The organism is Streptomyces xanthochromogenes (genome assembly GCF_014650455.1).
Classification (GTDB): domain Bacteria; phylum Actinomycetota; class Actinomycetes; order Streptomycetales; family Streptomycetaceae; genus Streptomyces; species Streptomyces xanthochromogenes.
Genome location: NZ_BMUZ01000019.1, coordinates 55,671 through 98,586 on the forward strand (window position 1 = coordinate 55,671; position 42,916 = coordinate 98,586).

At 71.4% G+C, this 42,916-nt stretch carries 42 protein-coding genes (1 of these 42 running past the window's edge); 18 read left to right on the forward strand and 24 right to left on the reverse strand.

The window, feature by feature from the left end; genetic code table 11:
* The 3 genes in view from IE267_RS36195 to IE267_RS36205 are tightly spaced (each overlapping or abutting the next) and all read left to right on the forward strand, a layout consistent with a single transcriptional unit that may run on beyond the window.
* Nucleotides 1–46 carry the 3' portion of a DedA family protein gene (locus IE267_RS36195; protein WP_229861628.1) on the forward strand. Its footprint begins 626 nt before the window's first position, so the window shows 46 of its 672 coding nt (coding positions 627–672); its start codon lies beyond the left edge, outside the window; its stop codon occupies nucleotides 44–46.
* Nucleotides 46–627, forward strand: coding sequence for a phosphatase PAP2 family protein (locus IE267_RS36200; protein ID WP_189766129.1), 582 nt, complete (start codon nucleotides 46–48; stop codon nucleotides 625–627). Before IE267_RS36195 ends, IE267_RS36200 begins: the two co-directional genes overlap by 1 nt.
* A complete protein-coding gene (locus IE267_RS36205; protein WP_189766130.1) occupies nucleotides 624–1,313 on the forward strand; it encodes a phosphatase PAP2 family protein in 690 nt (229 codons plus the stop codon). Before IE267_RS36200 ends, IE267_RS36205 begins: the two co-directional genes overlap by 4 nt.
* Before the next feature lie 70 nt (nucleotides 1,314–1,383).
* Here IE267_RS36205 and IE267_RS36210 read toward each other — a convergent pair whose 3' ends face one another.
* Both IE267_RS36210 and IE267_RS36215 read right to left on the reverse strand, forming a co-directional pair.
* Nucleotides 1,384–1,584, reverse strand: a complete 201-nt coding sequence (locus IE267_RS36210; protein ID WP_167152069.1) for a hypothetical protein — start codon at nucleotides 1,582–1,584, stop codon at nucleotides 1,384–1,386.
* A 305-nt stretch (nucleotides 1,585–1,889) separates the two neighbouring features.
* Nucleotides 1,890–3,158 carry a polysaccharide deacetylase family protein gene (locus tag IE267_RS36215; protein ID WP_189766131.1) on the reverse strand — a complete coding sequence of 423 codons (1,269 nt, stop codon included), beginning with the start codon at nucleotides 3,156–3,158 and terminating at the stop codon, nucleotides 1,890–1,892.
* 303 nt (nucleotides 3,159–3,461) lie between these two features.
* On the opposite strand from IE267_RS36215, the gene IE267_RS36220 reads away from it, so the two are divergent.
* The 3 genes from IE267_RS36220 to IE267_RS36230 all read left to right on the forward strand — a co-directional run bounded on the left by IE267_RS36220 (nucleotide 3,462) and on the right by IE267_RS36230 (nucleotide 5,828).
* The gene (locus IE267_RS36220) at nucleotides 3,462–4,466 is read left to right on the forward strand and encodes an SPFH domain-containing protein (protein ID WP_189766132.1); all 1,005 of its coding nucleotides are present in this window, start codon (nucleotides 3,462–3,464) and stop codon (nucleotides 4,464–4,466) included.
* Nucleotides 4,463–5,362 carry a hypothetical protein gene (locus IE267_RS36225; RefSeq protein ID WP_167152075.1) on the forward strand — a complete coding sequence of 300 codons (900 nt, stop codon included), beginning with the start codon at nucleotides 4,463–4,465 and terminating at the stop codon, nucleotides 5,360–5,362. The genes IE267_RS36220 and IE267_RS36225 overlap by 4 nt, the downstream gene beginning before the upstream one ends.
* Nucleotides 5,363–5,570: 208 nt before the next feature.
* Complete coding sequence (locus IE267_RS36230; RefSeq protein WP_189766133.1) at nucleotides 5,571–5,828, forward strand: hypothetical protein; 258 nt, start codon at nucleotides 5,571–5,573, stop codon at nucleotides 5,826–5,828.
* Nucleotides 5,829–5,852: 24 nt separating this feature from the next.
* Here IE267_RS36230 and IE267_RS36235 read toward each other — a convergent pair whose 3' ends face one another.
* From IE267_RS36235 to IE267_RS36245, 3 genes are all read right to left on the reverse strand, one after another.
* Entirely contained in the window at nucleotides 5,853–6,677 is an 825-nt protein-coding gene (locus tag IE267_RS36235; protein WP_167152080.1) for an SAM-dependent methyltransferase, read from the reverse strand.
* Nucleotides 6,678–6,772: 95 nt separating this feature from the next.
* Nucleotides 6,773–8,047, reverse strand: coding sequence for a cytochrome P450 family protein (locus IE267_RS36240; RefSeq protein WP_189766134.1), 1,275 nt, complete (start codon nucleotides 8,045–8,047; stop codon nucleotides 6,773–6,775).
* A gap of 133 nt (nucleotides 8,048–8,180) precedes the next feature.
* Nucleotides 8,181–9,047, reverse strand: a complete 867-nt coding sequence (locus IE267_RS36245) for an ABC transporter substrate-binding protein (RefSeq protein ID WP_189766135.1) — start codon at nucleotides 9,045–9,047, stop codon at nucleotides 8,181–8,183.
* 354 nt (nucleotides 9,048–9,401) lie between these two features.
* Between IE267_RS36245 and IE267_RS36250 the strand changes: the two genes are divergently transcribed.
* On the forward strand, nucleotides 9,402–9,914 hold the full coding sequence (locus tag IE267_RS36250; RefSeq protein WP_167152086.1) for a COG1361 family protein: 513 nt from the start codon (nucleotides 9,402–9,404) through the stop codon (nucleotides 9,912–9,914).
* Nucleotides 9,915–9,976: 62 nt separating this feature from the next.
* Here IE267_RS36250 and IE267_RS36255 read toward each other — a convergent pair whose 3' ends face one another.
* Nucleotides 9,977–10,654, reverse strand: a complete 678-nt coding sequence (locus IE267_RS36255) for a chaplin (RefSeq protein ID WP_189766136.1) — start codon at nucleotides 10,652–10,654, stop codon at nucleotides 9,977–9,979.
* Between the two features lie 234 nt (nucleotides 10,655–10,888).
* Here IE267_RS36255 and IE267_RS36260 point away from each other — a divergent pair, with 234 nt between their 5' ends.
* A complete protein-coding gene (locus IE267_RS36260) occupies nucleotides 10,889–11,749 on the forward strand; it encodes a hypothetical protein (protein WP_189766137.1) in 861 nt (286 codons plus the stop codon).
* A 15-nt stretch (nucleotides 11,750–11,764) separates the two neighbouring features.
* Here the strand turns inward: IE267_RS36260 and IE267_RS36265 are convergent, their stop codons facing one another.
* From IE267_RS36265 to IE267_RS36280, 4 genes are all read right to left on the reverse strand, one after another.
* Nucleotides 11,765–12,475, reverse strand: a complete 711-nt coding sequence (locus IE267_RS36265; RefSeq protein WP_205380400.1) for an MgtC/SapB family protein — start codon at nucleotides 12,473–12,475, stop codon at nucleotides 11,765–11,767.
* A 115-nt stretch (nucleotides 12,476–12,590) separates the two neighbouring features.
* Nucleotides 12,591–14,114: a PucR family transcriptional regulator gene (locus IE267_RS36270; RefSeq protein ID WP_189766138.1), complete on the reverse strand. Its 1,524-nt coding sequence runs from the start codon at nucleotides 14,112–14,114 to the stop codon at nucleotides 12,591–12,593.
* Nucleotides 14,115–14,597: 483 nt separating this feature from the next.
* A complete protein-coding gene (locus IE267_RS36275; protein ID WP_167152094.1) occupies nucleotides 14,598–15,362 on the reverse strand; it encodes an SDR family oxidoreductase in 765 nt (254 codons plus the stop codon).
* 114 nt (nucleotides 15,363–15,476) lie between these two features.
* Nucleotides 15,477–16,133 (reverse strand): ScbR family autoregulator-binding transcription factor, encoded by a 657-nt coding sequence (locus IE267_RS36280; protein ID WP_167152097.1) that lies wholly within the window; start codon nucleotides 16,131–16,133, stop codon nucleotides 15,477–15,479.
* Between the two features lie 311 nt (nucleotides 16,134–16,444).
* Here IE267_RS36280 and IE267_RS36285 point away from each other — a divergent pair, with 311 nt between their 5' ends.
* Nucleotides 16,445–17,386 (forward strand): ScbA/BarX family gamma-butyrolactone biosynthesis protein, encoded by a 942-nt coding sequence (locus IE267_RS36285; RefSeq protein ID WP_189766139.1) that lies wholly within the window; start codon nucleotides 16,445–16,447, stop codon nucleotides 17,384–17,386.
* Between the two features lie 63 nt (nucleotides 17,387–17,449).
* Here IE267_RS36285 and IE267_RS36290 read toward each other — a convergent pair whose 3' ends face one another.
* The gene (locus IE267_RS36290; protein WP_189766140.1) at nucleotides 17,450–18,739 is read right to left on the reverse strand and encodes a cytochrome P450 family protein; all 1,290 of its coding nucleotides are present in this window, start codon (nucleotides 18,737–18,739) and stop codon (nucleotides 17,450–17,452) included.
* 241 nt (nucleotides 18,740–18,980) lie between these two features.
* On the reverse strand, nucleotides 18,981–19,607 hold the full coding sequence (locus IE267_RS36295; protein WP_189766141.1) for a ScbR family autoregulator-binding transcription factor: 627 nt from the start codon (nucleotides 19,605–19,607) through the stop codon (nucleotides 18,981–18,983).
* A 367-nt stretch (nucleotides 19,608–19,974) separates the two neighbouring features.
* On the opposite strand from IE267_RS36295, the gene IE267_RS36300 reads away from it, so the two are divergent.
* Both IE267_RS36300 and IE267_RS36305 read left to right on the forward strand, forming a co-directional pair.
* A complete protein-coding gene (locus IE267_RS36300) occupies nucleotides 19,975–21,216 on the forward strand; it encodes a sulfotransferase (protein ID WP_189766142.1) in 1,242 nt (413 codons plus the stop codon).
* Nucleotides 21,217–21,390: 174 nt separating this feature from the next.
* The gene (locus tag IE267_RS36305; RefSeq protein ID WP_189766143.1) at nucleotides 21,391–21,849 is read left to right on the forward strand and encodes a MarR family winged helix-turn-helix transcriptional regulator; all 459 of its coding nucleotides are present in this window, start codon (nucleotides 21,391–21,393) and stop codon (nucleotides 21,847–21,849) included.
* 102 nt (nucleotides 21,850–21,951) lie between these two features.
* Here IE267_RS36305 and IE267_RS36310 read toward each other — a convergent pair whose 3' ends face one another.
* The 7 genes from IE267_RS36310 to IE267_RS36340 all read right to left on the reverse strand — a co-directional run bounded on the left by IE267_RS36310 (nucleotide 21,952) and on the right by IE267_RS36340 (nucleotide 30,834).
* A complete protein-coding gene (locus IE267_RS36310) occupies nucleotides 21,952–22,851 on the reverse strand; it encodes a 3-hydroxybutyryl-CoA dehydrogenase (protein WP_268251631.1) in 900 nt (299 codons plus the stop codon).
* A 41-nt stretch (nucleotides 22,852–22,892) separates the two neighbouring features.
* Nucleotides 22,893–24,242, reverse strand: a complete 1,350-nt coding sequence (gene ccrA, locus IE267_RS36315; RefSeq protein ID WP_189766144.1) for a crotonyl-CoA carboxylase/reductase — start codon at nucleotides 24,240–24,242, stop codon at nucleotides 22,893–22,895.
* 130 nt (nucleotides 24,243–24,372) lie between these two features.
* Entirely contained in the window at nucleotides 24,373–25,125 is a 753-nt protein-coding gene (locus IE267_RS36320) for an SDR family NAD(P)-dependent oxidoreductase (protein ID WP_229861629.1), read from the reverse strand.
* Between the two features lie 145 nt (nucleotides 25,126–25,270).
* Nucleotides 25,271–26,908 carry an FAD-binding oxidoreductase gene (locus tag IE267_RS36325; RefSeq protein ID WP_229861630.1) on the reverse strand — a complete coding sequence of 546 codons (1,638 nt, stop codon included), beginning with the start codon at nucleotides 26,906–26,908 and terminating at the stop codon, nucleotides 25,271–25,273.
* Nucleotides 26,905–28,173 (reverse strand): MFS transporter, encoded by a 1,269-nt coding sequence (locus IE267_RS36330; protein ID WP_189766145.1) that lies wholly within the window; start codon nucleotides 28,171–28,173, stop codon nucleotides 26,905–26,907. Before IE267_RS36330 ends, IE267_RS36325 begins: the two co-directional genes overlap by 4 nt.
* 41 nt (nucleotides 28,174–28,214) lie before the next feature.
* The gene (locus tag IE267_RS36335; protein ID WP_189766146.1) at nucleotides 28,215–29,444 is read right to left on the reverse strand and encodes a cytochrome P450 family protein; all 1,230 of its coding nucleotides are present in this window, start codon (nucleotides 29,442–29,444) and stop codon (nucleotides 28,215–28,217) included.
* Nucleotides 29,445–29,652: 208 nt separating this feature from the next.
* Nucleotides 29,653–30,834, reverse strand: coding sequence for an acyltransferase family protein (locus IE267_RS36340; protein ID WP_189766147.1), 1,182 nt, complete (start codon nucleotides 30,832–30,834; stop codon nucleotides 29,653–29,655).
* Between the two features lie 284 nt (nucleotides 30,835–31,118).
* Here IE267_RS36340 and IE267_RS36345 point away from each other — a divergent pair, with 284 nt between their 5' ends.
* Complete coding sequence (locus tag IE267_RS36345; RefSeq protein WP_189766148.1) at nucleotides 31,119–32,027, forward strand: NADP-dependent oxidoreductase; 909 nt, start codon at nucleotides 31,119–31,121, stop codon at nucleotides 32,025–32,027.
* Nucleotides 32,028–32,127: 100 nt separating this feature from the next.
* Here IE267_RS36345 and IE267_RS36350 read toward each other — a convergent pair whose 3' ends face one another.
* The 5 genes from IE267_RS36350 to IE267_RS36370 all read right to left on the reverse strand — a co-directional run bounded on the left by IE267_RS36350 (nucleotide 32,128) and on the right by IE267_RS36370 (nucleotide 36,914).
* Nucleotides 32,128–32,916 carry an enoyl-CoA hydratase/isomerase family protein gene (locus IE267_RS36350; RefSeq protein ID WP_373304632.1) on the reverse strand — a complete coding sequence of 263 codons (789 nt, stop codon included), beginning with the start codon at nucleotides 32,914–32,916 and terminating at the stop codon, nucleotides 32,128–32,130.
* Nucleotides 32,913–33,653 carry an SDR family NAD(P)-dependent oxidoreductase gene (locus tag IE267_RS36355; protein WP_167152122.1) on the reverse strand — a complete coding sequence of 247 codons (741 nt, stop codon included), beginning with the start codon at nucleotides 33,651–33,653 and terminating at the stop codon, nucleotides 32,913–32,915. The genes IE267_RS36350 and IE267_RS36355 overlap by 4 nt, the downstream gene beginning before the upstream one ends.
* A 15-nt stretch (nucleotides 33,654–33,668) precedes the next feature.
* The gene (locus tag IE267_RS36360; RefSeq protein WP_167152124.1) at nucleotides 33,669–34,652 is read right to left on the reverse strand and encodes a 3-oxoacyl-ACP synthase III family protein; all 984 of its coding nucleotides are present in this window, start codon (nucleotides 34,650–34,652) and stop codon (nucleotides 33,669–33,671) included.
* Nucleotides 34,653–34,726: 74 nt separating this feature from the next.
* Entirely contained in the window at nucleotides 34,727–35,785 is a 1,059-nt protein-coding gene (locus tag IE267_RS36365; RefSeq protein ID WP_189766149.1) for a ketoacyl-ACP synthase III family protein, read from the reverse strand.
* A gap of 100 nt (nucleotides 35,786–35,885) precedes the next feature.
* Nucleotides 35,886–36,914 carry a VOC family protein gene (locus IE267_RS36370; RefSeq protein ID WP_229861631.1) on the reverse strand — a complete coding sequence of 343 codons (1,029 nt, stop codon included), beginning with the start codon at nucleotides 36,912–36,914 and terminating at the stop codon, nucleotides 35,886–35,888.
* Nucleotides 36,915–37,258: 344 nt separating this feature from the next.
* Here IE267_RS36370 and IE267_RS36375 point away from each other — a divergent pair, with 344 nt between their 5' ends.
* The 6 genes from IE267_RS36375 to aroA all read left to right on the forward strand — a co-directional run bounded on the left by IE267_RS36375 (nucleotide 37,259) and on the right by aroA (nucleotide 42,861).
* The gene (locus tag IE267_RS36375; protein ID WP_189766150.1) at nucleotides 37,259–38,503 is read left to right on the forward strand and encodes a sedoheptulose 7-phosphate cyclase; all 1,245 of its coding nucleotides are present in this window, start codon (nucleotides 37,259–37,261) and stop codon (nucleotides 38,501–38,503) included.
* Nucleotides 38,500–39,258: a cupin domain-containing protein gene (locus IE267_RS36380; protein ID WP_189766151.1), complete on the forward strand. Its 759-nt coding sequence runs from the start codon at nucleotides 38,500–38,502 to the stop codon at nucleotides 39,256–39,258. Before IE267_RS36375 ends, IE267_RS36380 begins: the two co-directional genes overlap by 4 nt.
* The gene (locus IE267_RS36385; protein WP_189766152.1) at nucleotides 39,255–39,647 is read left to right on the forward strand and encodes a hypothetical protein; all 393 of its coding nucleotides are present in this window, start codon (nucleotides 39,255–39,257) and stop codon (nucleotides 39,645–39,647) included. Before IE267_RS36380 ends, IE267_RS36385 begins: the two co-directional genes overlap by 4 nt.
* A 207-nt stretch (nucleotides 39,648–39,854) precedes the next feature.
* Entirely contained in the window at nucleotides 39,855–40,211 is a 357-nt protein-coding gene (gene fdxA / locus IE267_RS36390; protein WP_167152134.1) for a ferredoxin, read from the forward strand.
* Nucleotides 40,208–41,347 carry a transaldolase gene (gene tal / locus IE267_RS36395; protein WP_189766153.1) on the forward strand — a complete coding sequence of 380 codons (1,140 nt, stop codon included), beginning with the start codon at nucleotides 40,208–40,210 and terminating at the stop codon, nucleotides 41,345–41,347. The genes fdxA and tal overlap by 4 nt, the downstream gene beginning before the upstream one ends.
* A gap of 227 nt (nucleotides 41,348–41,574) precedes the next feature.
* Nucleotides 41,575–42,861, forward strand: coding sequence for a 3-phosphoshikimate 1-carboxyvinyltransferase (gene aroA / locus IE267_RS36400; protein WP_189766154.1), 1,287 nt, complete (start codon nucleotides 41,575–41,577; stop codon nucleotides 42,859–42,861).
* The last annotated feature ends 55 nt before the right edge of the window (nucleotides 42,862–42,916 follow it).

Below are 42,916 nucleotides of genomic sequence, written 5' to 3' on the forward strand. Positions count from 1 at the left end.
CCTGCGTGCCCGCCGCGCGCGCACGGCCCCCGAGGACGCGCGCTGATGCACTTCGACGACGGCTTCTACACGTGGGTCACCGACCTGGCGCACCGCACGCCCGGCCCCGTGGACACGCTGATCGCGCTCTGGTCGGACTACGGGCTCGCACTGTTCGCGGTCCTGATGGTCCTCGCCTGGTGGCGGGCCCGGCCGCTCGGCACCGTCCGCACCGCCATGGCGCTCGCCGCCCCGTTCGTCGTCGTCGCGGCGTACGCGGTCAACGACCTCTTCAAGGCGGTCGTCCACGAGCAACGGCCCTGTCAGACGCTGCACACGCTGACCGTCGAGGCCTGTCCGCCGCTCGGCGACTGGTCGTTCCCCAGCAACCACGCGGCGATCGCCGCCGCGGCCGCGGCCGCCGTCCTGCTCACGGACCGGAAGCTGGGCGCGATCGCGGTTCCGGCCGCCCTCCTGATGGCGGCCTCACGGGTCTGGGTCGGGGCGCACTACCCGCACGACGTGGTGGTCGGCCTGGTGGTCGGAGCACTGGTCGGCCTCGTCCTCACGCTCGCCGCGCGCCGGGCGGCGCCCTTCGTGGAGCGGCTCGGCGACACCCGGCTGCGGCCGCTGGTGACGGCTCGATGACGTCGGCCCGGCGCACGGGCATCGCGGCCTGCGGGCTGCTGTTCCTCCTGACGCCGCTCACGGTGCTCGTCGTCGTGCGGCACGGGGCGCCGCTGCCGGGCGACCTCGCCCTGCACCGCTGGCCGCTCGACCACCGGCCGCCGGTCGCCGTGGCCGTGGCCCGCGCCGTCACCGCGACCGGCACCGGGGTGCTCCCCTACGCCCTGGCCGTCGTCGCGGGCCTGATCGCGGGCCGGAACAGCAGACAGCGCCGGTACGCCACTGCCGCCACGCTCGCGGTGCTCCTCGTCGGCCAAGGGGTGCGGTACGGCCTGATGGCGGCCGTCGCCCGCCCGCGCCCGGACGCCGTCGACTGGGCGACCACCGCGTCCGGCCACTCCTTCCCCTCCGGGCACACCGCCACGAGCGCGCTCACGGCGGGCCTCCTGATCTGGGCGGTGCTGACCCGCTCCCGCCTGTCCGCCGCCCGGTTCACGGTCGCCCTGCTCGTCCTGTGGGCGGTCGCCGTCGGCCTCTCGCGGGTCTACCTGGGGGTGCACTGGGCGAGCGACGTGTTGGGCGGCTGGCTGTTCGCCGCCCTCTGGCTCGCCCTCGCTTCACTGGCGGCGGCCCCTCTCGTACGCACCCTGGGAACCGTCGGTCCCCCACCGGCCCGGGATTCCCCTTCGCGCACTCAACTCCCCTGAGGAAACAGCCCGTTCGGTCACCGAGTGTCAACCGCCCCACCCTCGGCCCCCGTTCGCTCCCCTCCGTGGTTCAGCAGGCGGCCATGCAGGCTCCGCAGTAGCGGTCGGCATCGCTCAAGTCCGGCTTCGGCGGCTTCGCGGCCTCATGGCGGTCGAGGCTGCGGCCGCACAGCGTGGTCGGGTCGTCGGTGCTCATCACGTGCCACAGGAGCGCGTCCCGCCCCTCCTCGCCCGCCCGGCCGAGAACCGCTTCCGCTCGCAGTTCACGCATGATGTGCTCCCTCCGCCCCGGCCGCACCGGGGCCGCTTCGCGCTCCGAGCGCCGCGGCCGACCGGCGTGCGCGGCCGCGCGGAGCCGGCGCACCCTCGCACCGGCCGACCCGGCCGGGCCCGCTTCCCTGCACCGAGCAGACCCCGGTGCGAGGAAGCCCGCCTCCCGGCGCCTCCCGAACCGCTCCGCCGCATCCGGCGTGTTGCCCTTGACGGCATACATCCCCGCAGGATGTGACGGTCAGACCCGATCCGGGCAAAGTACGGGAGCGGGCGCCCGTACGAGTGAGCGCGGCCGGACACCCGTCAACTGGGCGCTCCCGACGGCCCCTTGACGCCTGCGGTTCCGGCCGCCTTGAAGAAGGCGTTCCAGCCGCCCGGAGGCGCCTGCCCCACTTCCAGCGAGCGCAGCCGGTCGAGCACCCTGGGGTCCTGCACGTCCAGCCAGTCCACGAACTGACGGAACGACACCAGGCGTACGTCCTGCTTGCCGGCCATCCCCTTCAGCGCTTCCTCGACGGCATCCATGTAGATCCCGCCGTTCCACTCCTCGAAGTGGTTGCCGATGTAGAAGGGCGCACGGTTGGTCTCGTACGCGCGCTTGAAGCCCGCCAGGTACGAGGCGGTGGCCTGCGCCCGCCAGGCGGGATAGCGGGACGGCATGCCCTTGGTGGTGTTCTTCGACTGGTTGGCGAGGATGTTGTAGTCCATCGACAGGACGTCGAAGGAATGGCCGGGGAACGGGATGCCCTGCAGCGGAAGGTCCCATACGCCGTGGCGCTTCTCCGGCCACATCTGCCGGCCGCCGGGTGAGGAGGCGTCGTAGCGCCAGCCGCGTTCCTTCGCGGCGGGCAGCAGGTTGTCCTGGCCGAGCAGACAGGGTGTGCGGCCGCCGACGAGTTCCCTGTGGTAGTCGAACGGCAGCGGCTCCTCGTCCGTCCAGCCGGTGTTGGTGCGCCACTCGGTGACGAACGAGACCGCCTGGTCGATCTCGCTGTTCCACTGGGCCGGGGTCCAGTTGGCGACCGATCCCGAGCCGCCGCAGAAGTGGCCGTTGAAGTGCGTGCCGATCTCGTGACCCTCCGACCAGGCCTGCCTGGTGTACTTCAGCGTCTCCTTCAGGTGCGCGTCGCTGAGGTAGCCGATGTCGGAGGCGCCCACGGGGTTGTTCGGCGGCTGGTAGAGGCGCTTCTTCGACTCCGGGAGCAGATAGAGGCCGGAGAGGAAGAACGTCATCCCCGCCCCGTGGTTCCTGGCCAGTTCGAGGAAGCGCGGGAAGAGCCCGTTGCCGACCTCGCCCGCGCCGTCCCAGGAGAAGATCACGAACTGCGGCGGGGTCTCGCCGGGTTCGAGCGGAATGGGCTTGTCGGGCTGGTTCGGCTGCTTGCCCGTGTCCGCGGTCGAACCGTCACCGATCAACCTGGCCTGCGGCTTTGCGGGCTTCGCGGGGCCTTGCCCCGGGCGACTCGAACCGGCGGAGCCACCACCCCCCAGCGAGCCGCAGCCGGCCAGACCCGCCGCCGCGGCGGCCCCAAGTCCCGCGCCCAGCAATTCCCTTCGACCGATGTCCCGCATGCCAGCTCCCGTCACTCATCCCACGGACCCCAGATGTGTAGACCGGATGGTCATTAATTAACCCGATATCCCCCCATATTGAGCCGCCCGCCATACCACAAGGGGCGCGTCGTCACCACGCGTAATCACACACTCACCATGCGTCCACCGAGCCGCCGCGCGAGCACCGGGCGGTGCCGCCCCCACCCCGGCACCACCCCGCCAACTCGCGCCGGGACAAACAGCCTTCCCCCTTTCCCGTCACCTTGACGATAAAAAGCCGTGCCTCTATCGTCTGACTGACGAAAAGAGAGGGGTTCCACCATGGCCGACATCTCCCGGCGCCTGGGGCGGCGTCATCTGCGCTCCGCGCCCACCTCGTACATCCGGCACCACAGGAACGGCCGTCCGGCCCATGACGGCGTCGGGCTCAGCTTCTGGTTCCGGCCGCTCAGCGCCGCGCTGTCCGAAGTGCCGGTCAACGACCGGGAACTGGCCATGGCCTTCCACGCCCGCACCGCCGACTTCCAGGACGTCACCGTGCAGGCGACCGTGACGTACCGGATCAGCGAGCCGGGCACCGCCGCCGACCGCCTCGACTTCTCGATCGATCCGGACACCGGGATCTGGCGGGGCGACCCCCTGGAACAGCTGTCGACCCTGCTCACCGAGACCGCGCAGCAGCACGCCCTGGACGTCCTGGCACGCACCGCCCTGTCGGCCGCGCTGGCCGACGGCGTCGCCGCGGTGCGGGAGCGGATCGCGGCCGGGCTCGCGGCGGAGCCCCGGCTGCCCTCGACCGGCATCGAGGTGGTCGCGGTGCGGGTCGTCGCGATCCGCCCCGAGCCCGAGGTCGAGCGGGCACTGCGGACCCCGGCACGCGAGCGCATCCAGCAGGAGGCGGACCGGGCGACCTACGAACGACGGGCCGTGGCCGTCGAGCGGGAGCGCACCATCGCCGAGAACGAACTCGCCAGCCGCATCGAACTGGCCCGCCGCGAGGAGCAGTTGGTGGAACAGCGCGGCACCAACACCCGTCGGGAGGCCGAGGAGGCGGCCGCCGCCGACGCGGTACGCACCGAGGCGGAGGCCGCCCGTACGGTACGGCTCGCCGAGGCCGAGGCGGCAGCGGCCCGCGCCTCGGGCGAGGCCCGGGCCGGCGCCCAGGCGGCCTGGCTCCAGGTGCACGGCGCGGCGGACGCGGCGACCCTGCACGCACTGGCCGCGACCCGGCTGGCCGAGAACCTGCCCCGGATCGACAGCCTGACCCTGTCCCCCGACGTGCTGACCACGCTGCTCGACCGGCTCGGCCGGGGTGAGCGGGCGTGAGTCTGGCCCCGCGCGCCGTCCTGGTCCACCGCACCTCGGAGTACGAGGAGTTGCTGGCCCGGCACGGCACGCACGGCCAGGCCGACTTCTTCCTCTCCTCGCGCGGCCGCGACATCCGCGAGGTGGCCGAGCGCCATCACCGGGCGCTGCGCGCGCTGGCCGGCGTGGCGTCCGCGATTCCCTCCCAGTGGCGCCAGGCCCGGGTCGAGCGGGCCGACCTCGACCGTTTCCTGTTCGCGTCGGAGGATGTCGTGGTGGTGGTCGGCCAGGACGGTCTGGTCGCCAACGCGGCCAAGTACCTGTCGGGTCAGCCGGTGATCGGCATCGACCCGGAACCGGGGCGCAATCCGGGGGTGCTGGTGCGTCACCGGGCGTCCGCCGCCGCGGGGCTGCTGCCCGCCGCGGCCGGGCGCGGGTGCGCGGTCGAGGAACTCACCATGGTGGAGGCGCTCACCGACGACCGTCAGCGACTGCTCGCCCTCAACGAGATCTACCTCGGAGCGCCGGGCCACCAGACGGCCCGTTACCGCATCGGGCCCGACGACCCGGCCGCGACCACCGAGGCGCAGGCGTCCTCCGGCGTCCTGGTCGGCACCGGCACCGGGGCCACCGGCTGGCTGCGCTCACTGTGGCAGCAGCGCGCGGACGCCCCCGCGCTGCCGGCCCGGGTGGACGCGCGCCTGGTGTGGTTCGTGCGTGAGGCCTGGCCCTCTCCCGTGACCGGTACCTCGCTGGTCGAAGGGGAGTTGTCCGGCTCCCACCGGCTGCGGATCACCGTCGAGTCGGACCGGCTCGTCGCCTTCGGAGACGGTATGGAGGGCGACGCCCTCGATCTGACCTGGGGCCAGTCGGTGAGCGTCGGCGTCTCGGACACCGCGCTGCGGCTGGTGGGTTGAGGGCCGACGGCCGACGGATCGAGGGCCGCGACTCGCGGGTCGGGCGAAGACGGCCGACGGATCGAGGGGGACGCCGACTGGTGGCCGGCCGGGCGGCTGCCGCCGGGTCGCGGGACAATCGGCCGCGCGTCAGCGGGCCGTGAGCCTCGATTGTCAGTGGCGTACGGCATCGTGAACGGTGAGCCCGTACTCCGAGGGAAGGCTGCCGATGACCGCCACCGCCGTGATGACGTCCCATGAACGCTCCGCCGCCCAGGCCTATCTGCGGCTTCTGAGCACTGTGCGCGCCGCCCTCGACACCCCCGCGGACCGGCCGGGGGCTCCCGTCTCGCTGGAGGGCGTCATCGCCGAGGCGGACGAAGCGCTGGCGCGGGCCGGGCTCGCGGGCAATGAGGCCGAACTGTTCGCGCTGGTCGGCAGCCTGCACGCCGGCGGGGCGCCCGCATCGGGACAGCCCCGCCGATGAACGCGGCGCGCGCCGTGCGCCGGATCAGCGCTTGTGGCCGACGCCGCCGTACATGGCGACCTCGTCGGGCAGGGTGTCGCCCGTCTCCGGGCGCCAGCGCGAGCACGACACGACGCCGGGCTCCAGCAGGTCGAGCCCCTCGAAGAACGCGGCCACCCGCTCCGGGGTGCGCTGGGTCAGCTTCGGCGTGCCGTGCTCGTTCCAGAACGCCACCGCCGCGTCGACATCGGGCATGGCCGGGCTGGTGATCGTGTGCGAGAGCACCAGATGGCTGCCCGGCGCGAGCTCCTTCATCAGGTCGCGCACGAGGGCACGGGCCTCGGACTCGTCGGGGATGAAGATGACGACGCCGAGCAGCATGAGGGCGACCGGCCGGCTCAGGTCCAGGGTCTTGGACGCGTGCTCCAGGATGGTCGCGGTGTCCCGCAGATCCGCGTCGAGGTAGTCGGTGCGGCCCTCGGGGGTGCTGGTCAGCAGGGCGCGGGCGTGCGCCAGGACCAGCGGGTCGTTGTCGACGTAGACGATCCTGGCGTCCGGCGCGAGGCGCTGGGCGACCTCGTGGGTGTTGTCGGCGGTGGGCAGTCCGGTGCCGACGTCGAGGAACTGGCGCACCCCACGGTCGGCCACCAGATGCCGGACGGCTCTGCCGAGGAACAGCCGGTCGGCCAGGGCGTAGTCGCCGATGCCGGGATGCAGCGCGCGGATCTGGTCGCCCACCTCACGGTCGACGGGGTAGTTGTCCTTGCCGCCGAGCCAGTAGTTCCAGATGCGGGCGGTGTGCGGCTGCGCGGTGTTGATGCGTTCGCGCACATGGTCGGGCGTCGACGAGGGTGCTGGGTTCTCGGTCACGGGTGTCTCCTGGAGATGCGGCGCTGCGTCAACGGCCAATCTAGATACTCGTGTTGCGAACTGTCACAGAGAACGTGCCGTTGCGCGCGGGTGTCTCACGCCGGGTCGCGCCCGGGACGGGACTCCCGTGGGCCGGGCAGGCGCCCGAGGCGTACCGGGATTTCCTGCCAGCCACTGGCGATGAACGAGGGCACCTGCTTCAACTCGGTCGGCGCGACCGCGAGTTCGAGATCCGGGAAGCGGTCGAAGAGCGCCGGGAGCGCGGTGAGCGCCTCCATGCGGGCGAGCGGCGCGCCGATACAGCGGTGGACACCGACGCCGAAGGCGAGATGGTCGTCGGCGCCCCGGGCCGCGTCGAAGGCGTCGGCGTCGTCGCCGTAGTGCGCCGGGTCGAGACCGGCGGCGGCATAGGTGGTGACGATCGCGTCGCCCGCCAGGATGGTGACCCCGTCGACCGTGAGGTCGCTGACCGCGAAGCGCAACGGCAGGCTGGCGATCGAGGGGTGGACGCGGAGCGTCTCGTCGACGACGGCGTCCCAGCCGATCGTGCCCGAACGGACGGCGGCGAGCTGGCCGGGGTGGTCCAGGAGCGCGACGACGGCGTTGCCGATGAGGTTGACGGTGGTCTCGAACCCGGCGCCGATGACGAGGAGCAGCGTGTGGACGAGTTCGTCGGCGCCGAGCCGGTCACCGTCCTCGTTCCGCACCTTGATGAGCTCGGTCGTCAGGTCGTCACCGGGTCGCTCGGTCTTGTACGCGACGAGGGCCGGGAGGACGGTGGCGATCTGCTCCTGCACGAAGGCGCCGTGCTCGGGGCTCGGGTCGGAGGTGTCGAAGACGGCGGCGATCAGCCGGCCGATGGCCTCGGTCAAGTGACCGGGCACGCCGAAGAGTTCACAGATGAGACGCATCGGGAGCGGGTGGGCGTAGCCCGCCTTGAGGTCGACGGCCGCACCACGGGACGCGCCCTCGGCAAGGCCGTCCAACAGCTCGGCGGTGATCGCCTCGACCCGGCCGCGCATCGCCTCGGTGCGCCGGGCGGTGAAGCCGGGGGCGACGAGTTTGCGCAGCCGGGCGTGATCGGGCCCGTACGTCGACAGCATGTTGACCACCCCGACCCAGCCCAATATCCAGAGCCAGTCAGGGTGTTGGTCCAGTTCGGGCCAGAGCGACCAGTGCCGGCGCGGGTCCTTGCTGACGCGCGGATCGAGGATCAGCGCCTTGAGCGTGTCGTACCGGGTGGGGGCCCAGGCGGGGATGCCGCCCGGCAGGGTGATCGCGACGATCGGGCCCCGGGCACGCAGCCGGGCGCTTTCGGCGGCGATGTCCGCCCCGAACGGGTCGATGGGCACACGGCTCGGCACGGTCATCCGCACGGTCTCCTGACTGACGGCCTACGTCATGAACCCGCCCAGTACACACCTCCGTCGCCCGCGCCTTCGAGCCGTTGCCGGGCGCGGCGTACGCGAGTTGGCGCATCTCCGCACGCCCCGCCCGGCCCCTTCACACTCCTTCGAGGGCGTCGGCGACGGCGCCGAAGAAGGCGGCGTGCGCACGGGCGCTGCACGGGGACTCCGGATTCCAGGCGAGGACGCGGGCGTGCTCCTCAAGGGCCCGCCACGAGGCCTGGGAGCGCAGGGTGTCGAGCGGGGCCGCGTTGCACCGCACGTCGGCGAGGACGATGTCGGGCCGCAGGCCGGCCGCCGTCTCCCAGGGTGCGGTCAGCCAGTTCGCCCCCGGCCCCGCTCCCGGGTCGATCAGGTCCACCCCGTGTCCGGCGAGTCCGCGCAGTTCGGGCCAGGACCCGGGCCGGGCGATGTGGACCTGGTCGGAGTCGGCCGGCGAGAGCGCGAGGACGCGCGGGCGGGGGGTTCGTGCGGCGACCGTACGCAGCCGTTCCTCCACATCGGTGAGCGCGGCGGCGTCCTCCCGCGAAGCACCCAACGACCGGGCCAGATCGGCGAACCGGCCCCGTATGTCCGCCAGGGAGCGGGCCTGGCCCACGTCCAGGACGGCCACCGGAACCCGCTCCTCCAGATGCTTGGCCACCTCGGGATCGAGCCCGTACACCTGGCCGCCGCCATAGCTGACGGCGACGACGAGGTCCGGTCCCGTCGAGAGCAGCGCGTCCACGGAGAGGCCGCTCCCCGCCCCCAGGTAGGAGATCCCGTCCCGTGGCAGCGCGCCGATTTTGGCCGGGTCGGGTTCCGTCCCGTCGTCGTGGAAGGAGCCGAACACCGCCGCCGGGCGAACGCCCAGGTCTTCCAGGGTGGCGCCGGCCTGGATGTAGGCCACCACACGGGACGGCGGCGACGGTGCCGTCGACAGCTGCCCACGGTCGTCCGAGAATCGCCAGGCACTCTGCTCCATGACGTCATCCGCCCCCAATGCGGTCGCGTTGCCGGCTCGTGCGAAGCCCTTTCCCGGTTGCCTGCCCAACGCCCGGGATCATCACGCCAGTTCCCGGTCGCCGACCCCAACCCACCTACTGCGAACGCCAGTTGGGTGGGGGCACCGGCACTGAGTACGCCGTTTCCGTCGGAGCCCTTCGCACGGCTCCGCCCCGGCGCGCCGCCGTCCGGCGACCGGCCCGCGTCCCCCACTGCGCTGCGGGAATCCGTTCCCCACGACCCGCACCGCAAGTCCGGACGGCACCGAGCGTTTCGAGCCGTATGCCGCGCAGGGGGGCGCCGGCGGGTCGGGCACCTTCTATTCTGCGAACCCATGAACACGACGCGCCTCGCAGGTCTCGGCCTCGCCGCGGTCCTGTCATGTACCGCAGCCCTGCTGTTCTCCGTGGGCACCCCCGCCGAAGCCGACACCGCCGACCTGACGTTCAGCGCGGACAGGACCGCGGTCGCACCGGGCTCCACGGTCGAGCTGAGCATGACGCTCACCAACACCCAGTCCACCGAGATCCGGTTCGTCTACCAGTCGGTCCGCCCCACCTGGGACACCGAACGCCAGACGGACCTCACCTACTCGCTCGTCTCCTGCGAGGCGGCGGGATCGCCCTGCCAGGACACCGACCGGCTCGGCCTCGGCTACGCGGTCCCGCTGCCTCCGGGCGCGAGCCGCACGGTGACCCTGACGTACCGGGTGGCACCGGACTCCGCGTGCGGGCGGACCCTCGGCTTCGCCTCGTACCTCTACTACGAGTACGGCAGCGGCCTGTTCTCCACCAGCGACACGTACTGGAGCCCCGAGGTACGCGTCGACTGCCCGGCCGCGCATTGAGCCGTGCCCCCGCACGGCAGTGGCCCCGGCATCGGCGCCGGGGCCACGACCACTGACGCGCGCTACCGCGTGGCGCCGCGGAACCGGCGGTAGAGGACACCGCCGCCGAGGAGCAGCGCGGCGGACGCGGGGACCGCGAATCCGAGCCCGTCGGCGCCGGTGTGGGCGAGCGCCCTCCCCTGCGGCACGGGGAGCGCGGGGGCGGCCGGGGGTGCCGGGACCGGGGTCGGCTTCACGGGCGGCGGCGCGGGGGCCGGCGGCGGTGCGGGGTGGTGGCGGACCGGCGGGGTGGAGCCGTTCGTCGAGGTGTTGCCGACGGACGGGTTCAGCACACCGACGACACCGACCGAGTTCCCGGAGATGTTGACGGGGAGATCAACGGGGAGCTGGAGGCCGTTGCCCGTGAGCACGCCGGGCGAATCCTTTCCGCTTCCGGAGGCGGAGGCACCGCCGCCGTTGCCCGCACGCGAGGAGCCCGCCTTGGCGCCGTGGGGGGCGCGCGAGGCATTGGCGCAGGTGTTGCCGGCGCTGGGGTTGAGCAGTCCGAGTACGTCCACGGTGTTCCCGCACACATTGACGGGCAGATCGACCGGGAGCTGCACGGCGTTGCCCGCGAGCACCCCGGGCGCGGAGTCGGCGCTGCCGCCGGCGTTCGAGTCCGCGTAGGCGTAGCCGGTCGCGGCCAGTACGCCGCCCGTGGCCACCGCCGTGACCAGGCCCTTCATGGCGACCCGTCTCATTGGTTTCCTGCCTTCCGGAGTTCGTCACGGACTACTCGCCCGCACCGCCATCAACGGCCATGAGGCCGGATGGGTTATGCCTAATACGCCTTTCACCCCATCGAGTGGCCTGATTATCGATGTGAACCACAGCGGTCGCTTTCCTCCGGTATGAGGCGGAACAAGGGCCCGTGACAAGGCACCGCACACCCGGTCGAACGGGTCGGGGGGCGGCCCGAGAGGCGCGCGCGCCCCATGGCAAGATCCTCGAAGGCCGGTGGGGAGTCCCTGGCCGGGGCGGTCTGGGGGTCGAGGGTGCGCGGGGACACGGATGCCCGGGAGCGGACGGGCGTGGCGGAACAGGTGCCCCCGCCGGTTCCGGTGACCGTCGCCGTCCCGACGGCCGTCCCGCCTCCCCGAGCCGAGCGCAGGCTCCGGCGGTTCGCACGTTTCATCGGGTGCCAGTTGCTCCGCGAGTTCCGTGTCATCGTCGCCGAGCCGGTGCGCACACTCGTACGCCGCGGCCTGTCCGGCGTTCTCCTCGCGGTCGTCACGTCCGTCGCGGTCCTGACGCTGCACGCGGTGGACCAGTCCCCGACCGGGGCCACGCTGGTGCGGCTCACCTCGCACGTCCGGGGGGACATCCCGCTCCCGCTCGTGCTGTTGCGCACGCCGCTCTCGCTGTTCGTCCCGGCCCGTGACATGCCCGCGCTGCCCGGCATCCCGGTGCTCTTCCTCGGGATCGCGCTGGCCCAGCTGGTGCTCGGCCGCACCCGGACCGTGGTGGTGGCCTACGCCGTCTCGCTGGCGGGCACGCTCAGCGCCCGCGTCATGATCGCGGCGGGGCCCCGGTGGTGGGGGCTGCCCCCGGAGGCGGCCCAGGTGATCGACACCGGCGCGTCCGCCGCGGTGGTGGGGCTCTTCGCCCATGTCGCCACGGTGAAGCGGGCCCCGGTCCTGTTCCTGTGCGCGGTCACCCCGACCGTGCTCAGATCCATCCAGAAGCCGAACCTGGCGGGCCGCGAGCACCTGGTGGCCATCACGGTCGCCGTCCTGCTCGGTCTTATCGCCACCCGCCGCGATCCCGGGCTGCGCGATGGTCCGGGCCCGGCCTGAGCCGGGCCCCCGACCTCACTCGTCCTCGTTGCCGCCCCGCGTGACGGCCACCACGTTGGCCACATCGGCGAACCGGGCGGTGAGGACGGCCGGATCGGCGCGGCCCACCGCCGAGATCAGCACCTCCGCCGGATCGCCGGTGCCGCCCGCCCGCAGCATCTGGAGCCCGGCCACGCTGAACCCCGCGCGCTCGCACTGCTCCATGAGCTCGCGCAGCAGGCCCGGCCGCTGCTCGTACGCGATCCGGAACGTCGACGGCACCGAGCGCATCTGCGGCAGCCGGTGGACGAGGGGGCGGACCAGATAGGCGGCCACGAAGTACGCGGCGGTCGCCAGTATCGACAGCAGCGGGAGCCCGGCCGCGGCCGCGGCGCCCACGGCCGCCGTCAGCCAGATCGTCGCCGCCGTGGTGAGCCCCTGGACCGAACCCCGGTGCACGAAGATGACCCCGGCGCCGATGAAGCCGACCCCCGACACGATCTGCGCGGTCACCCGGGACGGGTCGAGCTCGATGGTCCCCGCGCTCAGCACGTCACCGAACCCGTACTTGCTGACCAGGGTGAACAGGGCCGACCCGACGCCGACCGTGGTGTACGTCCGCAGCCCCGCGGCCTTCTGGCGGATCTCCCGTTCGAGGCCGATGGCCGCGGAGAGCAGGAAGGCCAGACCGAACTCGCCCGCCTGCACCCAGCCCTGCCCACTCGGCTCAAGGACCCCGGCCGCCACCTGCACCATCCCGTGCCCCTTCCCACTCGGGCCGCGCCATCACACGAACAGGCTCTCCCTACCCATACAGCCACATTCCATGACGCCCCGCCCGGTCCCGGAGCCCCGGACCCGGTCAGCGACAGCACAGTGCCGCGTACATGTCCAGTTTGTGCTCCAGGCGCGAGAGGTCGCGGCCGGTGAGGACCTCGATCCGCTGGATGCGGTAGTGGACCGTGTTGACGTGCAGATGCAGGGAGGCGGCCGTGCGCGCCCACGACCCGTTGTGCGCGAGGAAGGACTCCAGGGTCTCCCGGAGCATCTGCGAGGAGGTGTGGGCGTCGTCGGCCAGCGGCCCGAGGACCTTGTGGTGATAGATGGTCCGCACGTCGTCGGGGATGCCGGCGAGCAGCCCCTCCAGCGTGCCGAGTTCGTCCACGGCGGCCACACCGGCCCCCTCGGGCTCCCGCGTACGGGCCGCGGCCAGCGCGTAACGGGCTCCGGTCAGGCTGGAGTTGAGCCGGTCGGGGGTGTCGACCTGGGCGCCGACGCCGACATGGAGCGGGACGAGAGGCTCGCAGGCCTGCACCACGCGCCACAACTCCCTGAGTTCCAGGGCCACTTCGGACCCGCCCTGCACCACGGCCAGCACCTCTCCGTGGGGGAGGCGGCCGAGCGCGAAGGGCCGGTCGGGGGTGTGGCGGAGGGCTTCGGCCAGGGCGTCGGCCGCGGCTGCCTGGTCGCCGTCGGCCCGGGCGGCGGCGCCGATCACGTGGAACGGGCCGTCGGAGGAAAGCCCGCAGGCGGTCAGGGCGCCGCTCAGCGCGGGCAGGTCGGTGGCCGGTGCGTCGACGAGCCGGATCAGCTCGCCGGCCCGCCGCCGGATCTCGTTGCGCGCGCGGTCCCGGCCATAGCGGTGGTCGGCGAGCACGTCCGCCGTCTCGTGCAGCAGACGCGGCGGCACGGCAGCCGCGTCCGCGAGGTGCAGATGCCAGCTGTCGTACGGCGAGCTGTCCGTGTCGATCAGCAGCGTGAGACCGTCGGGCGCGCGACGCAGCAGGTCGCGGCCGCGCTGGGCGGGGATCTCCGGGGCCCCGGGGGTACGGGCCACGGTGCGTCCGGTGGGGGTCAGGACGTAACAGTCCGGCGTTCCGACGTGGGCGAGGGCCCGGTCGAGCAGGACGTCCGGCTCGGCCCCGGCCCGTACGAGGTCGCTGAGCTCGCTGCGGACGTTGTCGGGCAGGGCGTGGCGGTGCGAGGTGGGCCGCCGGCTGAGGTCGCCCCACTGACGCAGATAGACCGCCTCGGTGATGGCACGGAAATTGGTGCGCGACGGCACGGCGAGCAGGGCGATGCCGTTCTCGCGGCAGGACCGGGTCAGTTCCTCGGGCACGCTGCCGTGCGTCTCCTCGCCGGCCAGGAGCGCGGCCGCTCCGGCGGTCACGAGCGCGGAGACGAAGCGGCTGATCGTCTCGGACCCCTTCTCCGGGGCCCACCACACGAGACCGCTCAGCACGACCTCGCCCGGCCGCAGGAAACGAGTCGGGTCCTCCAGGTCAGTGGCGGTCACCCCGGTGATCTCCCGGAGGAGCTGCTGCTCCTCGCCCCAGAGCAGTTCCAGATCCAGGGATTCGAGACGCAGGAGGTCTTCGACGTGCATGAGTGGCTCCTTGGTGCGGGTGCCGGTTCGTAGGAACCAGATCCGCATTCACCAGGTGAATGCGAGTTTCTGCATCGTAGATGCAAGGAGAGAGGGCCGAAACACCTCTTGGTTGATCCTCCAGAGCGGGCTCGCTCCTCTGGTGGTTTTCCGTGTGCCGCTCCAGTCGCGCCCGGCGCCGGTGGCCTGCTTCACTCAGGAGGCCGCCCCACGCCACCGGCGGCCCCATCTCCCGCACACCTGACGGGAGTCGGGGCGAGCCGCTTTCCGTGCCGGCGGCTTCCGGCCCCTGCCGTGCGGGAATCTCGGCGAGAGGGGGCGCCGGGGCCCGGCGCCCCGACGGCTACGCCGTCACTCGCCGCGGGGGCGGTCAGGCGCGGGGCACTGACGGGGGGCATGGTGCGGCCACTCCCCCATCAGTGCTGCGCTTCCGCCCCCGCATCCATACGGTTTCGCGCGGCCCTACGCGGCCTTACGCGGACGTCACAGCCCCGAGCCCCCGCTCACGCTGATCCACTGCCCGGTGATCCAGCGCGCTTCCTCGGACACGAGGAAGGCGACCGCGTCCGCGATGTCGGCCGGGCGTCCCATCCGGTTGAAGACGGAGTACGCGGCCAGCCCCGCCGCCGCCTCGGGCGACTGGCGCAGCGCGGCGTTCATGTCCGTCTCGACGAAGCCGGGGGCAACGGTGTTGACGGTGATGCCGCGACTGCCGACGTGCTTGGCGAGCGCGAGCGTGAAGACGTCGACCGCGCCCTTGGACATCGAGTACGCGATGGACTCGGGGAAGGCGGTCCGGGTCACCGCCGAGGAGACGTTCACGATCCGGCCGCCCTCGCGCATCCGCTCCAGGCCGTACTTGGTGAGGAAGAACGGGCCCCGCGCGTTCACCGTGAACATCTCGTCGAAGTGCTCCTCGGTGGCCGCCTCGATGTCGCCGAGCGGACCTATCGCGGCATTGTTGACGAGAATGTCCAGGCCGGGCCCGACGCCGAGCTCCACGAGCGCGGCGTCGAACTCCCGGTAGAGCACGCGGGCGGCGTCGGGTCGGCGCAGATCCGCGCCGACCGCGAAGGCGGTGCCCCCGGCCTCCCGGATCTCGTCCACAACGCCCAGGGCGGCGCCCTCGTTGCCCCCGTAGTGGACCGCGACGGTGGCCCCGTCGGCGGCCAGGCGCTGAGCCACTCCTCGGCCGATGCCGCGGCTCGCGCCGGTGACCAGCGCGGTCCTGCCCTTCAACGCACCCATGACGGTCCGTCCCCCCTCGCGTCGCACCGACGCGTACCGATACGCGCTGTCAGGCACAGCGCGTACTGCTTCATCGAACTCTTCCGCCCCTGCGGAAGATCCCTTGTGCGAGCGTCAGCCGCCCGCACTCCTGGCCTCGACGGCGGCCCTGTACTCGGCGTAGAGGCGGGCGCCGCGCTCCGGCGAGGTGTCGAGCCGGCCCAGGACCCCGGGCACCGCGATGCTGGGCAGCACCAGGTCGTAGAGCAGGGAGACCCGCTCCTCCAGGTCGGACATCCGAGTGCTGGCCTGGGACATGAGCTGGGTGCCGGTGAACGCCGCGACCATCGTCTGGGCGGTCCGCTCCGGGTCCACGTACGGCAGCACCTCGCCCTGCTCCTTCGCGGCGGTCAGCTGCTGCGCCGTCAGCTTCACCCAGTCCTGCCAGGGCTGGCCGAAGAACCGCTGGGCGCTCTGGTCGGCCGCGATGCGAGCGGCACCGCGCAACAGGGGCTCGCGCGGGAGCCGATGGGCGAGGAGGAGCCCCATGTCGATGAACGACTGGACCTTGACCGGCTGCTCCGGCGGCGGCTCGGTCACCGCGTGCTCCAGCACGCCGCGCGCCAGGTCCTCCTTGGAGGTGAAGTGGAAGTACAGGGCCCCCTTGGTCACCTGGGCCCTGTCGAGGATCTGCATGATGGTGGCCGACTCGTAGCCGTGCTCCGCGAAGACCGTGGCAGCGGCTTCGAGTACCGCGTTGCGCGTCCGGATCGCACGTTCCTGACGGGCCATACAGGGTCTCCTGAGGGTCGCGGGGCAACGGACCGGGTCCCCCAAAAACCGGATGGTCCGTATTGTAGGACACTCTGCGCGCCGCGTGCCAGGGGTGATTTGCTGGCCACCCATCGGGCCGATCGCCGACGACCGGCACCCGACGACGGCCGCAAAGCGGCAGGCCCGGCCGCACTCACGGGCGCCGACCGCGTCAGGATCGCGTCACGAACCTGTTCACCCGCCCGACACAGAACCGGATGGTCAGTATGTTAATACTGTAGAAGATGGACACAGGGACTCTGACTATCCACGATGGCCCGGGGGGGCACATGATCGAGATCGACCGAGACACCCACATACAGACCACTTCGACGTTGCTCGGGCACATCCCGACGCCCGGTCGCCCGGACCCGGCGATATCGCCGGCGTTCGCCCATCGAGCGGCCGCCGAGGACGTACTGGTCGCCGGCTGGCGGCGGCGCAGCGACACCGTCTTCTCGATCGCGGTCGACTGGTCGAAGCAGCACAACTTCTTCGCTCCCGCCCGAGGGAGCGCGCACCACCACATGCTGATCGCGCAGACCCTGCGCCAGATCGGCCTGGGACTCACCCACGCCGGACTCGACGTCGCCGCCGGAACGAATCACTTCCTCCTGGACGATCTGCGGTATTCCGCGGACCCCCGCCACCGTACGGACACCCTGGCCCCGGTGCGGGCCGAGGCGGAGTACACCTGGACCGGGCGGCGCAGTCTGCGGGTGCAGATCAGCCTCCAGCAGGGCGGCACCCTGTTCGTCACCAGCAGTTCCCACTTCACCTGGGTACCGGACGGTGTCTACCGCAGGCTGCGCGGCGACCATCTGACGGCCCGTCCCCGTGCGTGGGCCACGCCCGTGGAACCCTCCGTGGTGGGCCGGCACTCCCGCGACGAGGTCACGCTCGCCGACACGGGCGTACCGCACCGCTGGGAGCTGATCAGCGACACCGGCCACCCGGCCCTGATCGACCACGCGGTCGATCACGTCCCCGGGCTCGTACTCCTTGAGGCGGCGCAACAGGCCGCGTACGCCTTCGCCGGGGCGGACGGCTTCAACCCGCTGTCGACGGCGATCCAGGCCCAGCGCTACGTCGAGTTCGACGCCCCGTGCTTCGTCGAGGCACGGGCGATCCCGGCGTGGTCTCCGGGTGCCCTCGCGGTCGAAGTCACCGGCCTCCAGCGCGGCGAAGCCACGTTCCGGTGCCAGATCCAGGGGACCCCCGCACACGCCTGACGACCGCCGTGCCGCCGAGGGGCCGCGGCCGCGAGGCCGCGGCCCCCTCCCGCGTCCGCCCACTCAGCCGGCCGCCCCCGCGGAGGCCCGCCCGGCGGACGGGACGGCCGGCGCCGGGGCACCCACCAGGACCGGCAGTTCCTGGTGCCCGTTGGAGATGAACGACGCCACCGGGCGCAGCGCGCCGGAGGGGACGGCGAGGGACAGGCCCGGGAACCGTTCGAACAGCGCGGAAAGCGCGATGACGCCTTCCATCCGGGCGAGCGGCGCGCCCAGGCAGTGGTGCACACCATGGCCGAAGGCCAGGTGCGCGCGCCGGGAGGGCCGGGTGATGTCGAACCGGTCCGCGTCGCCACCGTGGGTCCCCGGATCTCGGCCCGCCCCGGCCACCGAGAGCACGATCGCCTCGCCGCGGGGAATGACCACATCACCCAGGTCGATGTCCTGGACGGCATAGCGGAGCATCAGGTTGGCGGCCGCGGGCTCCCAGCGCAGGGTCTCCTCGACCACGTCCTCCCAGGACGCCCGTCCCGCCAGGACCAGTTGGAGCTGTTCGGGATGGGTGAGCAGGGCGTGCACGGCGTGGTCGATGAGGTTGACCGTGGTCTCGTAGCCCGCGGACAGGAGGTGGACGAGGGTGTCGAGCAACTCCTGGTCGTCCAGGGGCGCCTCGTCCGACTGCTCCGGGGTCTCCCGCTGCCTGAGGACGAGCCCGCTGGTGAGGTCGTCGCCGGGGAACTCCCGCTTGGCGGCCACGAGTTCGTGCAGGATGCCGTAGAGCTCGGCCGCGGCCCGCCCCACCGCCGCCGCATCGGCCGAGGTGTCGAAGAGGCAGTCGAAGATCGCGCAGAGTTCGTCGCGACGCTCCCTCGGCACTCCGAACAGCTCGCAGATCAGCCGGGCCGGCAGCGGCACCGCGAACCGGGCCCGCAGGTCGAGGGGCCGGCCCGCGGGCAGCTCCGCGATCTCGTCGAGCAGCTCGGCCGCGATGCGCCGCACGACCGGCTCCAGCGCCTTGGTGCGGTGCGCGGTGAAGGCGCTCGACACCAGCTTGCGCAGCCGGGTGTGTTCGGGCCCGTACGCCGTGAACATGCTCCGGATCGACACCCACATGGCCAGTGCCCAGTCCTGCGGCACCTCCCCGTTGGTCCAGGCCGGCCAGTGCCGGACGGCGTCCTTGGAGACGTCGGGCGAGGCGAGCAGGCGGCGCATCGCCTCCGGGTCGGCGACGGCCCAGGCCGGCACCCCGCCGGGGAGCTCGATCCGGACGGCCGGGCCAGCACGGCGGACCCGCTCGGCCTCACCCTGGATGTCCCGGCCGGCCGCGTCCATCCTGAACGGGCATTCCTGCATGTTCGGCATCCTTCTCTCTTGCATGGACAGTGCTGTACGCGGCTGTTCGCCATCGGCGCCGGGACGGACCGTGACCGGGCGGCCGGCACCGCGGGCGCGGAGGCAGCCGGGCGTACGGAACCCCTGGGCGGCGGGACACCTGGCAGCTGATCGGCCGGGCCGGGACCGCCGAGCGGGCCGCCGTGAGACTGTCACATGCCGCGGTCCATGATCATCACCGGCCCATGACGATTTGATGAACTCAGGCCGCCGGCACCGGGCCTCCGCCCGGAACGAGCGCGTCCACCGTGTCCGCCGCGGCTATCCGGGGCAGCAGCAGCTCCCAGAATCCGGTCAGCATGCGCTGCGAGAACCACTCCCGCTCCTCCCGGCCGAGCAGGCCGTAGCCCGTCATCACGGCCATGATCGTGACCGTCACGTCGCCCGGCACCACGTCGTCGACGAGCGCGCCCTCCTGCGCCGCCTCGTCGACGAAGCGGCGCACACAGGTGTGCCACTCGCGCCGCAGATCGAGCCCGGACTCCCAGGTGAAGTCGGCGTTGAGCTGGAAGCCCGCGCGGAACACGATGTTTCCGCGCAGCAGGCGCAGCACCCCGTGCGAGGCGTCCGTCAGTGCCTGCAGCGCCGACTCACGGCTGCGGTACGCCTCGCGCACCACGGACCGCAGTGCCTCGGTCGCGTCCTCCTCGACGGCCTCGGCGAGCGCCGCCTTGTTGGCGAAGTGGAAGTGCAGGGCCCCGGTACTGACACCGGCCTGCCTGCTGATGTCGCTCAAGGTCGCCTGGGCGTACCCGTACCGGTCGAAGGCCACGGCGGCCGAGCGGATCAGATCTCGGCGGGTGGTGACCGCCCTCTCCTGCTTTGTCAACGGTCGGCTCCCTGCCGGCTCTGCTCTTCATACCTGCCGCTGGGCCGCAGGCCCCCCATGCGGACAAATAAACCGACCAAGCGGTGTTGTTCTAACATCGTGGCGTGCCCTGCCCCCGAGGGGGCAGCCGCGACGAGCACGAATGCCTCTGGGCATGGGGAGCAGCGTACGCCGTGGACCAGAAAAAAACCAACCATGCTGCATGCATTCGCGAACCCTTGTGCCGCAGAACGCCCTGGAGCCCGGAGGCACTCGTTCTCGGTTGACAAACCGCATGCACGGTTTTTAATCTCGGCAGAGCTCGGAGATGTGGCAGAGCAGTCCGTGAACATCTCAGGTAGTGGTGATCATCCAGGGGTGGCGAGTGGTGCAGCGTGTTTCCGACATCCATGTGACCGTGCCCGACCAACGGTCGACGGGGTGCGCCCAGGGACGGTCCGGGCGCTCCGGCGGCGAATGGCCGGTCGGCCCCGTCCTGATCGACCTGGACGAACTCCGGTCCCGGGCACAGGCACCACACCCCGGCGACGACGTCCCGTCCCCCCGCTTCCTGCCCGAACTCGGCCGCCTGGCCGAGGCGGTGAACTCGGAGGCCGGTCTGACGCCCCAGGGTGCCGCCGCGGTCCGCGAGCGCCTGGTCTCCGCGCTGGAGCAGCAGACCCGGCTCGCGGCCCTGGCCCAGGAGGCCCCGGAAACAGCCGCCACCCACATCAGGAACCCCGTCTTCATCTCGGGGCTGCCCGGCAGTGGCGCGTCGATGCTCCAGAACCTCCTGGTCGAGCATCCGAGCGTGGATTCGCCGACCTTGTGGGAGATGCTCTACCCGGTCTCTCCCGGCGCGGGCTCCCCCGGCCGACGCATGCTCATCGGCCAGGCCCGCGCCCACGTGGAGGCGTCCCGCCACCCGGTGCGGCACCGCACGGTGGGACGGTTCCGCGAGGCGACCCGCCCCGGGGGGTGCCACCAGCTCCTCGCCAACGCGTTCCAGAGCCCGGTGAGCGGGATGTACCTGCGCATCCCCGAGTACGTGAGAGAACTGGAGGCGGCCGATCTGACCGCCGCGTACGCCTTTCACCGCGAGCAGTTGCAGGCGATCACCGCACGCATACCGGTCGCCTCGCTCGTCCTGCGGGCGCCTTTCCACGCCGCCCGCGTGGACGACCTGTTGCGCGTCTACCCCGACGCCCGGGTCATCCGGGTGCACCGGGACCCGGCGGCACTGGTCACGATCACCGCCGGCCTCTCCGCCGGACTGCGGCGCACCACCTCATCGCGGGTGGCCCCGAAGGAGGTGGGCCGCGAGTGGGCCGACCACATCGAGCGGCACCTGGCGCGGACGTCGCAGGCCGGCCGACGGCTCGGACCCGACCGGCTGCTCGACGTGCGCCACGCCGACCTGGTCGCCGCCCCGGCCGCCACCGTCCGGCGCGTCCTCCAGTTCATCGGCGTCGAGCCGACCCCCGCGGTTCTGGACAATGTCGAGTGCCTCGCGCGGGCGACGGCCGCCCCCACGCCGAATGCGCACCGGTTCCAGGCGGACGACTTCGGCCTGTCCGCCGACGAGTTGCGGGAGCGATTCGCCTCCCATATCGAGACATACGCCCTGTAAGGACCCGCAGAGGCCCCGCGCCACCGCTCACCACGCGCCGCGCTCCTCGCGCTTCCCCGCACCTCCCCGCGCATCGAATCAGCCGACCTTCCCGCATGGCTTGTCAATGCATGCAGGAACATTAACATTGGGTATCAACACGGGGACTGCGACGACAAGTGTGGAGATCAGCGTATGACTGCAGGTCGTGGACGGCGGGACGGTGAGGTCGAGCTCTGGCGGCAGTTGACGGTGCTCACCAGTCGCATCAGCAACACGCTGGACAAGCGGCTGCAGCGCGGTCATGGAGTCAGCGTCGCCGAGTACACCGCACTCGTCGTCATGCGGGACAACGCGAAGTCCGGCGGGGTGCGCATGCAGGACCTCGCCGAGGCCGTCGGGCTGAGCCAGTCCACGGTGAGCCGACTGGTCGCCCGGCTGGAGAACGAGGGCCTCGCCGGCCGTGTCATCAGCGAGGAAGACCGCCGCGTGATGTACGCGCAGATCAGCGAGCAGGGCACGGCGGTGATCACGGACGCCGCCGTGACCTTCCAGAAGGAACTCACCACGGCCCTGGACGTGGCCTCGTTCGACGAGCAGACCGCGTCGTTGGTCGCCCGCCTGCGCCACAACCCCGCGACGGCCGGCGGCTGAGCCGCTCCGTTCCCCGTCACGTAGGGCGCGAACGGGCACAGCAATGAGCCCGGCCGGCCTCAGCCGACCGGGCTCGGGCCCGAACCTTGAATCCCCGCTGTCCTACGCGTACGTGTAGAAGCCCCGGCCGGACTTCTTGCCGAGCAGCCCGCACTCGACCATGCGCAGCAGCAGGGGCGGCGGCGCGTAGAGGGTCTCCTTGGTCTCCTCGTACATCGCCTGCGCGATGGAGACCGTGGTGTCCAGGCCGATGAGGTCGGCGAGTTTGAGCGGTCCCATCGGGTGGGCGCAGCCCAACTCCATTCCCTGGTCCACGACTTCGGGCGTGGCAAGGCCGCTGTCGACCATCCGGACGGCCGACAGGAGGTAGGGGAACAGCAGGGCGTTCACGAGGAAGCCGGCCCGGTCGGGAGCGCTGATCACGGTCTTGCCGAGCACACCCGCGACGAAGTCGGCGGCACGGGTCCGCGTCCCGGGCTCGGTGAGGACGGAGCCGACCAGCTCCACCAGGGGCAGCACCGGCACCGGGTTGAAGAAGTGGATGCCGATGACCTTGCCGGGCCGCCGGGTGGCGCGGGCGAGCCGCGCGACCGACAGGGACGAGGTGTTGGTGGCGATGATGGCGTCCTTCGACAGCAGGACCTTGTCGAGCGTTGCGAACACCTCGGCCTTGGCCTGCTCGTCCTCGCGGACGGACTCGATCACCAGCTGCCGGTCGGCCAGTTCGCCGAGGTCCGTGGTGAAGGAGATCCGGTCGAGCGCGGCGGCCCGGTCGGCCTCGGTGATCCGGCCCTTGGCGACACCGCGGTCGAGGGACGCGCGGATCCTGGCCGCGCCCCGGACGTGCGAGTCCGCTGAGCTCACGGCGACCCGGACGTCGCGCCCGGCCCTGGCGCACAGCTCCACGATGCCCGCGCCCATGGTTCCGCATCCGACGACGCCCACCCGGTCGATCCGCTCGGCGCCGGCGTCGAGCCCCGCGCCCTCCTTCGGTCCGGACACCAGCTCCACCACGGCAGTTGTGCCTCTCTCGTCCATCTCGGTCAACCGGCCAGTGCCGGTACGCGGGGAGCCAGCGGGCTGAGGCGCTCCTCGCCGATGCGGGCGCGCAGCTCCGGGTCGGTGATGCCGAGCCCGGGCTCCGGGGCAAGGGCGAGCACCCCGACCTTTCCGGTGTGCCGGTTCGTCTGGACGAGCCGGGCGGCCTCGGCGGCCTCGGCGAGCGGGTAGGTGGCGGACAGCACGGGCGACAGCATGCCCAGCTTGAACAGCCGGTTGCACTCCCACTGCTCCTGCAGGTTCGCCGCGTGGCTGCCGATGATCCGCTTGAGGTTCATCCACAGATAGCGGTTGTCGAACTGGTGGGTGTAGCCGGTGCTCGATCCGCAGGTGACGACGGCACCGCCGCGGCGCACCACGAAGACGGAGATGCCGAAGGTGGCCTGGCCGATGAAGTCGAAGACGACGTGCGGGTCTTCGCCGACGCGCTCGCGGATGGCCCGGCCGAGCCGCTTGCCGAGCTCGATGGTCTTCTCCGGGCTCGGCGCGGCATCGCCGTCCATGCCGATCTCCGTGCGGTCGATGACGACGTCGCAGCCCATCCGCCGGAGGATCTCGGCCTTGGCCTGCGAGCTGACCACCCCGACGGGGATGCCACCGGCGTTCTTGACCAGTTGGACGGCGAACGCGCCGAGCCCGCCGGTCGCACCCCAGATGAGCACGATGTCGCCCTGCTTGATGCGGGCGCCCCGGTCGCTGATCAGCATGCGGTAGGAGGTGGCGGCGGTGAGCATGGTGCTCGCCGACTCCTCCCAGGTCAGATGGGCGGGCTTGGAGAGGAGCTGGCTGGCGCGGACGACGGTGTAGTGCGCGAGGCCGCCGAAGTTGGTCTCGTAGCCCCAGATCCGCTGCTCGGCGCCCATCATGCCGTCGGCGTGGGTCGCCGGCTCCTGGTCGTCGACCTGGACGCAGCTGACGACGACGTGGTCGCCCGCCTTCCAGCGGCGGACGGCGGAGCCGGCGCGGACCACCACACCGGAGGCGTCGGAGCCCAGTACGTGATGGGGCTGGTCGTGCCGGGCGGCCCAACCGCCCTGCTTTCCGAGCTTGTTGAGGAAGGCGAAGGTCGACACGGGCTCGAAGGTCGCCGACCACACGGTGTTGTAGTTGATGGAGCTGGCCATGACCGCGACGAGCACCTCGTCCGGCGCGAGCTCCGGCATCGGAACCCGTCCGACGTGCAGCGACTTGCGCACGTCCTTGTCGTCGACGCCGCGGAACATCTCCACGTCCTCCGCCCGCGTGTGGACGGCCGGATAGTCGCCGGGCAGCGGCTCCCGCTCCAGCTGTGCGGGGGTGGCGCCGTTCAGAACGGCGTCCGCCAGAGAATCCATGTCAGTCCTTCGTCGTCGACGCGAGGTGGGGCGTGGGGTCGGGCAGGGGTTCGATGCGCGGGCGGAACGGCAGGGGGAGGGCACGTTCCGCCCGCGCAGTCGGATGGGCCGCGGCCGGCGCGGCCCCGGGTCAGGAGACGAGACCGCCGGCGGCGGCGAGGTACTGGCCCGTGATGTACGAGGCGTCGTCGCTCGCGAGGAACGCGACGACCCCGGCGATGTCCTCCGGCTCACCGATGCGGCCGAGCGGCATCATCTGCGCGAAGGTGTCGTACTGGTCCGCGATCGGGGCGGTCTGGTCCGTGCGGATCAGGCCCGGCAGCACCGAGTTGACGGTGACGCCGCGGCCGCCGACCTCGCGCGCCAGGGCGAGGCCGAGCTGCTCGACGGCGGCCTTGGTGGCCGTGTAGACACCGGTGCCCGCGAAGGTGGAGTGGGTGTAGCCGGTGGAGATGTTGATGATCCGGCCCCCGTCGCTGACGTGCGTCGCGGCCTGGCGCAGCGAGTAGAACGTGCCCTTGAAGTTGACGTCGACAGCGCGCTCGAAGGTCTCGTCGTCGACGTCGGCGATGTTGCCGTTGCCGGCGATGCCGGCGTTGTTCACGACGATGTCGAGCGAACCGAAGGCGTTCAGAACCTCCTTGTACAGGTTCTCGATCTCGTCCTTCTTCGCGAAGTCGGCCTGCAGGGCGATGGCCTTGCCACCGGCTGCGACGACCGCGTCGACGACCTCCTGCGCGGCGGCGGCGTTGCTCTGGTACGTCACGGCCACGTCGGCGCCGTCCGCGGCCAGACGCAGCGCGACAGCACGGCCGATGCCCCGGGAGGAGGCGGTGACCAGGGCGGTCTTGCCCTGCAGGCGCTTGGCGGTCTGGGTGGTCATAAGGGTCATACCTTTCGTTGTTTTCTTCGGGTGCTGCTTACGCGAGAATTTAATGCACATTCATTTCATGCGCAAGCAAGTTCTTGGGGGGCGAGATGTTCCGCCCGGGGTGTCGCGCGCGGGTGGCGCGACGAGCCGGTCCGGCTCAGGAGGGAAGCTCGACGGACAGGGCGTGCGAGAAGGTGTTCCGCGGGTCCCATTTGGCCTTGGCCTGTTGCAGGGCCGCGTAGTTGCCCTTGTAGTAGAGCTGCTGCCAGGGCGTGCCCGAGGCGTTCCAGGCCGGGTCCTTGACGTCCGCGTCGGCGTAGTTGATGAACATGCCGTCGGTGACGCCGTTCAGGCCGGGCACGCCGCCGGTCTCGCTGTACAGGTCGCGGAAGAACTCCCGCACCCAGGCCAGGTGTTCGGCGTCGTCCGCCGCGTCCGTCCACAGGACCGCGGTCTGCACCTTCAGGATCGAGTCCCGTTGCGCCACCGCGGTGTCCGCGGGACCCACCTCGTTCACCTTGCCGGCATAGGCCGAGATCAGCATCAGCGCGGCCGGATACTCGTAGTCGGTGCGCGTCAGGTGCTTGTACATCGCGTCGAGCTGCGCGGCGGTGAAGTTCTTGCGCTGGTAGGCGGGCTTGCCCTTGAAGCGGAACAGCGGGTCGGGCCCGGTGAAGCCGGACCACTGGGTCGCGTGCAGCCACGGGACCTTGCGGTGGTCGGCCACTTGCGCGGTCACCCCGGTGCCCGCGCCGACGTACGCGACGAAGTCGTCGAGCATCTGCTCGGCGCCGGGTGCGGAGGCCTCCACCTGCACGGTCAGCGAGATCGCACCGGCCGCCCGATGGGACGGCTTGAGCTCGCTGAACAGCGAGAGCTGGGCCGAGCCCGGTGCGCTGTTGTCGATGTGCCACTGGGCGTAGTTCTTCATCAGCCGGCCGAAGCCGTCCTTGGTCAGGCCGGCCCACGGCCAGTTGACCGTGGATATCCACACCTCCGACGGGGCCTTGGGCAACAGCTTCGACGGATCGCTGCCGGTGGCACCGGGCGCCCGCATCCAATAGCGGGTCACCACACCGAAGTTGCCGCCGCCACCACCGGTGTGGGCCCACCACAGATCGCGGTTGGGGTCGCCCGTCTCGCGCGTGGCGACGACGGCCTTGGCGGTTCCCGTCCTGTCCACCACGACGACCTCGACGGCGTACAGGTGATCGCTGATCAGGCCGTACCTGCGGGACAGCGCGCCATAGCCGCCGCCCTGGATGTGGCCGCCGGCGCCGACCGTCGGGCAGGCACCGCCGGGGACCGTGACGCCCCAGCCCTTGAAGAGCCGCTCGTAGACCTGGCCCAGCTTGGCGCCGGCCTCGATGACGAAGGCGTTGCGGCCGGAGTCGAATCCGACGGCGTTCATCGCGGAGAGGTCGATGACGACCTTGACGGCTGCGTTGGCCACGAAGTCCTCGTAGCAGTGGCCGCCGCTGCGTACGGCGATCTTCTTGCCCGCGCTCACCGCGCTCTGCACCGCGGCGACGACCTGGCTGGTCGAGCCCACGAGGCGAATGCTCTCGGGATTTCCCTCGAACCGCTGGTTGGTGCCTCGGCGCAGATCGGCGTAGCGGCTGTCCGTCGAGGCGACCGTGACCGGCCCGAAGACGGTGCTGCCCGTGCTCTCCCCCGCTGCCGTGGCGGCGGGCGGGGCGAAGACGCCCGCGCCGAGGCCGGTCCCCACCGCTGCGACGCCGACGCCGGTCGCGGTGCGCTTGACGAACCTTCTGCGTGTCACCGTGCTGGTCACTTCTGAGTCCTTACGTTCTCTGGCGGGCGGCGACGAACGCCGCCGGGGGCTGTACGCAAGTGGGGGGCTGCCGGGGCGGTGGCCGCCCCGGTCAGGGGGGTGCTTTCGGGCTTCCGGGACGCGCGGCGATCGACGCGCCACTCGCACCAGGCGATGGAGCACCCGGCGAGGGTGAGGACCGCGGCGGCCAGGAAGACGCTCCTGAGTCCGTGTCCGAGGTCGAGCACCCGGCCGCCGAGCCAGGAGCCCAGAGCGATCGCGGTCTGGACGGACGCGATGCTCATCGCGACGGCGAGTGTGGGGGCGCGCCCGGAGACGGAGTTGAGGATGCGGGCTCCGAGCCCGGGATTGAGGGCGAAGAAGACGATGCTGAACACGACCAGCGCGCCGACGGCAGCGACCGGCTGGGGGGCGACCCCCGCGAAGGCCACCAGGACCACCGTGAGCACGGCGAGCAGCGCGGTCAGCGACCCCATCAGGGCCCGGTCCGCCAGCTTGCCGCCGAGCGCACCGCCGGCGAGCGAACCGAGGCCGAAGAGGAAGAGGAGCAGGGTCACCTGATGACCCGAGAAGCCGCTGACCCGCTCAAGCAGCGGGGTGAGGAACGTGAACGCGGTGAATCCGCCGCCCATGCCGACCACGGTCAGCAGCAGGGCCACCCGCACTCTGCGGTCGCGCAGCACCGAGAGTTCGGCAGCCACTCCTCCCCCGGCCCCGGCGGAGGTGGCGGGCACCAGCAAGGCGCAGGCGAGCAGGGCGGTCAGGCTGAGCACCGTCACGCCCCAGAAGGTCGCCCGCCAGCCCCACTGCTGGGCGAGCAGCAGGCCGAGCGGCACGCCCACGATCGTCGCGAGGTTGACGCCGATGATGATGCGGGCCACCGCTGACCCGGACTTCCGCGGTCCCGCGATCTCCGCCGCCGCGATCAGGGCGAGCGCGAACAGCGTGCAGTGGCTGAGCGCGGACAGGACCCGGGCCGTCATCAGGACGCCGTAGCCGGGAGCCAGCGCCGCGAGCACATTGCCCGCGACGAACAGGGCGAGCAGCCCGATCAGGAGGGGCTTGCGCGGCAGCCGGCTGGTCATCAGCGTGACCAGCGGGCCACCGACCACGATGGCCACGGCGTACCCCGAGACCAGCAGCCCCGCCTGGGGGAGCGAGACATCCAGGTCCGTGGAGAGCTGCGGCAGCAGACCGGCGATGACGGATTCGGCGGTTCCCAGGCTGAACACACTCAGCACCAGGGCGAAAAGGGGGGCCGGCATGGCATGACTCCACAGAGGACGGTGACGGGCTGGGCCGTGAATCAGCGCAGGTGGACGGGGAGTTCGTAGAGTCCGCGGATGAGCAGCCCCTCGCGCCAGCGGAGCGTGTCGACGGGGGCGGCGAGCCGGATGGCGGGGAAGCGCCGCACCAGGCTGCCGACGGCGATCTGTCCTTCCATCCGGGCCAGGGGCGCGCCGAGGCAGTAGTGCATGCCGTGGCCGAAGACCAGGTGCCCGGCGTCACCGCGGGTGATGTCGAAGGTGTCGGGGTTCTCGAAGCGGTCCGGGTCGCGGCCCGCCGAGCCGAGCGAGACCAGGACGGGGGCGCCGGCGGGGACGCGGACGTCGTCGAAGTCCAGGTCCTCCAGTGCGAAGCGCCAGGTGGCGACCTCCACCGAACCCTCGTAGCGCAGGAACTCCTCGATCGCGCTCGTGATCAGCGACGGGTCGTTGTGCAGGAGGGCCAGCTGGTCCGGGTGCTGCATCAGCGCGAGCATGCCGTTGCCGATGAGGTGGACCGTGGTCTCGTGGCCGCCGATGAGCATGAGGAAGGCCATGGCGGTGAGTTCGCCGTGCGACAGGCGCTGGCCCTCGTCCCGCGCCTCGATCAGCGCGCTGATCAGGTCGTCGCCCGGGTGATCGGCCTTGTGCGCCACCAACTCGTCCAGATACGCGCCGAGTTGGCCGGCCGCCTTGCCCACACGGGCGTGCCCCTCCTCGTCGGCGACCAGCGTCGAGAGCGCGGTGGACCAGTCGTGGATGTCGTCCACATCGGCCAGCGGAACACCGAGCAGTTCACAGATGACCGTGACGGGCAGCTTGAAGGCGAACTTGTCGAGCAGGTCCACCGGGCCCTCGGTCGCGTCCAGTTCGGCCAGGAGGCCGTCGGTGATCTCCTGAATCCGGCCGCGCAGGGCCTCGATGCGGCGCGGGGTGAAGCCCTTGTGCACGAGACGGCGCAGCCGGGTGTGGTCCGGCGGGTCGACGTTGAGCAGATGACGTACGAGCGAGGCGTCCTCGCCGTCGGTCGGCTGGGCGACGGTGGCCCTCCAGCGCTCGCCGACCCGGTTCGGGTCCTTGCTGAACCGCGGGTCGGCCAGCGCGTTCTTGGCGTCCTCGTAGCGGGTCACCAGCCAGAACTCACCGCCGTCGGGCAGTGACATGTGGCTCACGGGAGCCTGGCGGCGCAACCGTGCGTACAGGGCATAAGGGTTGGCCTCACCCCCGAAGCTGATGGCCTCCGGCGTGCCGGCCGTCGCGCTAATCGTCATCGTTCCCTCCCCAAGATCGATACGAACGAGAGTCAGTAAAAAACCTGCGATCCGGTTTGTCAACCGGGACCGTCACCAGACCGACCTGCCGGAATCACGGCCCAAGACATGCAAATACGGGCAATATCGTCCTGACCGCGGGGCACATAAGGAATCAATCCCCTCACCGAGAACCGCACATCCGGTTCGTTAATGCATCCCTGTCGAGCTACCGGGTCCCGGCAAGCTCGCTCTGCCCGGCCTCGGCCGACGTCGCGACCTTCGGCCCGCTCGCGATCCGGTCCGCCCGCGGTCTGCTCCAGCGCCGCATCGCGGGCCGCTCCACCAGGGCGTACAGCGCCCAGGCGACCAGCACGCTGAGCACCAGGCCCCCGAGGAGCAGCGCGATTCCGGTGGGCGTGCTCCAGCCCTGCGGATTGCCGAGCTGCCCGCGGCACCAGATCAGGACGATGGCGTGCACGAGGTAGAAGGCGTACGAGATCTCACCCAGCCAGATCGCGAAGCGGCCCCGCAGTCCGGTGCGCCACCCGTTGATGTCGGCCACCGCCGCGGCGGGGACGAGCAGGGCGATCGGGATGATCGTGGCCGCGTTCAGGCCGTACACGTAAGGGAGTTGACCCGCCAGCGCGTAGCAGGCGACGAAGAGGAGGGCGGCGGGGAGGACACCGACCCTGATCCACTTGCCGTTGATCACGATGCGCGCCAGCAGGATGCCCAGGAAGAAGTCCAGGGCCCGCACCGGCGGCAGGGCGTACACGAACCAGAACTGGTAGAGACCCAGCGGCTGCCCGTCCGGCATGGCCGGCCCGTCGGTGATCACGACCTGGGCGAACACCGCGACGCCGATGACGGCCGCGACCACCCCGGCCACCCACCACCACAGTTTCTCCACCGGGATCCGGTTGGCCCAGCGCAGCAGCAGCGGGAACGCGACGTAGAACAGCGCCTCACAGGCGAGCGACCAGCTCGGCGGGTTCACGCTGAACAGCAGGCTGTAGACCGGGAACCAGGACTGCACCATGAAGAGGTTGGGGATCGCCTGGTAGAGCCGGGTGGAGGTGGCGACGAGCAGCAGCGCCGCGACGAAGGTCACCACGTGGTTGGGGTAGAGCTTGGCGATCCGGCGGCGCAGATAGCGCTTGTACGTGTCCTTGCGCCGCGCCGACCAGGTCAGCACGAAGCCGCTGAGCAGGAAGAAGAACGAGACGCCGACGTGGCCGGCGGTGATGAACAGGTCGTGGTAGAAGGACACCACGTCCTTGTCGGAGAAGACGTTGACCCAGATTCCGTGGTGGAGGAATACCAGAGCGGCGGCGATGAACCGCATCCCGGTCAGCGTCGGAAGCCGCGAACTGCCGGGCGCGACGGGCGAGTCGGTCGTTCTGGGCATGGGGGTACTGCCTCCCTGCGAAGAAAGTGGTGGATACGGCCTCGTCCCCTGCGGCTCACGCGACGGACAGGGAGGCGAAGGGCGCCGACGCGCACGGCTTCGCTTGACCGGTGGGATGACCCTAGCGACATAACCTATGCACCCGCAAGCAATCTTATGAATCTCAAACCGGCAGCCCTCACGAGGAGTTGACGCCAAAGGGGCCCGCTGGGCGAGCACGCCCAGTAGAGACGTATGCTTCCAGGTGCAATCTTTTTCAGTTTCATCCACCAAGGAGATCCGACATGCGCGCACTGACCCTCGCGGAGTACGGCGGCCCGGAGCTGCTGACCGTTTCCGAACTCCCCTCCCCCACTCCCCAGGCCGGCCAGATCCTGGTCCGCACCGCGGCGTCCGGCGTCAACCCGGTCGATCTGCTGGTGCGCGGCGGCGCCATGGCGGCGAACATCTCCCACCCGTTCCCGCTGGTGCTCGGCTGGGACCTGTCCGGCACGGTGGAGGCGGTCGGCGCCGGCGTCGACCGCTTCGCCCCCGGCGACCGGGTGGTGGCCATGTCGGCGCAGTACGCCACCGGCATCGGCACCCACGCCGAGTTCGTCGCCCTGCCCGCCGCGATCGCCGCGCCGGCCCCGCGCACCGTGGACCTGGTCGAGGCCGCGGCGCTGCCGCTGGCCGGGCTGACCGCCTACCAGGCCCTGGAGAAGCTCACCCCGCGCTCCGGTGAGCGGCTCCTGATCAGCGGTGCCGTCGGTGCGGTGGGCGGCTTCGCCACCCAGCTGGCAGCCTCCCGCGGCGTCGAGGTCATCGCCCTCGCCCGGCCGCAGGATGCCGAACTGGCAAGGGAGTTGGGTGCGTCCTCGGTGCTTTCCGCCGACGAGCCGCTGCCCACCGCGATCGCCGATGTCCTCCTGGAGACGGCCGGCATCGCGCCGAAGGTGATAGGCGCGGTCCGCGACGGCGGCCGGGCCGGATCCATCTACGCACCCGAGCCGCCGAAGGCCGAGCGCGGCATCACCGTGCTGGGGACCTTCGTCGAGCAGGACGGCGACCAGCTGGCGATCCTGTCCGCGCTGGTGGACGAGGGCGTGCTCACCTTGCGGGTGGCCGAGATCGGCGACTTCACCTTCGGTCCCGAGGCACACCGCAGGCTCGCGGCCGGTGGCTCCCGCGGAAAGTTCCTCCTCACGCCGTGATCGCGGCGGCGTAACAGCCGTGGAAACAAGGCGACTTCATCACGGACGAGTGCGGCCCCGGGGATTCTCCCCGGGGCCGCACTCGTGTTGTCCAAGGTCCTCACCGCCCGGTGAAGACCGCCTTGCCCGGACCGTCGGCGACGAACGTGCGCATGCCGGTCAGCTGATCCCGGGTGCCGAAAAGGCCCTCGAACAGGGTGCGTTCGAGTTCCAGGCCCGAGCGCAGATCGGTGCCCGTACCCAGATCGACGGCCTGCTTGATCGCCCGCAGGGCGAGCGAGGGGCCGCCGACGAACTGGCTCGCCCAGGCGAGCGCCTCCGTGAGCACCCGGTCCCGCGCGACCACCCGGTCGGCGAGGCCGATCTCCAGTGCCTCCTGGGCACTCAGCGCCCGGCCCGTGAACATGATCTCCTTGGCCCTGGCCGTGCCCACCAGGCGGGAGAGCCGCTGGGTGCCGCCCGCGCCGGGGATGACGCCCAGCTTCACCTCGGGCAGCCCGATCTTCACCTCGGGGGCCAGGATGCGGTGGTCGGCCGTGAGCGCCAGCTCGCAGCCGCCGCCGAGGGCGAAGCCGGTGACCGCCGCGACGACCGGTTTGGGGATGTCGGCCACCGCGGTGAACGCGCCCTGGAGACGGGCCGCCCACAGCACCATGTCGATCGGCTCCAGGCCCGCCATCTCCAGGATGTCGGCGCCGGCGGAGAACTTGTCGGGGCCGCCGTAGAGCACGACCGCCGAGACGTCCCTGCGGTCCGCCGCCTCCTGTGCGGCTTCGCGCAACTGCGCCTGGGCCGCGTGGTTCAGGGCGTTGACCGGCGCCCGGGACAGTTCGATGGTGCCGATGCCGTCGGCCACCACGAGCCGGACCGCGGGTTCCACCTCGTTCACGCCCACAGCAGACCTCCGTTGACTTCCAGCACATGACCGTTGACGTACGAGCTGTCCTCGCTCGCCAGGAACACCGCGCCGAGCGCCGCCTCGTCGAGCCTTCCCGCGCGGCCCAGCGAGAAGCGGTGGTGGTAGGCCTCCCACACCTTCTTGTTCTGCGAGAGCTCGCGGCCCATTCCGTCCTCCAGGACGCCCGGCGCCAGGCAGTTGACCTGGATGCCCTTGCGGCCCAGCTCGATCGCGGACACCTTGGTGAGGGTCTCGATGGCCGCCTTGGTCGCCGAGTAGCCCGCCGCGCCGATGGCGACCCGGCTCGCCATGCTCGACGAGACCGTGATGATGCGGCCGCCACCCTGCGGGATCATGCGGCGGGCGGCGCTCTGCAGGCTGTAGAAGGCGCCGTTGAGGTTGGTGTCCATCATGGACCGCCAGTCCTCGGGAGCGAGGCGGTCGACCTTGCCGTCGCGGTTCACCCCCGCGTTGGCGACCAGCACGTCGATCCGCCCGTAGGCCGCCACCGCGGCGTCCATGAGCCCGTCGACGCTGTCCGGGTCGGTCACGTCGGTCTCGTGGAACAGGACCCGGTCCGGCAACTGATCGATCAACTGCTGGATGTCGTAAGGGTTCCGGGCCGCGCAGACCACGGTGGCCCCCTCGTCCACGAACCGCTCGGCGATCGCCCGGCCGAGCCCCCGGGTGCCGCCCGTCACGACGGTGACCTTGTCCTTCAGACGCATGCTGTGCTCCCCCTCTCAGTACCAGGTCAGGACGGCCGCGCCCGCGGTCATCCCGCCGCCGACGGCCGCGAACAGGATGCGCTCGCCCCGCTCGATCGGCCGCTCGCGGTGCGAGTGGCGCAGCGTGAAGGGGATGGAGGCGGCGCCCGTGTTGCCGAACTGCGGTGCGGTGAGCGGGACTCGGGACATGTCCACGCCCAACTGCGCGGCCACGGCCTCGACGAGTCGGGTGTTGCCCTGGTGGATGAAGACCCGGTCGATGTCGCCGATCTCCAGACGGGCCTGGCTCAGCACGTCGTCCACGGTCTTCGGGATGATCTGGAGGGCGTACTCCTTGACCGAACGTCCCTGCATCCGGAAGAAGTGCCGGCCCGCCTCGCGGGCCGCGTCGTCCGCGGTCTCGCGGGTGCCGCCGGCCGCGACCTCGACGAGGTCCTCCCCGTCGCCGTCCGCGTAGAGCCGCGTCGCGTGGATGCCGTAGCCCTCGGGCACCTCGCCGAGCAGCACGGCCGCGGCGCCGTCGCCGAACAGCGACACGGTGCGCCGGTCGCCGCGGTCCATGATGCTGGAGTACATGTCGGCGCCGATGACCAGCGCGGTCCCGTCGTCGGGCGAGGTGCGCAGCATCGACTCGGCCACGGTCAGGCCGTAGACGAACCCGGAGCACACCGCGTTCACGTCGAAGGCCGGCGTGCTGTGCATCCGCAGCAGCTTCTGCATCCGCACGGCGGTGGCGGGCTGCGGCTGGTCGGGGGTGGAGGTGGCGAGCACCGTCAGGCCGACGCGCTCGCGGCTGTGCGGCGAGTCGGCGAACAGCTCCTCGACCGCCCGGGCCGCCATCGCGGACGTGGTGACGCCGGGGTCGGCGTAGTGCCGGCCGTGCACCCCCGTCCGTTCGGCTATCCACTCCGGGGTGACGCCGGTCCACGTGCTGATCTGCTCGTTGTCGATGACGCGCGGCGGGGCGTACGCACCGAGACCGATGATTCCGACGGGCATGGCCCGCTCCTTCGCTGGCTGGGGGATGGGGGTCGTGGCTGAACCCGAAAGGACGGCCGCGGGCTCGGGGCGGCTCACGCCGGGACGCCGCGCCAGGACGGCTCTTCGAGGATGTCGAGCACGGCGCAGGTCCAGCTGAACCCGCCGCCCACACCGAGCAGCAGGACGCGCTTGCCGGGGGTGAGGGCGCCGGTCTCGGTGAGGTGGTTGAGGCCCGCGAACTGGTCGGCGGGGCCGAGGTGGCCGGTGCGCCGGGAGAAGTCCCAGGCGGTCCGGTTCAGGTCCTCCACGCCCAGCGGGCGCAGGCATTGACGGAGCGTCAGACCGGCGCCGAAGTGCGGGGCGACGAGGTGGTCCATCTCGTCCATGGAGCGGCCCGCCTCCTCCAGAGCCTGGTTCGCGGCCTTCTGGAGGCCGCCCTCGACCCGGCGCCACACCTCGTCCTTGTCGAAGTCCTCCAGGAACTGCTGGTGGCGGCGGTTCAGGTCGATGGGGTGCTCGGCGTCGTGCTGGAAGGGACCGAAGGGCTCGTGGCCCCGGTGCATCGCCTCCAGCTCGGGGTCGGTGTAGGTCGCCATCGACACGATGCGGGCGAACCCTCCCTCACGGGAGAGCGCCACGGCCGCGGCGCCGTCTCCGTACAGGATCCGGTCGGTGCGCCAGCGGTCGAAGTACGGGTCGGTCCACAGGTCGCCCGCGGTGGAGACGGCGACCTTCGCCGTGGGGTGGGCGTGCAGATAGCCGGCGGCGAGCTCGGCGGCGACCAGGCCCCCGTTGGAGCCCGAGCGCACCTCGGCCGCGAGGCAGCCCGGCGCGGCGATCCCCTTCTGGATGTAGGAGCCGGAGTTCCAGATGTCGATGCCGTTGTGGAAGACGACGGAGTACGTGACCGCCGCCACGTCCTCGGGGCGGTATCCGGAACGCCGCAGCGCCTGCTGCCCGGCCCGTACCGCCATCTCCGGGATGCTGTCCTCGGGGGCGGCGACGGTGACGGACAGGTGGCCGCTGTGCCGGGCGGACTCCTCGTCGTAGACACCGGCGTCGATGGCGTCCTCGACGCTCATGGTCTTGGGCAGGTAGGCGCCGGTGCCGGCGACGTACAGGTGGTCCCACCGCATGGTGGTGCTCCTCAAGGCAGAAGGGTGGCGGAAAGAAGAAGAAGAAGAACGGAACGGGAGAGGCGGTGGACGAGCAGCACTGGTCGTCCGGCCCGGTCCTCGCCGAAGTGCGTTGCTAGTGCGCCCAGTCGAAGGCGTGGGAGGACGCCCGACGGGCGTCGGTCAGCCGCTCGTAGGGGAGTTGGCCGTCGGGCATGCGCAGGACTTCCATCTGCACGCCGATGGGGGTGGTGAAGTAGACCCACCGGTTGCCCTCGATCGGGCCGTGGGTGATGGTCTCCGGCTCCCCCATCACATGGACGCCGGACTGTGCCGCCAGGTAGGCGGCCGCGGCGTCGACGTCGTCCACGTGGAAGGCGAGGTGGGAGCCCCCCACATCGGCGTTGCCCGGCGCGGGCGGGGTGCCGCCGCCCTCGTACTGCCGCAGCTCGATCCGGTCGGTGGGCCCCAGGCGCAGCTTGGCCCGCATCCCCGAGCGCTCCCGAGGGCCGACGAGCGGCAGCGGGCGGGCTCCGACGACCTCCGTGAAGAAGCGTACGGACGCCTCCAGGTCGGCGACGGTGAGCGCCAGGTGATCGGCGCCCAGGACCTCGGCGGGCCCGCTCGGCGCTGCGCCCCGCGGGGCGGCCAACGGGTCGGTGGAGCCGGACAGTTGGAGTTCTAGTCCCCACGAGGTGGTGAACCCGACCCGGCGCACGGAGTCCCCCGGCCACACGGTGGGGCAGACCGCGTCGCAGGTCACCGTGACGTCGTCCCGCTCGCGCAGCCGGCCGGCCACGGCATCGACGTTCGCGACGCGCAGCGCCATCCGGCGCCCTCCCGGGGCGCCCAGCGACACCGGAGCGGTGCGCTGCCCCGGTGCCGCGTACTGGAACAGCTCCAGGTTGGTGTCGGGGCCGACCCGCACCATGGCCACCTGGGCCACGGCCCGGGGGTGGACCCCCAACTTCCGCCGCATCCAGTCCCCTTGGTGGTCCTGGACGGGCCCTTCGATGTAACAGAGCTCGCCGCCGAGCACCTCGGCGAAGAACTGGACGGCTGCGTCGAGATCCAGCACCGTGAACGCGAAGTGGTCCACGCGGCGGATGGACGGAATACCGATGCGGCCGGTTCGCTGCCCGGCCCCTGCCTCTTGGCGCGGCATGCCCGCGCTCCCTCCCGGTGATCTGCGTGACGGAAACCCGTGGTCACGGACGATACAGATCTATGCATCTGAAAGCAACTAACCAGAGATCTCACGAGGCACCCAAAGAAGAGCGCGACCAGGAACAGAGCTCACACGACGGCCAATTGTGCGCCGAAATACCCCCACAGCCTCCCAGCGCCGATGCGCACCCGAGGGGCGAGGGTGACGCCAACCACGCATTAATGTGCTTGCAGATGCATTGAAGTACTGCCATAGTCCCTGACGAAGCGATCAAGCCCGCAGCGTGTGGCACATGACGTCGCCCCGCGCGGAGCAGCAACGTCCCAATCGAGGAGACAGGCATGCAGCCGGACCTTCAGTCGACCGAACACACCTTCTCCGACGGCCTGTTCACCGTCGGAGACCCGGTCACTCACTGGTCTGTACGAGCCACCAAGCAGGTCGGCTACGAGGTACGCGTGGAGGAGAACCTGCTGAGCGTCGCGAACCGGGCGATCCTGGAGGACGCCGTCGAGGGCGAGACGGTGCGCCGCTTCATCGTGGTCGACTCCGTCGTCGACGAGCTCTACGGCGCCCGCATCAGGAACTACTTCGACCACCACGGCGTCGACCACCACCTGCTCGCCCTCCCGGCCGGTGAGCCGGCCAAGAACATGGAGCTGGTGCTGAAGGTCATCGACGGCCTCGACGCCTTCGGCATCGACCGGCGCCGGGAGCCCGTCATCGCCATCGGCGGCGGTGTCCTCATGGACATCGTCGGCTTCGCCGCCAGCATGTACCGGCGCGCGACCCCCTGGATCCGCATCCCCACCACCCTGATCGGCCTGGTCGACGCCGGCGTCGGGGCCAAGACCGGGGTGAACAACGACGGGCACAAGAACCGCCTCGGCACGTACTTCCCCGCCGACCGGACGCTCCTGGACCGTACGTTCCTGAACACCCTCGACGACCGGCACATCGGCAACGGCCTCGCGGAGATCCTCAAGATCGCCCTGATCAAGGACGCGCGCCTCTTCGACCTTCTGGAGCAGTACGGGGAAGAGCTGGTGCGCGACCGGCTGCAGCGGCCGGCCGAACTCGTCACGGCCGAGGACCTGGCGGCAGCCCCCGGCCGGCCTGCCGACCCGGCGACCGAGGTGATCGAGCGGGCGATCCACGGCATGCTGGAGGAGTTGCAGCCCAACCTCTGGGAGAAGGTCCTCGAACGAGTCGTGGACTACGGGCACTCGTTCAGCCCGGTCATCGAGATGCACGCCCTGCCGGAGCTGCTCCACGGCGAGGCCGTGGCCGTGGACATGGCCCTCACCACGGTCGTCGCCGAGCAGCGCGGCCTGCTCGACGCCGAGGAGCGGCGCCGGATCCTGCGGGTGATCAGCGCCCTCGGCCTGCCCGCCTGGCACGAGACGTGCACCCCGAAGCTGCTGATACCCGCCCTGCGCGACACCGTGCGCCACCGCGACGGCCTGCAGCGGCTGCCGCTGCCGGTCGGCATCGGCGCCGCCACCTTCGTCAACGACCTCACCGAGGACGAACTCGACGCCGCCGCGCAGAAGTTGGCCGACCTCCACTGGGGTGACTCCGAGTGAGCGCGTCCCTCGAAGGCCCCGCCGTCCCGTGGACGGCCGTGGGCCACACCAGCACCAAGGCCTCGGTGTACGGAGTGCACGGGGCCGAGGGCAAGACGTACTGGAAGGCCTTCGCCACCCGGCGGCAACTGCGCTCGCAGAGCGAGGCCGTCGAGTGGGCCTCGCTGCCGGCCAACGGCGTCAGCGGCGAGCACCGGCACACCCGCACCGAGGAGATCTACCTCATCCTGTCGGGCAGCGGCGAACTCCTGCTCAACGGCGGGCCCCGACAGGTCCGGGCCGGCTCGCTCGCCCTCACCAGCGTGGGCAACATCCACGGCCTGCGCAACACCGGTGACGGCCACCTCGACTGGTGGGTCATCGAAACCCTCGCACCGGCGACCAGTTCGGTGCTGTCCGGATCACCGGCCCCCGAAGGAGCAGACATGACCCAGGCCGTGGTGCACGACCTGTTCGAGGAGAAGCGCGTGGACACGAAGGGCGTGTTCAGCGGACCGCTCAAGCAGGTCGAGGTCATCGACATCGCGGCGGGCGGGGAGCGGGCCGTGGGCCGCCCCGGGGCCGAACTCGCCGTCTACGTCCACGCGGGCGAAGGCGTGGTGGAAGCACCCGGCCTGACGGAGACCGTCACCCTCGTCAAGGACACCTGCCTGCTCATCGAGGCCGGCTCGCAGTCGACCTTCCGGGCGGCCGGAGTTCCGCTTCGGCTGCTCGTGGTCACGCTCGCGGTCGATGGCGAAGGCGGCGCGAAGTGATCGTCTCCAGGGCCCAGGGGGATGTCACCGTGCGGGTCGGCGACCGCTCCGCACAGTGGCAGAGCCTGATCAGACGGGGCATGCTGCACAGCGAGTGCGAGGGCGTCGAGTACTGGGACCTGCGGCCCGGCACCCGGCTCGAAGTCCGGGCCGACCACGGCGTCGAGGAAGCGGTACTCGTCATCAGTGGTCAACTCGCCCTGTTCGAGAACGAGTTGTCCTCTGCCGTTGCCGACGCCGGAGACCTGCTGCTCATCCCGCACGGCGTCGACGGGGAGCTGCGCACCGGCGATCACCCCGCGACGGCGGTCATGGTGCGCGGGCTGCCCGCCGCAGTGGCATCCCGGCTGCCGCGCCGCATCCCGGAACTCCCGCCCACCGGCCGCTGACCTCCCGCGCCTCCCCCAGCACCCGGTGCCACTCGGCCGGTCGCACCGGCGCACGTCGCCCCGCCGCCGACGCCGGCCCCCGGCCGGCGCGGCGCGAGGAGTCCCAGCGCCCCGGCCCACGTACGTCCACCGCGCCCGGGGCCCCCGCTGCCCGTACCGCACGGCCACCCCCCACACCCCCCGCACCGCACACCCCCAGGAGACCCCATGGCCTACGTCATCGCCGCCCCCTGCGTCGACGTACTCGACCGGGCATGCATCGACGAGTGCCCGGTCGACTGCATCTACGAGGGCGGACGCAAGCTCTACATCCATCCCGACGAGTGCGTCGACTGCGGGGCCTGCGAGCCCGTCTGCCCGGTCGAGGCGATATTCCACGACGACGACCTGCCCGGCGACTGGTCCGCGTTCCGCACCGCCGACCGCGAGGTCTTCGTCCAGCTCGGCTCCCCCGGCGGCTCCGGTGCCCGGTGCGAACCCGTACCCGACCACCCCTTCGTCGCCGAACTCCCCACCCGTACGGCCCTGTCGGCATCCCCGTCCGCACGATCGCAGGAGTCATGAACAACGCCATGAACGACGTCTTCACACGACTCGCAGGCGAAGGGGTCTCCGTCTGGCTCGACGACTTCCAACGCTCCGGAACCACCCTGAGCGAGCTGCGCCGAGCGGTCGGCCCGCACGGCGTCACGGGGGCGGTCGGCCGGGCCGACGCGTTCGCCGAGCTGTTGCACACCAGTCCCCCGTACCGGTCGCGGATGAGGGAGTTGGCGCATGGCGACCTCACCGCGGAGGAGCTGGTGTGGGCCCTGACCACGCAGGACGTCCGCACGGCGTGCGACGAACTGCGTGCCGCCCATGAGCGCACCGCGGGACGCGACGGCTTCGCCTCCATCGACGTCGACCCGAGGAACGCCTGGGACGCGGGCGCGACCGTGGCCGAGGCCCGTGCCCTGTGGCGCACGGTCAACCGGCCGAACCTGCTGGTGAAGATCCCCGCCACGGCCCCGAACCTGGCCGCGATCAGCACCTGCCTCGCGGAGGGCATCGGGGTGAACGCCGTCGCGATCTTCTCCCCCGACCGCTATGCGCAGGTGTCCGACGCCTTCCTGGACGGCCTGGAGCGGGCCCGGGCCGCCGGGCGCGACCTGCGGTCCATCGCCTCGGTCGCCTCGTTCTCCGTCAACTCCCTCGACATCGAGGTGGACCGGGAGCTCGACCGGGCCGGCAGCGCGGAGGCGCGGGCGATGTCGGGGAAGGCCGGGATCGCCAACGCCCGTCTGGCGTACGAGATCTACGAGGACTCGCTCGCCTCGCCGAGATGGCGCGCTCTCGCGGCGGCCGGGGCCGCACCTCAGCGCCTCGCCTGGACCTCGACCGCCCGCACGACACCGGCGCGCCCCGACACCTCGTACGTCGAGGAGCTGGTGGCCCCCGACACGGTGAGCGTGCTGTCCGGGGCGACGCTGCTCGCCGTCGCCGATCACGGCGAGGTCAGGGGCGACAGTGTGCGTCGCCACTACGCGGAGTCGCGGCGCGTCCTGTCCTACCTGTCCTGGTTCGGGATCTCCTACCGGACGGTCGTGAGCTCGCTCGAAGCGGTGACCCTCCGGCAGTCGGCCGCCACCTGGGACGCGCTGCTGACGGCCGTCCGCGGCGAACTCGACGCACAGCGGCGGACGTTGGCCCCGCTGCGGTGACCACCGTCGTCCCGCTCGGGGCCGCGGAGCGAGGTCAATGCGTCAACTCGGGGCGGCATGGGGCGCCGATCTGACAAGCTCGGGCGCCACCCGTGGTCCGAACCGGCCCGGCGGCGGAAGCTGCGTGCGGCGTTCGGCACCACGAGGGAAGGAGTCCGCGCATGCGAGGTCCCGCGACGGGACCGGCCGAGCGCGTACGTGACGGACTCACTTCACGAAGGAACCCCATGGCTCTCTCCCCCGGCACGTCCCGAGCGGCCGCTTTCGAGGCCCGCGTCCCGGGTTCGAAGTCCCTGACCAATCGGGCGCTGTTGCTGGCGGCCGCGGCCCGTTCGGCCAGCACCCTGCGTGCCCCGCTGGTCAGCGACGACACGGTCGCTTTCCTGAACGCCCTGGTGGAACTAGGCGTCCGCGTCGAAAGGACCAGCGGCGACGACGTGTGGTCGCTGACCGGGCTCGGTGCGGGCCCGGTCGGCCCGGCACGGGTGTGGTGCGCCGATGCGGGCACGGCGGCACGCTTCCTGCCTCCCTTCGCGGCCGCAGGCCACGGCGACGTACTCTTCGAAGCCACCGACCAGCTCACCGCCCGGCCGTTGGCACCACTCGCCGAAGCGCTGCGGCAGTTGGGCGCCGACGTCACCACCGACCCGGACGGCAGGCTGCCGCTGCGGGTCCGCTCCCAGGGCCTCGACGGCGGCACGCTGAATCTCGACGGAGCCCTCAGCAGTCAGTTCCTGACCGGCCTGCTGATGGCGGGCCCGCTGATGCGCACACCGCTCGTACTGACCGTGCACCACCTCGTCTCCCGGCCCTACGTCGCGATGACGACGGCGTTGATGCGGCACTTCGGTGCGGACGTCGCCGAAGAGGACGATGTCTTCACCGTCGGCACGGGTGGTTACCGGGGCGCCGACCTCCTCATCGAACCGGACGCTTCCACGGCCTCCTACTTCTTCGCCGCGGCGGCGGCCACCGGCACCACCGTGACGGTCACCGGGCTCGGCACGGGGAGTTCCCAGGGCGACCTCCGGTTCGTCGAGGTGCTCAAGCTCACCGGCGCACGCGTGCAGAGCACCCCGGAGGCGACCACGGTCACCGGGACGGGGCAGCTCAGGGGCGGGTTCACGGTCGACATGGGTGATGTCTCTGACACCTTCATGACACTGGCGGCCCTGGCCCCGCTGGCCGACGCCCCCATCACGATCCGGGGCGTCGGGCACGCACGGCTCAAGGAGTCCGACCGGATCGCGGCGGTCGAGCAGAACCTGGGGGCCCTGGGCATCCGTACCCGTACCGGCCGGGACTGGATCACCGTGCACCCCGGACGCCCGGCACCGGCACGGATCGCCTGCCATCGGGACCATCGCATCGCCATGGCGTTTTCCGTGCTCGGCCTCAGAAGCGAGGGCCTCACGCTCGACGACCCCGACTGCGTCGGCAAGACGTTCCCCGGGTTTCACGAGGAACTGCACCGGATCTTCCCGCAGCACGCCGCCCGGAGGGGGCACCGTTGAGCAGGTTGCGTTGGCTGACCGCGGGGGAGTCCCACGGACCCGCACTTGTCGCGAC

What these genes read in the sequence shown, in the direction of transcription:
- aroA (WP_189766154.1), top strand. Translation starts at nt 41,575, where the DNA reads ATGGCTCTCTCCCCCGGCACGTCCCGAGCGGCCGCTTTCGAGGCCCGC.
- IE267_RS36305 (WP_189766143.1), top strand. Translation starts at nt 21,391, where the DNA reads ATGACTGCAGGTCGTGGACGGCGGGACGGTGAGGTCGAGCTCTGGCGG.
- IE267_RS36375 (WP_189766150.1), top strand. Translation starts at nt 37,259, where the DNA reads ATGCAGCCGGACCTTCAGTCGACCGAACACACCTTCTCCGACGGCCTG.
- IE267_RS36200 (WP_189766129.1), top strand. Translation starts at nt 46, where the DNA reads ATGCACTTCGACGACGGCTTCTACACGTGGGTCACCGACCTGGCGCAC.
- IE267_RS36260 (WP_189766137.1), top strand. Translation starts at nt 10,889, where the DNA reads ATGGCAAGATCCTCGAAGGCCGGTGGGGAGTCCCTGGCCGGGGCGGTC.
- IE267_RS36250 (WP_167152086.1), top strand. Translation starts at nt 9,402, where the DNA reads ATGAACACGACGCGCCTCGCAGGTCTCGGCCTCGCCGCGGTCCTGTCA.
- tal (WP_189766153.1), top strand. Translation starts at nt 40,208, where the DNA reads ATGAACAACGCCATGAACGACGTCTTCACACGACTCGCAGGCGAAGGG.
- fdxA (WP_167152134.1), top strand. Translation starts at nt 39,855, where the DNA reads ATGGCCTACGTCATCGCCGCCCCCTGCGTCGACGTACTCGACCGGGCA.
- IE267_RS36330 (WP_189766145.1), bottom strand. Translation starts at nt 28,173, where the DNA reads ATGCCGGCCCCCCTTTTCGCCCTGGTGCTGAGTGTGTTCAGCCTGGGA.
- IE267_RS36230 (WP_189766133.1), top strand. Translation starts at nt 5,571, where the DNA reads ATGACCGCCACCGCCGTGATGACGTCCCATGAACGCTCCGCCGCCCAG.
- IE267_RS36335 (WP_189766146.1), bottom strand. Translation starts at nt 29,444, where the DNA reads ATGACGATTAGCGCGACGGCCGGCACGCCGGAGGCCATCAGCTTCGGG.
- IE267_RS36320 (WP_229861629.1), bottom strand. Translation starts at nt 25,125, where the DNA reads ATGACCACCCAGACCGCCAAGCGCCTGCAGGGCAAGACCGCCCTGGTC.
- IE267_RS36240 (WP_189766134.1), bottom strand. Translation starts at nt 8,047, where the DNA reads ATGACCGTGCCGAGCCGTGTGCCCATCGACCCGTTCGGGGCGGACATC.
- IE267_RS36220 (WP_189766132.1), top strand. Translation starts at nt 3,462, where the DNA reads ATGGCCGACATCTCCCGGCGCCTGGGGCGGCGTCATCTGCGCTCCGCG.
- IE267_RS36205 (WP_189766130.1), top strand. Translation starts at nt 624, where the DNA reads ATGACGTCGGCCCGGCGCACGGGCATCGCGGCCTGCGGGCTGCTGTTC.
- IE267_RS36290 (WP_189766140.1), bottom strand. Translation starts at nt 18,739, where the DNA reads ATGCAGGAATGCCCGTTCAGGATGGACGCGGCCGGCCGGGACATCCAG.
- IE267_RS36280 (WP_167152097.1), bottom strand. Translation starts at nt 16,133, where the DNA reads ATGGCCCGTCAGGAACGTGCGATCCGGACGCGCAACGCGGTACTCGAA.
- IE267_RS36215 (WP_189766131.1), bottom strand. Translation starts at nt 3,158, where the DNA reads ATGCGGGACATCGGTCGAAGGGAATTGCTGGGCGCGGGACTTGGGGCC.
- IE267_RS36370 (WP_229861631.1), bottom strand. Translation starts at nt 36,914, where the DNA reads ATGCCGCGCCAAGAGGCAGGGGCCGGGCAGCGAACCGGCCGCATCGGT.
- IE267_RS36275 (WP_167152094.1), bottom strand. Translation starts at nt 15,362, where the DNA reads ATGGGTGCGTTGAAGGGCAGGACCGCGCTGGTCACCGGCGCGAGCCGC.
- ccrA (WP_189766144.1), bottom strand. Translation starts at nt 24,242, where the DNA reads ATGGATTCTCTGGCGGACGCCGTTCTGAACGGCGCCACCCCCGCACAG.
- IE267_RS36270 (WP_189766138.1), bottom strand. Translation starts at nt 14,114, where the DNA reads ATGCACGTCGAAGACCTCCTGCGTCTCGAATCCCTGGATCTGGAACTG.
- IE267_RS36345 (WP_189766148.1), top strand. Translation starts at nt 31,119, where the DNA reads ATGCGCGCACTGACCCTCGCGGAGTACGGCGGCCCGGAGCTGCTGACC.
- IE267_RS36360 (WP_167152124.1), bottom strand. Translation starts at nt 34,652, where the DNA reads ATGCCCGTCGGAATCATCGGTCTCGGTGCGTACGCCCCGCCGCGCGTC.
- IE267_RS36255 (WP_189766136.1), bottom strand. Translation starts at nt 10,654, where the DNA reads ATGAGACGGGTCGCCATGAAGGGCCTGGTCACGGCGGTGGCCACGGGC.
- IE267_RS36340 (WP_189766147.1), bottom strand. Translation starts at nt 30,834, where the DNA reads ATGCCCAGAACGACCGACTCGCCCGTCGCGCCCGGCAGTTCGCGGCTT.
- IE267_RS36285 (WP_189766139.1), top strand. Translation starts at nt 16,445, where the DNA reads ATGATCGAGATCGACCGAGACACCCACATACAGACCACTTCGACGTTG.
- IE267_RS36210 (WP_167152069.1), bottom strand. Translation starts at nt 1,584, where the DNA reads ATGCGTGAACTGCGAGCGGAAGCGGTTCTCGGCCGGGCGGGCGAGGAG.
- IE267_RS36355 (WP_167152122.1), bottom strand. Translation starts at nt 33,653, where the DNA reads ATGCGTCTGAAGGACAAGGTCACCGTCGTGACGGGCGGCACCCGGGGG.
- IE267_RS36245 (WP_189766135.1), bottom strand. Translation starts at nt 9,047, where the DNA reads ATGGAGCAGAGTGCCTGGCGATTCTCGGACGACCGTGGGCAGCTGTCG.